The organism is Saccharopolyspora sp. 7B (assembly GCF_020177435.1).
Lineage (GTDB): Bacteria > Actinomycetota > Actinomycetes > Mycobacteriales > Pseudonocardiaceae > Saccharopolyspora_C > Saccharopolyspora_C gregorii.
In genome coordinates, this window is record NZ_JAIUKC010000014.1 from 57,134 (window position 1) to 103,520 (window position 46,387).

Genomic DNA, 46,387 nt, shown 5'->3' on the forward strand with positions numbered 1-46,387 from the left:
GGCACTCGCCGCCCTTGTCGCAGATCGGGCAGTCCAGCGGGTGGTTGATCAGCAGCAGTTCCATCACGCCCTGCTGCGCCTTGTCGGCGACCGGCGAGGTCTGCTGCGTCTTCACCACCATGCCGTCGGCGACGGTCATCGTGCAGGAGGCCTGCGGCTTGGGCATCGCCCGGCCGTTCATCTCCACTTCCACCAGGCACTGCCTGCACGCGCCCGCCGGGTCGAGCAGCGGGTGGTCGCAGAACCGGGGGATGACGATGCCCATCCGCTCCGCGGTGCGGATCAGCAGCTCGCCCTTGGGGGCGTCGACTTCGACGCCGTCGATCGTCAGCCGGACGTGCCCCTCGGGGACCGGCTTGGTCTCACGCTCGGATGCCACCGTCATCGGGCCGCTCCTGCCAGTGCGGGCTCGCCCGGCTCCGCGCCGGGCCGGTTCTGCTGACACAGCGCGAGGAATTCCTCGCGGAAGTACTTGATGCCGCTGGTGATCGGGCTGACCGCACCGTCACCGAGGGCGCAGAAGGAGCGGCCGAAGATGTTGTCGCAGACGTCGAGCAGGGTGTCGATGTCCTCTTCGGTGCCGTGCCCCTCGACCATGCGCTCCAGGACCTGGGCGAGCCAGAAGGTGCCCTCCCGGCAGGGGGTGCACTTGCCGCAGGACTCGTGCTCGTAGAACTGCGTCCACTTCATCACCGCCCACGGCACGGACACGGTCTCGTTGAACACCATCAGCGCCGTGGTGCCCAGCATCGAGCCCGCTTCGGCGGCGCCCTCGAAGTCCAGCGGCACGTCCAGGTGCTCGGCGGTGAACAGCGGGGTGGACGAGCCGCCAGGAGTCCAGAACTTGAGCGGGACCCCGTCCTTCATGCCGCCCGCCAGCTCCAGCAGCTGCCGCAGCGTGGTGCCCAGCGGGGCCTCGTACTGGCCGGGGTTCTCGACGTGCCCGGACAGCGAGTAGATCTTCGGGCCGGGCGACTTCTCCCGTCCCATGCTGCGGAACCAGTCGGAGCCGCCGTTGACGATGAACGGCACCGAGGCGATGGTCTCCACGTTGTTCACCGTGGTCGGGCACGCGTAGAGCCCGGCGGCGGCGGGGAACGGCGGTTTCAGCCGCGGCTGCCCGCGCTTGCCCTCCAGCGAATCGAGCAGCGCCGTCTCCTCGCCGCAGATGTAGGCGCCGGCCCCGGCGTGCACCACGATGTCGCAGTCGAAACCGGAGCCGAGGATGTCCTTGCCCAGGTAGCCCGCGGCGTAGGCCTCCTGCACGGCGTTGTTCAACCGGCGGATGCAGTGCAGCGCCTCACCGCGCACGTAGATCGCCGAGAAGTGCGAGCGCATCGCGTAGCAGGCGATGATCACGCCCTCCACCAGCGAGTGCGGGTCGGCCATCATCAGCGGGATGTCCTTGCAGGTGCCCGGTTCGCCCTCGTCGGCGTTGACCACGAGGTAGTGCGGCTTCACCGGTTCCTTCGGCATGAAGCTCCACTTCACGCCCGCCGGGAACCCGGCGCCGCCACGGCCGCGCAGGCCCGCGGCCTTCACCAGTTCGACCAGCTCGTCGGGCGTGGCGCGCAACGCCTTGCGCAGCGCGGTGTAGCCCTCCAGCTGCTCGTAGGTGCGGAGGCTCCAGGAGGTCGGCGACAACCACCGCTTGGTCAGCACCGGGGTGAGGTCGTCGGGCTTGGGGGAGTTCGCGTCGGTCATGTCCACTCACTCCTTCTCCGGCAGCGGCGGGATCTGCGCGTCGTCCGGCATCGGCGGCGCGGTCCAGCCGCGCTGCTGCGCCAGGTGCGCGCCGCGGACCGTCTCGGGGGCGGCCGAGGGGCCGTCCACGGTGTCCTCCAGCCGGGCGCCGGGCCGGTCGAAGAACCCGGCGAGCTGGCGCTCGGTGCGGCGGAAGTCGGTGAGCGGTGCGCCGCGCGTCGGGTCCGGCTTCTCCCCGCGCTGCAAGGACTTCACCAGTTCCAGCGCCGCTTCCGGGCTCTGCTTGTCGTAGTACTCGTAGTCGACCTGCAGCACCGGGGCGTGGTCGCAGGCCGCGAGGCATTCGGCGTGCTCCAGCGTCAGCGAGCCCGGTTCGCCCGGCGTGCCGGAGGTCTCGTCGTGGCCGACGCCGAGGTGCTCGGACACCTTCGCGTAGATGGCGTCGCCGCCCAGGGCGGCGCACAGCGTGTTGGTGCACACGCTGACCAGGTGCTCGCCGCACGGCTTGCGCTTGTACATCGTGTAGAAGGTGGCGACCGCGCTGACCTCGGCGGCGGACAGCGCCAGCTGCTCGGCGCAGAACTCGATGCCCTCGGTGCTGACGTGGCCCTGCTCGGACTGCACGAGGTGCAGCATCGGCAGCAGCGCCGACCGCGCCTCCGGGTAGCGCTCGACGATGCGCTTCGCGTCGGCGCGCACGTCCTCGCCGAACACCGGCGCGCCCGGCGGGCTCAGCACGTGCTCGGTGGTGGTGAAATCGAACTGCTCGGTCATCGGTCCACCCCGCCCATCACCGGGTCGATCGAGGCCACTGCCGCGATCACGTCCGCGACCAGGCCGCCCTCGGCCATCGCCGGGAACGCCTGGAGGTTCACGAAGCTCGGTTCCCGCACGTGCACCCGCATCGGCCGGGTGCCGCCGTCGGAGACCAAGTGGTAACCCAGCTCGCCGCGCGGCGACTCCACCGGCGAGTACACCTGCCCCGGGGGCACGTCGAAGCCCTCGGTGACCAGCTTGAAGTGGTGGATCAGCGATTCCATCGACTGGCCCATGATCTTGCGGACGTGCTCCAGGGAGTTGCCCATGCCGTCCGGCCCGATGCTCAGCTTCGCCGGCCACGCGATCTTCGGGTCGTCCACCATCACCGGGCCGGGCTCGAAGGCGTCCAGGCACTGCCGGATGATCTTCAGCGACTGGTGGATCTCCTCCAGCCGCAGCAGGAACCGGGCGAAGCAGTCCGCGTCGGTGCTCGTCGGCACCTCGAACTCGAAGTTCTCGTAACCGCAGTACGGCTCGATCTTGCGCAGGTCCCAGGCGATGCCCGCCGAGCGCAGCAGCGGCCCGGTCACGCCCAGCTGCAGGCAGCCGTCCAGCGGCAGGTACCCGACGTCCTTGAGCCGCTGCTTCCAGATCGGCTGGCCGGAGAACAGCTTCGCGTAGTCCGGCAGCCGCTTGTCCATGACCTTGATGAACTCCAGCACCTTCTCCCGGTAGTTCTCCGGGAGGTCCTGGGCCACCCCGCCCGGCCGGATGAACGCGTGGTTCATCCGCAGCCCGGTGAGGAACTCCAGCAGGTGCAGCACTTCCTCGCGATCGCGGAACCCGAAGGTCATGCCGGTGGTGGAGCCCAGCTCCATCGCGCCGGTCGCCATGAACACCAGGTGCGAGGAGATCCGGTTCAGCTCCATCAGCATGATCCGGAAGGTCTGCGCCCGCGTCGGCGCCTCGACCCCGAGCAGCTTCTCCACGCCCAGGCAGTACGCCGCCTCGTTGTACAGCGGCGCCAGGTAGTCCATCCGCGTGACGAAGGTGACGCCCTGGGTCCAGGTGCGGTACTCGGTGTTCTTCTCGATCCCGGTGTGCAGGTAGCCGATCACCGAGCGGGCCTGGGTGACGGTCTCGCCTTCGAGTTCCAGCACCAGCCGCAGCACCCCGTGCGTGGACGGGTGCTGCGGGCCGAGGTTGATGACGACGCGCTCGGAATCCGCCGCCTCGTCGATGAACTCGTCCCAGTCGCCGCCGGTGACGGTGTAGACGCGGCCTTCCGTCGTCTCGCGCGACGCCGCGTGCCTGCCGGGGTCCGTGGTGGGATCGGTCAGTGGTTCGGTGGTCATGTTCAGCACCTCTCCGCGTGCTGCCTGCCGTGGCCGTGCGGTCCGCGGAACCTCATGAGTAGGCCCGCCGCTGGTCGGGCGGCGGTATCTCGGCGCCCTTGTACTCGACGGGGATGCCGCCGAGCGGGTAGTCCTTGCGCTGCGGGTGCCCGTCCCAGTCGTCCGGCATCAAGATCCGGGTGAGCGCGGGGTGCCCGTCGTAGACCAGGCCGAACATGTCCCAGGCCTCGCGCTCCTGGAAGTCCGCCGTCGGGTACACGGACACGACCGACGGCAGGTGCGGGTCGTCGACGTCGACGGCCACCTCCAGCCGGATGCGGCGGCGGTAGGTCATCGAGGTCAGGTGGTAGACCGAGTGCAGCCGCTGCGGCACCTCCGGCCCGTAGTCCACGCCGGACACCGAGCTGCACAGCTCGAAGCGCAGCGCCGGGTCGTCGCGCAGCGAGGAGCAGGTGGACACCAGGTGCTCGCGGTCCACGTAGAAGGTGATCTCCCCGCGGTCCACGGTCACCTGCTGCACCGCCGAGTCGATCCCCTTGCCGCGCAGCGAATCCAGCAGCGCGTCCGCCACCTCGTCGAACCAACCGCCGAACGGCCGCTCGGCCGGGGCGGGCAGGTGCGCGGGCAGCCGCAGCCCGCCGTAGCCGGAGGTGTCGCCGCTGCCGCGCACGCCGAACATGCCCTGCCGCTCGCGTCCGGCGACGATCGGTTCCCGCGGCTCGGCGATCGCGCCCGAACCGGAACGCACCGGTTCGAGGCCCTCGCCGGGCCGGTCCGCGCTGGAACCCTTCTCGCCGGGGTCCGGGGTGGTCCGCTTCGAGTCGGTCATGCCGCTCACCTGCCCGCGCCGAGTTGCCGCTGCGTCTGCTCCCGCTGCGCGTCGGTCTCGACGGCGAGCGGGCCTTCCGCGCCCATCTCCTGGCGCTGCGCCAGCTGCTGCCGCTCAGCGCGCTTGCGCTGCGAGCGGTTCTTCGGCGCGTAGCGCTCGGAGGAGGCGATGAGTTCGGTGCGAGCCCCGCTCTCGGCGCGCAGCGCGGCGCGCTTGGCGTTGATCGGCTCGTCCATGATCTTGGCGTGCAGTTTGAGGATCGCGTCGAGCAGCATCTCCGGCCGCGGCGGACAACCCGGCAGGTACATGTCCACCGGCACCACGTGGTCCACGCCCTGCACCACGGCGTAGTTGTTGAACATGCCCCCGGTGGAAGCGCACACGCCCATCGCCAGCACCCAGCGCGGCTCCGGCATCTGGTCGTAGATCTGCCGCAGGACCGGGGCCATCTTGTTGGTCACCCGACCGGCGACGATCATCAGATCGGCCTGCCGCGGGGTGGCGGAGAAGCGCTCCATGCCGAACCGGGCGATGTCGTAGCGGGAACCGCCGACCGTCATCATCTCGATCGCGCAGCAGGCCAACCCGAAGGTCGCCGGCCACATCGAGGTCTTCCGGGTCCAGTTGACGAGCTTCTCCACGTTGGCCAACAGGATGCCGTTGGGCAGCTGCTCTTCGAGGCCCATCTCGGCACTCCTTCCGCTGTCGCCATTGAGAACGGTCAGTGCTCGCTCAGGCCCGCCCGGGCCCGGGCGCCTAGTTCCAGTCGAGGCCTCCGCGCCGCCACACGTAGACGTAGGCGAATCCGACGGTCGCGATGAACAGCACGACCTCGGCCACGCCGAACAGCCCGAGGGAGTCCGCGGAGACCGCGAACGGGTAGAGGAAGACCATTTCGATGTCGAAGAGGATGAACAGCATCGCCGTGAGGTAGTAGGCGACCGGCATCCGGCCGCCGCCCATCACCGGCTGCGGGGAAGGCTCGATCCCGCACTCGTAGGCATCGAGCTTCGCCCTGTTGTAGCGGCGGGGGCCGACCAGTGGCGCGATGCTCACCGAGAACACCGCGAATCCCAGCGCCAGCGCGAACATCAGCACCAGCGGGATGTACGGGTCCAGCACGCCCGAAGCGCCTGCCTCGCCCATGGCACCGCCCTCCTTCGCTGCCCCCGCCGAGACGAACGTCACGTCTGCGGCGTCAGGTGCGCACTCTATGCGGTCGGACGTAACCGCTCCGCAGTGAGGCGAACCTAACTTTATGACTTCTCACACAATCACGTGACCATCTGACCAGACTCCAGCAGTCAGGCGCTAGGGGTGAGCCGAGTAGTGGCGCTGATCACACGGTCCATCGTGTCCCCATCGCGCACGTCGTACAGATTTGCCAGCAGCTTCAACACGAAACGCATCAGCAACGGCCGCGGCAAGCCGTGCTTGGTGGCCATCCGCATCACCGTCGGATTGCCAATCAACTTGCTGAAGATGTTCCCGAGCCGGAAGTAGCCGCCCATCGCGTCGGACACCGCACCCGGGTACCGGAGCAGCGCGTGCTCCCGCGAAGGGCCCGCCGGTCGTGCGTACGCGTGGACCACGCACTCCGCCGCCAACCGGGCGGATTCCATGGCGTACGCGATGCCCTCGCCGTTGAACGGGTTGACCATGCCGCCGGCGTCCCCGACGAGCAGCAGCCCGTCCCGGTAGTGCGGCGTGCGGTTGAAGCCCATCGGCAGCGCGGCGCCGCCGATCTTGCCGGTGGCGTTCTCCTCCCGGAAACCCCACTCCTCCGGGGTCCCGTCCAGCCAGGAGCGCAACAGCTGGCGGTAGTCGGTCTTGCCGTAGGACTTCGACGTCGACAGCACGCCCAGCCCCACGTTCACCGTCCCGTCGCCCATGCCGAAGATCCAGCCGTAGCCCGGCATCAGCTTCGGCTCGGCGGGCGTCGACCGGTCCCACAGCTCCAGGTGCGACTCCAGGAAGTCGTCCTTGCTGCGCGGGCTGTCGTAGTAGCGGCGCACCGCCACGCCCATCGGGCGGTCCTCGCGCTTCTCGATGCCCATCGACAACGCCAGGCGGGCCGACACGCCGTCGCACCCGAGCACCAGCGGCGCCCGGTAGGTCACCGGCTGGCGGTCCGGGCCGGTCTTCGCGGCGACCCCGTCGATGCGGCCGGTCCGCTCATTCCGGACGGCTCCGGTCACCGTGGTCTGCTGCACCATCCGGGCGCCCGCGCGTTCCGCCCCGCGGGCGAGCAGGTCGTCGAAGTCGTTGCGCGGACGGACCACGCCGTAGGGCGGGAAGTCGGCGAGCTCCGGCCAGTCCAGCTCGATGTTCACGCCGCCGCCGACCACGCGCAGACCCCGGTTGTGCAGCCAGCCGGCCTCCTCCCGGGTGTCGATGCCGAGGTCGATCAGCTGCTTGACGCCGCGCGGCGTGATGCCGTCGCCGCACACCTTCTCCCTGGGGAAGACGCTCTTCTCCAGCAGCAGCACGTCGAGGCCCGCGCGAGCCAGGTACGTCGCCGCCGTCGAACCGGCCGGCCCGGCACCGACGACGATCACGTCGGCGTCGTCGTTCGGTCGGCGTCGGGGGGTGGCGCTGGTCATGACACTCCTTGATAGCCGTGCAGTTGCGGTGTCGAGCCACGGCGCCAGGCACGCGGACCGCACCCGGCACCCGCTCCGGTGCCGCGCACCCGAGCGGTTCCGCCGTGACCCGGTGAACCCGCCCGCTTGTGAACGAGTTCACTATCTCCGCCGAGTCTAGGCCTGCGGAAGCACTCGATCGACCCCGCGAGATAGGCCGCTCGGGTGACCGTCCTCGCAGGTGAGGCGTATCTCCGGGGCGCCGGAGGGCACCGGGCCACCCGCACGCCGCAGCGCCGCCAGGATCACCGGGTGCGGAACGGTTCCACGCCCGGGCCTCAGCGGCGCCCGCAGGCGCAGGGGGCGGGCGCGATGGACGGCGGCGGTCGGGTGCTCGCAGCACGACGGGCCAGGACGCGGCTCCCGGGCAACGCACCGAACGCGGAGGATGCGCGCTCCGGAGGTTCAGAACACGCGAAGGCCCACTACCCGCCCAGCGGGTCTTGGCCGTTGCCTGTCAGCGGCGAAGCCGATGAGCTGCCGACCACCAGAGCAACCGGGCCACCCGCGGGTTCTCAGCTGCTTCCTCGCGAGGACAACGATTTCTCCTGTGGCGGAGCCACCGGTGAAATCGATCCCGCAGCGAGGGGCCAGCTGAGGTTCCGCCACCCGAGCGCAGCTCGAAGGGAGCGCCGGACTCAGGCCTTGAAAGCGCGGTGCACGGCGACGGCGCCGCCCATCAGGTCGCGCCACGCCACCTTCGACCAGCCGGCCTCGCCGATCTTCGCGGCCAGCGCCCGCTGGTCCGGCCAGGAGCGGATCGACTCCGCCAGGTACACGTACGCGTCCGGGTTCGAGGACACCGCGCGGGCGATCGGCGGCAGCGCGCGCATCACGTAGTTCATGTAGACGGTGCGGAACGGCTCCCAGGTGGGGGTGGAGAACTCGCACACCACGAGCCGCCCGCCGGGGCGCACCACCCGCGCCATCTCGCGCAGGCCCGCCACCGTGTCCACCACGTTGCGCAGCCCGAACGAGATCGTCGCCGCGTCGAAGGAGGCGTCCGCGAACGGCAGCCGCAGCGCGTCGGCCGCCACCATCGGGAGCCCGCGGTCCCGGCCCACCGACAGCATGCCCAGCGAGAAGTCCGCGGCCACGCACCACGCGCCGGACTTCGCCAGCTCCGCGGTGGACACGCCGCTGCCCGCGGCCAGGTCCAGGATGCGCTCGTGCGGCCGCGGGTCCAGCGCCTGCCGGGTGATCTGCCGCCAGCGCCGGTCCTGCCCGAACGACATCACGGTGTTCGTCAGGTCGTAGCGCTTCGCGACGCCGTCGAACATCGCGGCGACCGCGTGCGGATCCTTGTCCAAACCGGCGCGAGACACGTCGGCAGCTTACGTGCAGCGGGCGCTCAGGCGGCCAGCCGGTCGTCCTGCGGGCGGCCGATGACCTCCGCGTAGTGGCCGATCAACTGCTCGCACAGGGCGGGCCAGGTGCGCTGGGCCACCGAGTCGCGGGCGGCCGCGCCGAACCTCGCCCGCAGCGCCGGGTCCCGCAGCTCCGCCACCGCCGCGCGCAGCCGCCGGGCGTGCGCGTCCGCGTCGTGCGGCGGCAGCAGGTGGCCGGTGCGGCCCGGCAGCACCAGGTCCCGCGGGCCGCCCGCGTCCGGGGCGAGCGCGGGGACCCCGCTGGCCATCGCCTCCTGCACGGACTGGCAGAACGTCTCGTACGGGCCGGTGTGCACGAACACGTCCAGGCTCGCGTAGATCCGGGCGAGCTCCTCGCCGGTGCGCAGGCCGAGGAACGCGGCGCCCGGCAGCTGCGCGGCCAGCTGCTCCCGCTGCGGGCCGTCGCCGACCACCACCACCCGCACCCCGGGCACGCCGTCCAGCGCCGCGAGGCGCTCCACGTGCTTCTCCGGGGCGAGCCTGCCGACGTACCCGATCAGCAGCTCCCCGCCCGGGGCGAGCTCGGCGCGCAGCCGCTCGTCCCGCTTCCCCGGGTGGAACCGGGCCGTGTCCACCCCGCGGCCCCAGCGGTGCACCCGCGGGATGCCGTGCTCGCGCAGCGCTTCCGCCGCCCAGGTGGACGGGGCCAGCGTGCGGTCGGCGGCGCTGTGCAGCCGCCGCGTCCAGCGCCACGCGGCGCGCGCGGTCAACCCCAGCCCGTACGACTCCGCGAACCCGGCCACGTCCGTCTGGTACACCGCGACCGTCGGCACGCCCAGCTTCCGCGCCGCCGCCAGCCCCCGCGCCCCCACCACGAACGGCGAGGCCAGGTGCACCACGTCCGGCCCGAAGTCCGCCAAGCCCTGCAGCAACCGGCGGGTGGGGAACCCGATCGGCAGCGAGGACACCACCGGGATGTCCACGGCGGGCAGCCGCACCACCGGCGTGCCCTCGTGCTCGTCGGGACCCGCGCCCGGGGCGATCACGAGTGCCTGGTCACCGCGGCGGCGCAGGTGCTCCAGCACCCGCAGCACCGAGTTCGTGACCCCGTTGACCTGCGGCAGGAAACTCTCCGACACGATGGCGATCCGCACGAGCGACACCGTCCCGCCCCGCTCCGGCGCCCAGACGACCCCCACGTGACGCATCCCGGAACAGCCGCCGAAGAGCACCCCAACTGCCCCGTGCGGCGCCGCCCGACCCCGCCCGGACGACCGCCGCTCGTCTGGTGTCCACCTGGGCGCAGCCCCGCATACACCGCGGGTGTCGACCCTGGAGCGGCATGACGGTCCTTCCCTCGGAGCCCTCGCACCACATCGAACCCGGCTTGGTCTCCCGCGCGCTGGAAGTGGCCGGGCGGCTCGCGAACGACGCCGCCGACGTCATCACCGCCACCGCGGGACGCGGGGCCCGCCCGGCGGCCACCGAATCGCCCTTCGACTGGGTGACCGACACCGGGCGCACCCTGGAACGGCACACCCGGCGGGTGCTCGGCGACGAGTTCCCGGGAGTGCCGGTGTTCGGCGAGGAGTTCGACTCCGCGCCCGGCTGGTCCACCTCCGTCGCCGACCAGCTCACCGCCCGCTCCGGTTCGTCCCGGTTCCGCTGGTCGGTGGACCCGGTGGACGGCACCGCGAACTACGTGGCCGGGCTGCCGTGGTGCGCCTACAGCCTCGCGATGCTCGACGAACGCGGGCCGCTGGTCGGCGTCGTCGCCGACCCGTACCGGTCCCAGATCTACGCGGCGGCCCGGGACCGCGGGATGCGCGCCAACGGGGTGCCGGTGCGGCTCGCCGACCAGGCCGAGACCCGCGCCGGAATCGTCTGCACCGAGCTGACCCGCAGCGGCCCGTGGCCCGGCATGGACCGGTTCATCAGCAACGCGGCCCGGGCGCAGGTGGGCGTGCGGCTGCTGGGATCACCGGCGCTGGCGATCGCGCAGGTCGCGCTGGGGCACGCCATCGCGGCCGTGCTGGACTCGTACGAGGAGTGGGACGTCGCGGGTGCGCTGGCCCTGGCCGTCGAATCGGGGGCCGCGGTGCTGGACCGCGGTGGGCGCCCGGCGACGCTGCCCGTCGGCGGGCTGCTCGTGGCCGGACCCGCCGTCGCCGGGGACGTCCTCGACTGGTGGCGCCGAGCGACGCCGTGACCGGCCGGGCGCGGTCACCCGCGGCGCGGGTCGCGCTGTCAGGGAGCGGCGAGCGCGGGCAGCGGGGCGTCCTCGCGGGCGAACACCTCGGACATCGGGTGCAGCAGCGGGAACCGGTCGCGCAGGACCGCCACCTCGTGGTGCACCCGCGGCAGATCCGGCGCCGCGACCAGGTCGACCACCACGTGCAGCACGTCCTCGGTGATCGATGCGAAGCGCGCGGCGGCCTCGGCGACCTGGTCCCGCACCCGCCGCAGCACCTCCTGGTCCCGCCGGTCCGCCGACCTCGGATCCAGGTCCGAGCCGCGGCCCACCTCGACGAGCGCCTGCACGCTCGGCAGCTCCGCGTCCATCCGGCGGACCACCACCAGCAGCGCCTCCCGCGCCCGCGCCGAGGACACCGACTCCACCGCGCGCCGGGCGCGCGCCACCGCCTGCTCGCAGCGGTGCAGGTCGCGCACCCAGCCGTCCACGTGGCCCGGTTCGCCGAACCCCCGCGGCGGCGCCGTCCGCTCCTGCGGAGCCGCCGGTGCGGGCTCCGGCACCTCGGGGCGAGCACGTCGCGTCCACGGCCCGGCCCACGCCAGCAGGGTGACCGCGGCGCCCAGGGATCCCGCGACCGTTCCCGCCAGCACTGCCCACCAGAAACCGTTCATCTCCAGCCGCGCCTTCCGCTCGGTTCCCGTCGGACCAGCGCTCGCCCCCAAGGCGATCCGGCGGACCCACCGGGTTCGTCCCGGCATCACACCCACCTTGCCCGCCGGGTCGGCGCGGGGCCTCGGGGAAAGTACTCAACCGCGGAAACGGAACGATCACGGCTCGACCGGGTCGGCGCGCACCAGGTACTGCATGTCGGCGACGACGAACGGCATCGACTCGGTGTGCGCGCCCCACCGCCCACCGGTGCCCTCCGGCGGTGCTTCGCCGAGGGGCGGCAGCTCCAGCCGGGCGACCGACGCCGCCTCGTCCAACGCCGCGGCGACCTCACCCCGCACCGCGTCCGGACGCACCGCGCACCCGGCCTCGGCGAGCCTGCGCTCCACCGGGTGCACCGCGAACAGCTCCCCCGACAGCGGCCACACCCGATGCAACGCCTCCTGCATCCGCAGCCGCGACTCGGGAGCGCGGTCCCCGAGCCGGATCATCCACTGCTCGGCGTGCTCGCGGTGCCGCAGCAGCACCCGCCAGGTGCGCGCCGCGATCGCCGAGAGCACCGGATCGCGGGTCGCGGCGAGCCGGGCGAACACCGCGTGCCGCCAGGCCGCGAACAGCAGCAACCGGGCCGTGCTGGTCGCGAAGTCACCACCGGGCCCCGGCCCGCAATCGATCTCGGCGAGCCGCACGTTGCGGAAGTCCCCGCTGTCGCGGTGGTAGGCCAGCAGGTCCGCGTCCCGGCCCGCGCCCTCCAGCTCCGCGGCCCGCTCCAGCAGCGCCCGCGCCTGGCCGAGCAGGTCCGCCGTGATCGCGGCCAGCGCGGCGCCCTCCTCCAGGTCCGGCCCGCGCACCCCCCAGCCGGACAGGCGGTGCGCCAGCAGCAGCGCGTCGTCGCCCAGCATCAAGCAGTACCCGGCGAGATCGGCCGGATCCGCCCCGGCCGGGACGGTCCGGGTCACCGCCGCGGTGACGGGAGCCGCGAGGACCCAGTCCGGCCGGTACGACTCCGGCGCCGACCGGCCCGGCCCTCCCGGCTCGACCGCCGCAGCGGGCCACCACTCGGGACCACCTGCGGAAGGACGCGGCGGTCGCCCGCCGGTTCCGAAGTTCACCGTGCCCATACGCGCTCACCCACCTCGCGGGGGCCGCACCGGAGTGCGGGCTGGACCGCTGGTCGCGAGACCACTCGTGGGACCACCCGCCGCGGCGGGATCACCCGGGCCCACTGTGGCCGCGGTGCCGGGCGGAGCGGAAGGGGCGGAATTCCCGGTTCAGGCCGCGGCCGGGCGCTCCCGGCGCAGCAACCAGTGCGCGGCGCCGAGGACCAGCCACGTCCCGGCGAGGGACGCCGCGACCGGCAGCAGCGACAGCACCATGCCGCGCCCGGCCACCCGGACCAGGTCGGGGTTGCGGGTGTCGTACTCGACGCGGACGAACTGGCCCTGCTGCAGGCCGCCGGGGTACAGCACGCCGTCCTGCGGGATGTGCACCCGGCCTTCGGGCGTGGTGAAGCGGATGACGGTGCGGGTCAGCGACGTGCTGACCACTTCGGCCACCCCGTCGCCGCGGGACTCGGTGATGGTCCGGTCGTCGATCGCGCAAGCGCCGATCACGGACAGGCCCAGCACGGTCAGCAGCACGCCGAGTACCAGGACGCCGCGGGCGGCGGTGCGGCGGATGCGCCGCGCTGGCCACCGGGTGCCCGGACCGCTCTCCGCGGTCTGCTCGGACTCGCCCGGGAACTCCTGTTCGCTCGCCACGATCGCCGATTGTAGGAGCCGCGCGGTGACCACCACGGGCCGCCGCACCTAGGCTCGTCGCGTGGCGCCCTCCCCGACTCCGCTGACCGTCCGCACCTCGGTGCTCCCCGACGACGACCCCCGGCGCACCGCGCCGCTGCTGGAGCTGCTGCCGGACGAGGCCCCGCTGAGCTGGGTGCGCGACGGGGCGGGTCTGGTCGGCTGGGGCTGCGCGGCGCGGTTGACGACGTCCGGGCCGGAGCGGTTCGCCGCCGCCGACGAGTGGTGGCACGCGCTGTGCGCGGCCGCGGACGTGCGGGACGAGGTGCGGCTGCCGGGCAGCGGCCCGGTCGCGTTCACCAGCTTCGCGTTCGCGGACCGGCCGGGGGACTCGGTCGTGGTGGTGCCGGAGGTCGTGGTGGGCTGCCGGGACGGCGTCCGCTGGATCACCACCGTCGGCGATCCGGCCCGGCGACCGGTCCGGCCGGTTCGCGAGCCCGGCGCGGTGCGGTACGAGCCGGGCGCGGTGTCGGCGGCGGACTACCGGCGGTCGGTGGCGGAGGCGGTGCGGATCCTGGAACCGGCCGGGGCCGGCGATCCGGACGGGGTGCGCAAGGTGGTGCTGGCGCACGACCTGCTCGCCACCGCGGCGGAGCCGCTGGACGCCCGCTACCTGCTGCGCAACCTCGCCGCGCGCTACCCGGGGTGCTGGACCTTCGCGGTGGACGGGCTGGTCGGGGCGACGCCGGAGCTGCTGCTGGAGCGCACCGGGCGGCACGTCCGGTCCCGGGTGCTGGCCGGGACGAGCTGGCCGCGGCCCGGGGTCGGCGCCGACGAGCTGGCGTCCGGCCTGCTGGCCTCGGTGAAGGACCTCTCCGAGCACGCGTTCGCCGCCGAGTCGCTGGCCGCGGAACTGCGCCCGTTCTGCGCGGCCCTGTCGGTCCCGGAGCACCCCGAGGTGCTCCGGCTGCGCAACGTGTTGCACCTGGCCTCGCACATCACGGGTGAATTGCACGAGCACGCCGCGGACAACGGGGTCGCGGCGCTGCTGCGGCTGGCCGCCGCGGTGCACCCGAGCGCGGCCGTCGGGGGCACGCCGACTCCCGCCGCGGTGCGGCTGATCGAGCGCCTGGAGGCCATGGACCGCGGCCGCTACAGCGGCCCGGTCGGCTGGGTCGACGGCGCCGGCAACGGGGAGCTCGGCATCGCGCTGCGCTGCGCGCAGCTGGAGACCGCGGACGGCGCGACCGGGGGCCGCCGGGCCCGGCTGTTCGCCGGGTGCGGCATCGTCGCCGGGTCCGATCCGGACGCGGAGGTGCTGGAGGCGGCGGCGAAGCTCCGGCCGATCCGCGACGCGCTCGCCGACGACTGACGGCCGACCCGTCCCGGCCGGCCTGCGCCGTCACACGATCAGTGGTGGTCGTGCACGAGCGCGTGGGTCGCGTCGATCTCGGCGACCGACTTCGGTGGCACCACCGCTGCCCTGGTCGCCGAGGCCGGGATCCCGTTCTCCGGGGTGGCCGCGGGCTTGCCGGGGGTGAACAGCCAGTTCTGGAAGAACTCGTCGAGCTGCCGGCCGGAGCGCTGCTCGGCCAGCTCGATGAACTCCTCCACGGTGCCGGTGGAGTACCGCTTGTCCTGCACCCAGGTGCGCACCACGTCGAGCAGCGCGTCCGGGCCGATGACGTTGCTCAGCGCGTGCACGGTGAGCGCCCCGCGGTCGTAGACGGCGTCGCTGAAGATGTTCTCCGGCCCGGGTTCACCGGGGGCGATCTGCCAGAACGGGTCGTCGGCGGGCAGCGAGGAGTAGTAGTGGTCGAACAGCTCCTGCGCGGTGCCGGTGCCCTGCTGCTCCGACCACAGCCACTCGGCGTAGCTGGCGAAGCCCTCGTTCAGCCAGATGTCGCGCCAGGTGTCGACGGACACGGAGTCGCCGAACCACTGGTGGGCGTTCTCGTGCACGACGACGGACGTGTTCGCGCCCTTCGCGAAGAACTTGGGGCTGTAGGTCGGCCGGGTCTGGTTCTCCAGCGCGAAGCTGAGGCCTTCTGCCGGGACCACGCCGCCCTGGGCCTCGAACGGGTACTCGCCGAGCAGCCCGGAGAGGAATTCCAGCACTTCCGGGGTGCGTTCGACGCTGGCCTTGGCCGCGCCTTCGACGTCGCCGAGCCCGTCGGCGTAGGCGGTGACGAAGGGCTGGCCGAAAGCGCCGGGCTTGGTGTTGATCTCGTACTGCCCGATGCCGAGGAAAGCCAGGTACGTCGCGGTCGGCTTGGTGGTCCGCCACTTCCAGGTGGTCCGGCCGGCCAGCGTGGAGGTGTCGGTGTTCACGCCGTTCGACAGCACCTCGGTGCCTTCCGGCACGTCCACGGCGATGTCGAAGGTGGCCTTGTCCCGCGGGTGGTCGTTGCCGGGGAACCACCACGCGGAGATCTCCGGTTCGCCGACTGCGAGGGCGCCGTCGGCGGTGCGGATCCACGGGTTGAGGCCGTCGACCTCGACGGCGGACGGCACGCCCTCGTACTCGACGACGAACGTGGACTGGCGCCCGGCGGGCAGCTCCTCGGGCGGGGTGACGGTGAGCTCGGTGCCCCGCTGCTCGAAGGTCGACGGGGCGCCGTTGACCCGGATCGACTTCACCGGCAGTGCGAAGTCCAGGTTGAACGCGGTGAGGTCCTGGGTCGGGTTCGCCACGATCGTCGTGGTCCCGGCGAGGTGGTCGTCCTTCGGTTCGTAGCGCAGCCGCACGTCGTAGTGCGCCACGTCGTAGCCGCCGTTGCCGTACTCGGGGAAGTACGGGTCGCCCGCGCCGGGCGCGCCGGGACTGCCGGCTCCGGCGAAGGCGGGGGTCGCCACGAAGGCCGCCGCGCAGCACGCGGCCACCGCCGCCCGCAGACCGGTTCGCTTGAACACAGAGCACCTCCGGCAAGATCAGCTGTTTTCCAGCAGCGTACGAACGTGATCAGGGCGGCGCGAGCACCCGAACGCGGGGCTTTTCACCAGTTCTGGGTGAACGGCGCGCAGCCGGCGCCGGCTTTCGTCCCAGCCGCCCGCCCGACGGGTGGTGGCCGGACCCCGCCCGCGCGGCTCCCGCCCAGCTCATCGGGGGTGCGAGTGTTCGGCGAGCAGCCGAGCCCGGGCCCGAGACCCGGCAGGTTCCGCGCGGTCGACCGGTGGCCGGAAGCACTCCCGCGCCCTCTCACCAGGTGGGAGGAACCGGTCCAGAAGTGCCCGTGCGAGGCCGGGGGCGGTGTCGCGCCCACAGCGGGCACGGGACCGCAGCGGGTACCGGGCCGGGAGGCACCGGATCGCGGGTGTACCGATCGCGACCGGGCACCGGTTCCGGAGCGGATACCGGACCGCGAACGGCCCCGAACGGGTCAGCCGAGCAGCGCCGAGTGCACCGCGGCCTGCAACCGCGCGTGCAGGCTCCTGGTCTGCGAGCGGTCGGCCTGGATCTCCACCACCCGCAGCCCCGGTGGCCCGTGCAGCGCCGCCGGGAACTCCGAGCGCTGCCGCACCCGCACGTGCTCCACGCCGTGCGCCGCGCACAGCTGCGCGAGGTCGGTGCCGTGCGGGGTGCCGAAGACCCGCTCGAACGAGTCGCGGTGCTCCGGGCCACCCTGCTCCAGCAGCGAGAAGATGCCGCCGCCGTCGTCGTTGAGCACCACGATGGTGAGGTCCGGGCGCTGCTCCTGCGGCCCCAGCAGCAGGCCGTTGCCGTCGTGCAGGAACGTGAGGTCGCCCAGCAGCGCGTAGGTCGGTCCGTCGTGCGCCAGCGCCGCGCCGATCGCGGTGGACACCGTGCCGTCGATCCCCGCCACCCCGCGGTTGCGGTGCACCGCCACGTCCGGCCGGTGTCGTGCGGCCAGCGCCACGTCCCGGCTCGGGTTCGACGAACCGAGCACCAGCAACGACCGCTCCGGCAGTTCGTCGACCAGGTCGCGGGCGAGCACCGGCCCGTTCGGCCAGCGCTCCAGGTCCAGCGCCGCGTGCAGCGCGGCGGCGACCTTGTGGTCGGCCTGCTGCCAGGCGGTGAGCCAGTGCGGGTCGGCCTCGCGGACGGGCCCGGCGCCGAAGGTGTGCGCGATCTCGCGCACCGCGTGCCCCGGCGACGGCCAGTCCACGTCCCCGCCGTGCGCCAGCAGCACCTCCACCCCGGCGTCGGTCAGCAGCGACTGCACCTGGCGGAACACGGTCGGCCTGCCGACGCAGAGCACCTGCTCGGGGCGGTGCTCGCGCACGAACTCGGGCTGGTTCAGCAACCACATCCCGGTGCTGATGGCCGCACCACCGGCGAGCCCGACCCCGCCGGTCTCGGAGACGACGGGCCAGCCGTACCGCTCGCCCCACTCCCCCGCGGCGTCGGCGCTGCCGTCCGCGGCGAGCACCAGTCCCCGCCGGGCGGCCGGCGCGTGCAGGCTGCTCGGGTGGGCGCCGTCGCCGCAGATCTCGATCCACGGCGCCCCGTCGTCACGCCCGGACAGCGGCTCGCACCACGTGGTGTCCCCGGTGGGCACCAGCGGTTCGCGGAACGGCAGGTTCAGGTGCACCGGTCCGGAGCGGGCCGACCCGAGCGAGGCGTGCCAGGCGCGGCAGACCTGGCTGCGCCAGTACGCCTGCTGCCCGGGCCGGTTCTCGGCCACGCCGAGCTCGTCGAACATCCGCACCTGCGGTCCGAACATCCGGTGCTGGTCGATGGTCTGGTTGGCCCCGGCCGCGCGCAGCTCCGGCGGGCGGTCCGCGGTGAGCACGATCAGCGGGATGCCCGCCTGCGCCGCCTCGCTGACCGCCGGGTGCAGGTTCGCCGCAGCGGTGCCCGAGGTCCCGGCCACCACCACCGGCCGACCGCTGCGCGCCGCGATCCCCAGGGCCAGGAATCCGGCGCTGCGCTCGTCGATGCGGACGTGCAACCGGATCCGGCGCTCCTGCGCGGCGCGGTGCAGCGCGAACGAGAGCGGCGCGTTGCGCGACCCCGGGGAGAGCACCACGTGCCGGACCTGGTTGCGGATCAGCTCGTCGACGATGACCTCGGCCTGTGCCGTGGACGGATTCAACCCATCACCCCGGACTCCCTCGCACGCTGCCTGCCGACCGCTTCCAGTGTCGCCGCAACCGCCGAGCCCCTTCGACCCGGTGGCCCCCCGGACGAGCGAAGTGCAGCCGCTCACACCGGTCGGCGCCCTCCTGGTGTTCATCACGCCGAGGCGGCACCTATTGTCCCAGGCGTGCTGAACTCGCCTGTCTCCGAGCTGTTCGACCCGGCCGCGTGGGAACCCGTCAGCGGGTTCGACTTCACCGACATCACGTACCACCGGTGCGTGGAGGACGGTCCCGGGCGCGGCACCGTGCGCGTCGCCTTCGACCGCCCCGAGGTGCGCAACGCCTTCCGCCCGCACACCGTCGACGAGCTGTACCGCGCGCTCGACCACGCCCGGATGAGCAGCGATGTCGGCTGCGTCCTGCTGACCGGGAACGGGCCCTCGCCGAAGGACGGCGGCTGGGCGTTCTGCTCCGGCGGGGACCAGCGGATCCGCGGCCGTTCCGGCTACCAGTACGCCGCCGGTGAGACCGCCGAGACCGTGGACCCCGCGCGGGCCGGTCGGCTGCACATCCTCGAGGTGCAGCGGCTGATCCGGTTCATGCCGAAGCTGGTGGTCGCGGTCGTGCCGGGCTGGGCCGCCGGGGGCGGGCACAGCCTGCACGTGGTGTGCGACCTCACCCTCGCCAGCGCCGAGCACGCCCGCTTCAAGCAGACCGACGCCGACGTCGGCAGCTTCGACGGCGGCTTCGGCAGCGCCTACCTCGCCCGGCAGGTCGGGCAGAAGTTCGCCCGCGAGATCTTCGCCCTCGGCCGCGCCTACGACGCCGAGCAGGCGCACCGGATGGGGATGGTCAACGAGGTCGTGCCGCACGCGGAACTGGAGGCGACCGCCCTGCAGTGGGCACGGGAGATCAACGGCAAGTCGCCCACCGCGCAGCGCATGCTGAAGTACGCGTTCAACGCGATCGACGACGGCCTGGTCGGACAGCAGTTGTTCGCCGGTGAGACCACCCGGCTGGCCTACATGACCGACGAGGCCGTCGAGGGCAGGGACTCGTTCCTGGAGCGCCGGGACCCGGACTGGACGCCGTTCCCCTGGTACTACTGACCGGCCCCGGGCCGCCGTGGTCCGCCCGCCGATCGGGAAACCGCAGGAGTTCATCGTCCGCACCGCCTTCGCTCGCAGGTCGCTACTCCCCCAACATCGACCCCGGCAGTCGAACAGTTGAGCGATCTCATCCGAACTGGTGAGCGATCGCACTCCGCCGCCCACCGCCGCCCCGGCCCGGGCGGCGGTGGGCGCAAGATGGCGGGCATGCCGACCGCCCGCGAACTCCGGCCGCTGCCCGTTCCGCCCGGCGAGCGGGCGCCGACGGTGCTGCCCGCGCTGCGCCGCGCCCTCGACGGCGACGGCCCCGCGCTGCTCCCGGTGGACGCGGCGGGCCCGGACGACGACGTGCTCCGGGCGCTCGGGGCGGGCACCCCGCTGGAACCCGGCGAGGACGACCCCGCCGACCCGACCGCGCTGGTCATCGCCACCTCCGGTTCCACCGGCACCCCGAAGGGCGTGCTGCTGCCCGCGGCCGCGCTGCGCGCCTCCGCGACGGCCACGCACCGGCACCTGGGCGGGCCGGGGCGGTGGCTGCTGGCGATGCCCGCGCACCACGTCGCCGGGATCCAGGTGCTGGTCCGCTCGCTGGTCGCCGGTACCGACCCGGTGGCGGTGGACACCGCGGGCGGGTTCCGCCCGGACCGGTTCGCGGCGGCGGCCGAGCGCTGCCTCGCGGACCCCGGCAGGCACTACACCGCGCTGGTGCCCACCCAGCTGCGCCGGCTGCTGGACGACGGCGGTGCCGGGCTGGCGGCGCTGCGCGCGTTCGACGCGGTGCTGCTCGGCGGCGCCGCGACCCCGCCCGCGCTGCGCGAGCGGGCCGCCGCGGCCGGGGTGCGCGTGGTCACCACCTACGGGATGAGCGAGACCGCGGGCGGCTGCGTGTACGACGGGACGCCGCTGGACGGCGTGCGGGTGCACGTCGAGGCCGCCGCGGACGGCTCCGGTCCGGTCGCGCTGTCCGGGCCCACGCTGGCCCGCGGCTACCGGCGTGGCTCGGGCGCGAGCCCGTTCCGGGACGGCTGGTTCCGCACCGGCGACCTCGGCCGGGTGGCGGAGGGGCGGCTGGAGGTGCGCGGCCGCGCCGACGACGTGATCATCACCGGCGGGGTGAACGTGGCCCCGGTGCTGGTCGAGCGGATCCTCGCCGAGCACCCCGGGGTCCGGGAGGTCTGCGTGCTCGGCGTCGACGACCCCGAGTGGGGCCAGGCCGTGGTCGCCGCCGTCGTCCCCGCCGACCCGGCCGCACCACCACCGGTCGCCGAGCTGCGCGCGGCGGTGCGGGACCGGGCCGGCGCGGCCGGCGCCCCCAAGCGGGTCGAATTCCTCGCCGAGCTGCCGCTGCGCGGCCCCGGCAAACCGGACCGGCGGGCGTTGCGCGCGACTCTCGGCCGGTGACGACGAGTGATGCGCGAAGATGATTCACATGGCGACGGTGAAGCAGTGGATTGAGGGCGCGCGCCTGCGCACGTGGCCCAACGCGATCGCACCGGTCCTGGTCGGCACCGGGGCGGCGACCGGGGTCGACTTGTGGAGCGTGCCGATCGCGGCACTGGCGCTCGCGGTGTCGCTGCTGCTGATCACCGGGGTGAACTTCGCGAACGACTACTCCGACGGCATCCGCGGCACCGACGACGACCGGGTCGGCCCGTTCCGGCTGGTCGGGTCGGGTGCGGCGAACCCGGCGGCGGTGCGCAACGCGGCGTTCGGCTGCTTCGGGCTGGCCGCGCTCGCCGGGATCGGCGTCGTGGTGCTCAGCGGCCAGTGGTGGATGCTGGCCGTCGGCGCGCTGTGCATCGCCGGCGCCTGGTTCTACACCGGCGGCAAGCGGCCGTACGGGTACGCGGGGCTGGGCGAGATCGCCGTGTTCGTGTTCTTCGGCCTGGTCGCGGTGCTCGGCACCATGTACGCGCAGGCGGGCACGATCAGCGGCTTCGGCATCGGCGGGGCGGTCGGCATCGGCGCGTTCTCCAGCGCGGTGCTGGTGGCGAACAACCTGCGCGACATCCCGACCGACCGGGTCACCGGCAAGCGGACGCTGGCGGTGCTGCTGGGCGACCGGGACACCCGGACGCTGTACGTGTCGCTGGTGCTGATCCCGTTCCTGATCACCGTGCTGATCGGGCTGCGCAACACCTGGGCGCTGCTCGGGTTCCTGGCGCTGCCGCTGCTGATCGGTTCGGTGCTCGCGGTGACGCGCGGCGGCACCGGCCGCAAGCTGATCCCCGCGCTGCGGGACACCGGACTCGCGATGCTCGTCTGGGGCGCCACCACCGCGCTGGCGCTGGCCTTCGGCTGAGGTCCTGTCGGACTCCCGTTGCTCAGCACTGGGGTGGCGGAACCTCAGCGGGCGTGCCGGTGTCTCGGGTGGTCGTCGGCTCAGCGCTTCGCGCTGACAGGAGAACGACAAGACCCGCCGGGCAAGTTGAAGGACGAGAACCGGTCAGCGGACTCCGGCGAGGACGTACTGGGCCACGCCCTGCGCGGTCTCGCACTCGTCGCCGTCGGCTTCGGCGGCGCGGGCGGTGACCTGCAGCGTCGCCCCGGACGCTGCGGCGAACACGGTGCAGTCGTTGGCGCGCAGCGTCTCGGTCCCGGGCCGCTCGCCGAGCCGCACCTCGTCCTGGCCGAGCTCGGCGTAGCCCTCGGGCTGGGTGCCGACGAGGATCGACCGCACCCCGTTCTCGGCGGCGAACTGGCAGCCGCGCACCGGCGGTTCCAAGCCGATCTCGCGCGGCACCCCGTGGCGGACCGGGTAGGCGAGCTGCCCGAGCTCGTCCACGGTGACCAGCCCGCACAGCTGCTCGGCGGAAGCGTCGGCGAGCCCGATCCGGCGCTGCGGCGGCACCTCGCGGGTGATCGACGGGGTGACGGATTCCGGTTCGGACTCGTCGCTGCCGCTGGTCTCCGGGGCGCTGCTCGGCATCGGCAGCGAACCGCCGGTGGTGCACGCGGCGAGCACCACCACGAGCGCCGCGGGCACCAGCGCGACGGCTGTGCTCATCGACCTGCGCATGCCCCTCCTCGGAACCTCGTGGCTTGATCGCAGACTACGTGCCCGCGCCGAGCGGACCGCGCACGGCCGCTCAGGCGGGCCAGGCCCCGGTCCGGTGGAACTCGTCGAGCGCGTCGAGCGGGCCCGCGAGGTCGAAGCCGTGGCCCGCGACCCACTCGTCGTCGTAGTAGGTGTGGGCGTAGCGCTCCCCGCCGTCGCAGAGCAGCGTGACGATGCTCCCGGTCCGCCCGGCCCGCACCATCTCGGCGACGAGCCCGAACACGCCCCACAGGTTGGTGCCGGTGGACCCGCCGACGCGGCGCCCGAGCACGCCTTCGGCCCACCGGATGGTGGCGATGGACGCCGCGTCCGGGACCTTGATCATGCGGTCGATGGCCTCGCCGACGAAGGACGGTTCGACCCGCGGCCGCCCGATGCCTTCGATGAGCGAGCCGCGGTCCCCGGTGCGGTCCCGATCCCCGTGGCACCAGGCGTCGTAGAACACCGAGTGCTCCGGGTCGACGACGGCGAGCCGGGTGTCGTGCCTGCGGTAGCGGATGTAGCGGCCGAGGGTGGCGCTGGTGCCGCCGGTGCCCGCCCCGGTGACGATCCACTCCGGGATGGGGTGCCGTTCCAGCGCCAGCTGCTCGTAGATCGACTCGGCGATGTTGTTGTTGCCCCGCCAGTCGGTGGCGCGTTCGGCGTGGGTGAACTGGTCCATGAAGTGCCCGCCGAGCTCGGCGGCGAGCCTGCGGGACTCGTCGTAGATCGCGCCCGGCTGGTCCACGTAGTGGCAGGTGCCGCCGTGGCGTTCGATCAGCGCGACCTTCTCCGGGCTGGTGGAGCGGGGCATCACGGCGATGAACGGGAGCCCCAGCAGCTGCGCGAAGTGCGCTTCGGAAACGGCGGTGGAACCGGACGACGCCTCGATCACCGGCGTGTTCTCCGTCACCCACCCGTTGCAGATGGCGTGCAGGAACAGGGATCGGGCCAGCCGGTGCTTGAGCGAACCGGTCGGATGGGTTGACTCGTCCTTGAGGTAGAGGTCGATCCCCCATTCCGCCGGGAGCGGGAAGCGCAGCAGGTGGGTGTCCGCGCTGCGGTTCGCGTCGGCCTCGATGATCCGGACGGCTTCGCTGGTCCAGGCCCTGGTGCGCGCGCAGGAGCGGTCCCGCACCGCCCCGGCGGCCCGGGCGTCAGTGCTCGTCATCGGCGTGCTCGCGATCCCCGCGGAGCTGGGCGCGCAGCTGCTCGCGGCGCCGGGCGCGGTGCACCATGCCGGTGGCGACGCGGCGGCGCAACCCGCCGAAGACCAGCATGGACAGCGGCATCACCACCACGACGGACACGGCGGCGGCCACCAGCAGCGGGACGCCGCAGAGCGCGATCACGGCGGTGACCACGAGCAGCATGGCCAGCCTGACCACGGTGTACAGCGCGATGTCCCGCGCCAGGTTGGTCGGCGGGGACGACTCCGCGACCACTTCCGTCTGCTGTTCCTGCACGTCAACCAGGGTAGAACACGGGGGTCGCGGCGATTCCGCCCCGTCTCGCCCGAAGCGCCGCTTTCGTCCCTTACCTTCCCTTTACCTGGAGTCGAATGTTCGAGTACCTGACCATCCGAGTGCCAGGATGCGACCGGAATGCCCGAAAACCGTCCGCATTGTGGAGGTCCCCTGTGACCGCGACGACTCCCCAGTCTCGCCAGAACGGTCAGGAACAGCTGCTCACCCCCGGTGAGGTCGCCTCGTTGTTCCGGGTCGACCCGAAGACGGTGACCAGATGGGCGACGGCAGGCCGGATCGGTTCGATCCGCACTCCCGGCGGGCACCGCCGGTTCCGCGAATCGGAAGTGCGGACGCTGTTGGCGGAACTCACCAACGACGTCCGCTCCGCCTGAGTCGTCCCGACGATCGGCTCGCGCTCGGCCCGCCTCCGCGTGCGCTCGCACGCCCGAGGTGGGCCGGGCACGGCCCGTCGCCGGACCGCCCCGGCACCTCCGCCCGGCACCCGATCGCCGGAGCTTCCCGACACTTCGCGATGTTCCCCGATCGGCGCACCCCACCTCCCGCCGCTCTCCGGCTAACCTCGTGGGGAGGAGTGGAGGTGCCCTGATGATCTACGTCCTGGCAGCGATCGGTGCGCTCACCGTGAGCGTGCTGATGTGGCGCGCGTTCGGCCCGGTGCGGGATGCCGCGAGCGACGGCCCGGCCTCGGCACCGCGCAAGGCGCCGCTGGCCCCGGACGACGATCCGGAGTTCCTGCGCCGCCTCGCCGAGCAGCAGCGCGACCGGAAGAACGACGAGCAGGGCTGAGACCCGCCCCCCGAACGCCCGAACGGCCCGCCCACCGGAGAACCGGCACGGCGGGCCGTTCGCCATGCAACGACGCAAAGCCCGGACCAGGCCCAGAACCCGACGAGTGGTGCCCGTTCCCTGTCAGCGGCGAAGCCGCTGAGCAGCGACCACCCAAGCAAAAGGACCACCCGCGGGTTCTCAGCGCCCTCCTCGCGAGGACAGCGTTTTCTCCTGTGGCGGAGCCACCGGTGAAAACGATCCCGCAGCGAGGAGGGCGCTGAGGTTCCGCCACCCGACCCCTGCGCCGAACGAGTGGGAAGAGGGCTGGTCAGGCCTGGCGCTGCCTGCCGAAGGCCTGCGGGAAGTCGTCGGCGACGATCGCCGCCAGCTCCAGCAGCGCCAGCCGGGTCGGGGCGGCGAGCTGGTCGAGCTCGACCTCGGCGCCCTCTTCGAGGTGCGGGTCGAACGGGATCCGGGACACCGCGCGGCAGCGCGAACCGAAGTGCGCGCTGAGCTTGTCCACGTCGACCTTGCCGGAACCCGGCCGCACCGAGTTGATCACGGCGACGGAGCGGGACACCAGCTGCCCGTACCCGTGCGCGTCCAGCCAGTCCAACGTGGCCGAAGCGCTGCGCGCCCCGTCGATGGAGCTGGACGAGACGATCACCAGCGAGTCGGCGACGTCCAGCACGCCCTTCATCGCCGAGTGCATCAGCCCGGTCCCGCAGTCGGTGAGCACGATGTTGTAGAAGTGCTCCAGCAGCGTCACGGTGCGCTGGTAGTCGTCCTCGCTGAACGCCTCGGAGACCGCCGGATCCTGCTCGCTGGCGAGGATCTCCAACCGGCTCGGGCCCTGCGAGGTGTAGGAGCGCACATCGCTGTACTTGCGGATGCGCTGCGCGTCGCGCAGCAGGTGCCGCACGGTGGCGGTGGTCTCCAGCGGGATCTTCTGGCTGAGCGTGCCGCGATCCGGGTTGGCGTCGACCGCGATCACCCGGTCCCCGCGCAGCGAGGAGAACGTGGAGCCGAGGGTCGCGGTGGTCGTGGTCTTGCCGACGCCGCCCTTCAGGCTCAGCATCGCGATCTTGTAGCAGCCCTGCAGCGGCTGGTTGATCCGGCCGATCAGCTCGCGGCGGCGCAGGTCCGCGGCGCTCTCCCCGAGGTTGATGGAGCGGCCGCTGGCCACGTAGAGCGCCTTGCGCCACCCGGACTGCGGGGCGCGCTTGGTCTGCCGCAGCAGCTGCGAGGAGGCGAGGTCCTTGCCGAACGGCACGCCGGGTTGCTGCTGCTTCGCGCCGGGCTGCTGCTGGGGCTGCTGCGGCTGCCCGCCCTGCGGGGGCTGCTGCGGGTAGCCCTGCTGCTGCGGGAACGGCCCGGCGACGGGCGCGTACGGGTTCGGCTGCTGGCCCACCGGGTACGGACCGGACTGGCCGCCGGAGACCTGGTAGGGCCCGGACCCGCCCGGCACCTGGTACGGACCGGACGGCCCGCCCTGCACCGAGTACGGGCCCGAGTGGCCGCCGGGAACCTGCTGCGGCCCGGACGGCACCTGGTACGGGCCGGACTGGCTCGCCTGCTGCTGCGGCCCGGAGGGCGTGGCCTCGGTGTACTGCGCCCCGCCGAACGACTGCCCACTGGGGACGTTCGGCTGGTAGGGCCGTTCCCCGCCGCCCTGCACCGGGGTGTTCGGCCTGGTGCCCGGTTCCGCGTACGGCTGCGCGCCGTCACCGTAGTCCGGGGTCGCGTGATCCGTCGTGCCGCTGGCCTGCTGCGCCGAGTCCGCACCGGGCGAGGCCGAGCCCGCATCGCGTTGCGTTTCGGGCTCTTCGTACCGTCCGGTCACCGTTCCCGTACCTCCCACACATCGGTTCGACCTTTACCGGGATGAGCGAGGGCCACCCGGTTCCGCTGCGGAACGGGTGGCCCGGGGTCGCACTCCGGATCGGATCATGAACTCACAGCCCAGCGTACGAGTGCAGTCCGGAGACGACGATGTTGATGAAGAAGAGATTGAAGATCATGACCGCCAGACCGGCGATGTTGATCCACGCCGCCTTGACCCCACGCCACCCCGCAGTCGCACGCGCATGCAGGTACGCAGCGTAGACGACCCACGCGATGAACGAACAGGTCTCCTTCGGGTCCCAGCCCCAGAACCTGCCCCACGCGGCCTCGGCCCAGATCGCGCCGGCGACGATCGCGAACGTCCACACCGGGAAGATGATCACCGTGGCGCGGTAGGCCATCCGGTCCAGCGCCTGGCTGGCGGGCAGCCGCGCCCCGAACCGGGCCAGCTTCAACGGGTTGTTCTCGTGCCGCGACCGCAGCATGAACAGCACGCTGGCGACCCCGGCGAACAGCAGCGCACCGCTGGAGACGATCGCGGCGCTCACGTGGATCACGATCCAGTAGGACTGCAGCGCGGGCTGCAGCGGCGCGGCCTTCGCGTAGAGCACGGTGCCGGACAGGAACAGCAGCACCACCACGGGCAGCAGCAGGAACCCGCCGAGTCCGCGCAGCTGCGCCGGCGAGGCCTCGCGGCGTTCGGCGCGCAGCTGCCGGAACAGCACGATCGTCCACGCGACCACCGCGGCCAGGCAGATCGCCGAGCCGAACTCGTACATGTTGCCCCACGGCGCGCGGCCGGTGGCGACGCCGCGGAACACCAGCGAGGCCGCGTGCACCAGGATGCCGAGCACCGTCATCGACACGGCCATGCCGCCGAACCGCTCCGGGAGCGGGCGCTTGGCGGGGGTGTCGATGCGGCCGATGCGCTCACCGGTCGCGGTGTCGGCGCCGTCGCCGCCCGCGGTGACCAGCTGCGCTTCCCGCGCGCGAGGCTGCTGCTTCCGGCCGCCGTAGGCGAACTCCGCGAAGTACAGCAGCATGGCGGCGATGTAGACGACGACCGAGGTCGCGAACGCCATGTCGCTGTAGTTGGACAACGTCTGGTCGACCGTCATCAGCTCTTCCTTCCACCTGCGGAGGCAGCCCTCGGCGGCTCCGCGTCGGCGCCGTCCGTCCCGAGCAGGTCCTTGGCCAGCCGGGTGAACTCCTCGCCGTAACCCGCTTGGTCGGTCCGGGCCAGCCCGCCGACCTCGACAACGGTACGCGCGGGATCGTCCGCGCCGGTCCCGGGGGCGGGAGCCACCCGCACCCAGATCCGGCGGCGCTTGATGCTCAGCGAGGCGCTGATCCCGAAGATCACCGCGATGGCGAAGCCGAGCACGTACGGCTGGAACGGGTCGTGCGAGATCTGCAGGTTCGCCCAGCGCTCCACGCCGTCGAAGTGGACGGTGGTGCCGTCGTCGAGCCGGATCTGCTCGCCGACGCGCAGGTTCTGCCGCGCGACCTTCTTCAACCGCCCGGAGTCCACCATCTTCTGGTCCACGCCGAAGATCGACTGACCGCGCCCGGAGTCGAGCCCGAGATCACCGCGCAGCACGTCCACCGCGACCGCCGGGTCGAGCAGGTCCGGGAACTGCGAGCCGAGCACCTTGCCGTCGTAGGCCGCGGTCGGCGCGAACAGGCCGGTCACCGCGAGCTGCGTCTGCCGCCGCTGCACCTCGTCGGTGACGCCCGGCTGGTCGAACTTGGTGGCGCCCTGGGACAACATCGTCGTGACGTCCATCGGCTGCCACTGGGTCAGCTGGGTGCGCCGCTGCCCGTCCGGGAAGGTCACGGTGAAGCGGGGCGCGTACCCGTTGCCGGTCAGGTAGATCCGGTCGCCCGCGATCCGCAGCGGGTGGTTCACCTGCAGCGCGTACGGCCGCCACTGGTCCGCGTCGAGGTCCGCGCCCGCCTGGTACTGCATCCCGACCCGGTAGCTCGCGACCTGCCCGGTGTGCTGGTAGGTCGCGTCGAAGTCGTCGACCCGCAGGCAGAACGGGCTCAGCTGGGTGCCGTCCACGCTGAGGCCCGCGCGGAACGAGTCGTAGTTGTAGGTGCCGGAGTTGCAGAACTCGGAGCCGTCGGCGGGCACGATCACCTGGCCCTCGTAGCCGAGGATCTTGCCGCCCGCGACCGTCACCAGCAGGCCCACCAGCGCGAAGTGGAACACCAGGTTCCCGGCCTCCCGCAGGTAGCCGCGTTCGGCGCTGATCGAGCGGGTGCCGTCCTCCTCGGTGCGCTCCTCCTTGCGCCAGCCGCGCAGCCTGCGCCGGGCGGCGTCCAGCGCCTCCTCCGGTGAACCGTCCACAGTGGCCGAAGCGTGGTGCGGCATCCGGGACAGGTTCCGCGGGGTGCGCACCGGCCTGCCGCGCAGCTGCTTGTAGTACTCGTAGCAGCGCGGCAGCAGGCAGCCGATCAGCGAGATGAACAGCAGCACGTAGATCGAGGCGAACCAGACCGAGCTGAACACCTCGAACGCGCCGGCCTTGTCCAGCAGCGGCGCCAGGTCCGGGTACTCGGTGAAGTACTTGTCCACCTCGGCCGGGTTCAGCGAGCGCTGCGGGATCAGCGCGCCCGGCAGCGCCGCCATCGCCAGCAGGAACAGCAGCACCAGCGCGGTGCGCATCGACGTCAGGCCGCGCCAGGTGTTGCGCAGGAACGCCGGCAGGGTGCGGATCCAGGACATCAGATCGGCGTCTCGAATCCGGCGACGGGTTCGCGCAGCACTGAGATCAGTTCTCCCCACAGCCCGGTGACGAGCAGCACGCCCACCACGACCAGCAGCGCGCCACCCGCGATCTGGATGGCGCGGCCCCGGCGCCGCAACCAGTCGGTGCTGCGCACCGCCCACCGCGCACCCAGCGCCAGCAGCACGAACGGCAGTCCGAGCCCGAGGCAGTAGGCCACGACGAGCAGCACCCCGCGCACCGCGGTGCCCGCGCCCACGTCGGTCCCGACGGCCAGCGACATCACCCCGGTCAGCGTCGGGCCCAGGCACGGCGTCCAGCCGAGCCCGAACACCGCGCCGAGCAGCGGCGCACCCCACAAGCCCGCCCGGGGCACCCGGTGCAGCCGCACGTCCCGCTGCAGCGCGGGGATCATGCCGAGGAACACCAGCCCCATCGCGACCGTCACGACGCCGCCGATGCGCTGCAGCAGCAGCTCGTTCTCGACCAGCGCGTCCGACAGCCCGAGCAGCAGCAGCGTTCCGGCGCCGAAGACGACGGTGAACCCGGCGACGAACAGCAGCGCGGCACCGGCCACCCGCCAGCGGCCGCGGCGCGCCTGCCGCGCCTCCGCGGAATCCACCGGCGGAGCCTCCGCGCCGACCACGCCCGCCAGGTAGGCGAGGTAGCCGGGCACCAGCGGCACCACGCACGGCGACGCGAAGCTGACCGCCCCGGCGAGCACCGCGATCGCGGCCGCGAGCAGCAGCGGTCCGGAGGCGGCGAGCTCGGTCGGGTTCACGGTTCCGAGGGTAGGGATGGCGCTAGCGTGGCTACGCACCACCCCGCATGACGCCGACCACATCGGCGCACTTCCGACGCCCGCGAACTCGCCCGTCGCGGACACCCCGGCCCCGCTCGCGGCACCGGCGACCGGCCGCGGCGGGCCGCCCGCCGGCGAAGGACCCGTCCGCGCGAACGGGATCGGACGGACCGCCGCCACCCCGATGCGGCACGCAGGTCGGCGCAGGCCCGGACCGGCGCGACCACCGGGTTCCCGCCGGACGCGCGCCGACGATCAGCGCAGCGAGCGGAGGAAGGCCCGCCACCGGTGTGGCGAGAAGGACAGCACGCCGTGCCGCGGTGCCTTCGAATCCCGCACCGCCACCACTCCGGGCGCCGTCCCCACCTCCACGCAGTTGCTCTCCTCGCCGCTGTGACTGGACTTACGCCAACGCACCGTCGCGCTCACATTCCCGTTCCATCGCGCCTGCCACGTCCGCGATCAGGGCCGCGGACTCCGCTTCGTCGAGTGCCAGGACCGGCAGCCGGGCGGCGGCGTCGAGGAACGGGGCGGTGTCGGCGGGTGCTTCCAGGAAGGCCCCGCGCCGCCGCTGCTCCAGGTGCACCACCGGACGCTGCCGGGCGAACTCCAGGATCAGCTGGCTGCCGTTGAGCTCCGCGTACGCGCCCGCCGCGAACGGGATCACCCGGACCGAGACGTTCGGCCGACGCCCGATGCGCACCAGGTGGCGCAGCTGGTCGGACATCACCCGGTGTCCGCCGACGGGCCGGTGCACCACCGACTCGTCCAGGTAGGCGTGCAGCCGCGCCGGTTCCTCCCGGGTGAGCACGCCCTGCCTGCCGAGCCGCAGCGCGACCCGGGACTCCAGGTCGGCGTCCCGCACGCCGCCCGCGCTGAGCACCGCCCGCGTGTAGTCCGGGGTCTGCAGCAGTCCGGGCACCAGCGCCAGCGCCACATCGGTGATCTTGGTGGCGAGCCGCTCGAAGTCGATCAGGGCGGTCAGCGCGCTGGGCATGCCGGCGTACCCGGCCTCCCACCAGCGCGCCTCGGTGGCCGCGTTGACGAGCTCGAACAGCCGCGTGCGCTCGGAACCGGCCACGTCGAGGGTGTCGAGCAGCGCGGCGAGTTCGCCTTCGCTCGGCACCCGTTCCCCCGATTCGATTCGGCCCAAGGTCGCTCGCGACCACCCGCATCGGTGCGCGAGATGTTCCAATCGCAATCCGGCCGCTTTGCGGAGTTCGCGGATCTCAGCGCCCAGGCCCCGCGCTCGAACACTGGTCATAGCAGGAACCTATTTCCTCCGCCGAAGCCGTGCCATCGCTCGATTCGGTGAAGCGCATTGCCATTCGAGTGTCGAGGCGGGTCTCATTCTCGGCAGACGACACCGGAGGAATGGAGTCCACGCGATGCCCGCGCAGCACGGCCTCACCTACGTGTGGCGGCCCGTTCCGGCGGGGCGCCACGCCTTCGCCGCCAGCGCGCTCGACGCCGACCCGCGATGCCCCGTGACCTCGTACTGCGGGGTGGAGGCCGCCGCGACCGAGCTGCACGACCGCACCGAGCACGAGTGGGTGCGGCAGGGCACGTGCATGGACTGCTGGCGGGTGCTGGCCCGGCGCAGGCGCTGAGGGGCTCGACCGGACGGCGGCGGGCGCGCTGCCACCACCGGACGCGGACGAGCACCGTTCGGCCCAGCGGCTGCTCCGAACGGGCGGACGTCGCGTCCTCGTCCCGGAGCAACGGGCCGGAACCGGCTCGCCGAAAACCCACGAACCCGCCGGGAATGCGCACGAATGCGGGCTCGTGGAAAGGGTCACGCCGCCGGTTCGGCCGCCACCTTCTGCACTTCCGGCAGCAGTTCGCTCTCCAACATTTCCGTGAGGAAAACCGCCGTGACCCGGTGCTGCCGATCCAGAATGATCGTGGACGGCACGGCGCTGCGCGGATAGTTCTTCAACGACAACAGCGAACGACCGGACGGATCGAAAATCGAGGGATACGTCAAACTCCGGTCGCGGTGGAAATCCGCGGCCGCGGAACGGCTGTCCCGCACGTCGACGCCCAGCACCTGCACGCCCTGCGGCCCCGTCTTGTCCTGCACGGCCTGCAGGTCGTCGGCCTCGGCGCGGCACGGGCCGCACCAGGAACCCCACAGGTTCACGACCACGACCTTCCCCTCGTAGTCGGAGAGGCCGATCCGCTTCCCCTCCTCCAGGAGGCTGTCGCCGCTGAGCTTCGTCAGCTTCTGCCGCTCCGCCTCCGGGTAGAAGATGCGGGTCTGCCCGCCCGGCGAGACGAAGGTGAACTCGGTGCCCTGCTCGACGGCGTCCTTGCCCGCCGTGGCGCAGCCGCCGAGCAGGCCGAGCACCGCCACCGACAGCGCCGCGCGGGCCAGCAGCCGCCTCATGCCCCGGTCACCCGCGGATCGGTCTCCCCGGCGGGCTCCACGTAGGCGACGCGCACCAGCTGCTCGTCCCGGAACACCAGGCTCGTCAGCGAGGCCAGCGAGCACTGCCTGCTGCGCGGGTCGTGCCACATGCGCTTGCCCTCGACGAACCGGCGCAGCGTCCAGATCGGCAGCTGGTGGGACACGCACACCGCTTCGCTGCCCTCGGCGGCGGCGCGGGCGCGCTGCGCGGCGCCGAGCATGCGGTGCGCGATCTCCACGTACGGCTCGCCCCAGGACGGCTCGAACGGGTTGCGCAGCTTCGGCCAGTGCTGCGGGGAGCGCAGCGCGCCGTCGCCGACGGACACTCGCAGGCCCTCGAACCGGTTCGCCGACTCGATCAGCCGGTCGTCGGTGTCCACGTCCAGGCCGAACCCGGCGCCGATGGGGGCGGCCGTCTCCTGCGCGCGCTGCAGCGGGGAGGCCACCACGTGCCGCACGTCGCGGCCGGCGAGGAAGTCGGCGACCAGCTTCGCCTGCTCCTGGCCGCGGTCCGAGAGCCGGTAGCCGGGGAGCCTGCCGTAGAGGATCTTCTCCGGGTTGTGCACTTCGCCGTGGCGCAAGAAGTGCACGATCGTCTTGGTCATGCCGCGGGCTCCTCGGCCGCGGCGGCAGCGGCCGCGGCGTGCGGGGCGGCGTCCGCGATCCGCTCGAACGCGGCCTCGTCCATCGCCGAGTTCACGAACCACGACTCGAAGGCGCTCGGCGGCGGGTACACGCCGCGATCCAGGAACGCGTTGAAGAAGGCCGGGAAGCGCCACGCCTGCTGGGCCCGGGCCTGCTCGAAGTCCACCACCGGCGATTCGGTGAAGAACACGCTGACCAGGTTGCCCGCGAACGACACCCGATGCGGCACGCCGGCCTCGGCGAGCGCGGAGCCGAGCAGGTCGCCGAGGCGCGCCGCGTTCCGGTCCAGCGCCGCGTAGGTGGCGTCGTCGGCGGCCCGCAGGTTCGCCAGCCCGGCGGCGACGGCCACCGGGTTCCCGGCCAGGGTTCCCGCCTGGTAGACGGGACCGGACGGGGCGAGCAGCTCCATCACGTCGGCGCGCCCGCCGAACGCGGCGGCGGGCAGGCCACCGGACATGACCTTGCCGAAGGTGTAGAGGTCGCCCGCGACGCCGTCGAGGCCGAACCAGCCCGCGGCGGACACGCGGAACCCGGTCATCACCTCGTCCATGATCAGCAGTGCGCCCGCCGAGCGGGTGATCTCGCGCAGCGCGGCGTTGAACCCGGGCTGCGGGGCGACCGCGCCCATGTTGCCCGCGGCGGCCTCGGTGATGACGCAGGCGATCTGGTCGCCGAACTCGGCGAACGCCTCGCGCACCGCGTCCACGTCGTTGTACGGCAGCACCACGGTGTCCGCGGCCTGCGCGCCGGTCACTCCGGGGCTGGTGGGCAGGCCGAGCGTCACCACGCCGGATCCGGCGTCGGCGAGCAGCGAGTCGACGTGCCCGTGGTAGCAACCGGCGAACTTCACGATCTTGCTGCGGCCGGTGAAGCCGCGCGCCAGCCGCACCGCGCTCATCGTCGCCTCGGTGCCGGAGTTCACCAGCCGCACCTGCTCCACCGGCTCGACCCGGCGGATGATCTCGGCGGCGAGGTCGATCTCGCCGACGCCCGGGGTGCCGAAGGACAGGCCGTCCACCGCGGCCGCCCGCACCGCCTCGACGACGTCGGGGTGCGCGTGCCCGTTGACCATCGGGCCCCAGGAGGACACGAGGTCGACGTACTCGTTGCCGTCGGCGTCCCACAGGTAGGCGCCCTCGCCGCGGACCATGAACCGCGGGGTGCCGCCGACGGACCGGAAGGCCCGCACCGGGGAGTTGACGCCGCCCGGCGTCACGGTGAGCGCTCGGTCGAACAGCTCCGCCGACCTGGTCGTGGTGTGCGGACTGGTACCGCCAGGAGTTTCGGCTGTCACTCCCCCAGTCTGACAGGCCGACCCGGAACCTTCGGTGGGGCGTGGTCCCGCTGAGCAGGGGAACGGGTGGCGGAGCCTCAGCGGCCCCCGCACTGCGGGATCGATTTCACGAGTGGCTCCGCCACCCGCCGTTCCGGTCAGTCCCGGCGGGCTCGGGAGCGGCGGACCGCCCAGGCCAGCATCAGCTGGCGGACGGCGTCCACCAGCAGCACCGCGGCGAGCGTCGGGGCGGCGATGCCGAGCGCCGCCCGGTCGCCGAAGATCCTCGTCGAGCGCATCGGCAGCCCGGTCGCCCCGGGCACCTCCACCACCAGCTGCGACCGGTCCCACAGCCACCAGGCGGCCACGACCAGGGCGACGGCGAGCACAAGTTCGACGGCCGCCACCACGGCCCGCCACGGCTGCGCCAGCCCGCCGCGGGGTTCGGGCGCGTCCGCGGTGTTCTCGCTGAGCATCGGCTCGTCGGCCGACCACGGTTCCGGGAACGTCACGGCGAAAGCGTCTCACGCACCGGGCCGCGCACGGCACCGGCTCTCCGGGCCGGTCAGCTCTCCGGCAGCAGCGGGCGCAGCTCGTCGAGCAGCGTGGCCGGGTCCTTCGCCCAGGCCAGCACGACCGCGTCGTCGGATAACCGCAGCGGGATCTCCCCGGTGCCCTTCGGCGGGGTGAAGCCGCCGCCGAGGACCCGGGTGCCCAGCGGGGCGCCCACGTCGGTGATCGCCGCGATCCGCTGCACCGGCAGGTCCTCGCGGCCCACGGTCAGCACCTCGGGCGTCAACCGGACCGCCAGCGCGCGGCGGCGGGCGTACACCCACAGCACGGTGGCGACCGCCAGCGCACCGGCCAGCAGGATCCACACCGGCAGGTTCACCCCGCCGGGGGTGAGCAGTTCGACGACCAGCCCGGTCAGCGCGAACCCCGGCCCCCACAGCACCGGCCACCAGGTCGATCCGGGCTCGGCGTAGAGCACCGGGCCGCTGTCGGCATCACTCATGCTCGCCGGTCACCCACTCCGTACTGGACGTCGTCCAACTGCACCAGGCCGCGGCGCCGCCGAGCACCAGCACGATCAGGTCGGCCGCCGCGAACGAGCGGCTGCCGAGCACCGTCACGACCTGCACCACCAGCAGCACGCAGACCCCGATCCTGGCCCACGGCCTGCGCCCGCGGATCAGCACCCCCGCCAGCGCGTAACCCGCGGCGAACACGACGGCGAGGCCGGTGTTGAGCAGCAGCAGGTCCAGCGCCGCGGCATCCGCCCGGTCCGGCGCGGCCGCACCCGCTTCGACGAGCCGCCGCCGCAGCGCGTCCCGGTCCGCCCAGGAGAACGCGGTCTGCACGAGCAGGAACGCGGCCAGCGCCGACCACAGCCCGACCGCGGCGCGGACCGACCCGGGCGGCCCGCTCACCGCCCGGACCCGGCGGGCCGGAAGTACCGGTTCGACGCGGGCAGCCGCACCAGCACCAGGAACGCGAGCATCGCCAGCAGCCCGACGGCGTTCTGCGCGTGGCCGAGCGCCACCACCCCCGCGGGAACGGCGAGGGCGGGCTCGCCGGTGACCAGGCCGCCCACCGAGTAGAAGACCCAGATCCCGGCGAAGGTGCTGAGCACGACCCGCGCCCAGCCGCGCCCGGCCCGCAGCGCGAACCCGAAGGCGATCCACAGCGCGGTCAGCGCGACCATCACCAGCACCGCGACGACGAAGACGACCGCCCCGATCCCGGCCACCGCCGCGGCGACCTCCGGATCATCCGCGCCGACCGCGTCGGCCAGGAAGCCCCGCGCCAGCACCGAGCCCACCGCGTGCAGCGCGGTGACCAGCAGCGGCGCCAGGACCGCGAGCCAGAACGCGGCCACCACGGTCCCGGGCCGGGCGGGCGGCGGAGCGGGTTCCGACGGTGGACCGAGCGGCGGTGCGGCCGGGGCCTGCGGACCGTGCCGGGGATCGGGCGGTGACGTCACTCCCGAACAGTAGGAATCGGGCGAGATCGCTGTCCACCGGGTTCACCGGAAACAGCGGGTGGTGATCAGCTGCCGCTGAAGTGGTCCCGGGTCGAGGGCAGGTGCATGCACACCAGCGTCGCCACCAGCGCCACCGCCTGCGCGACCTCCAGACCGGTCAGCAGCGGCCCGTGCGAACGGGTGCCGACCAGCGACAGCAGCGTCGACACCGCCCACACGAACGCGACGGAGGTGAGCGCCACCCGGGCCCAGCCGCGGCCGCGCCGCAGGAACAGCACGAGCAGCCCCCACACGGCGGCCAGCAGCGCGTAGAACACGATCATCCCGGTGGCGACGCCGTAGTACACGCCGGAGATGTCGCCGTCGTTCGGCAGGAACGAGTCGGCCTCGCCCATCGCCTGCACGATCAGGTCGTCGGTGGTGGCCAGCCGCACGCCGAGGATCACGAACGCGATCACCACGTCGGCGATGCCGAGCAGGCAGGCCGCGGACACCGCGCGCGGCCTGCGGACGGGGGACGTGCCCACCCACACCTGCCCCGCCGTGCCGCCGAACGCGACGGGCCGCAGCGGTGGCGAGGTGAACGGCTCGGGCTGCGGCGCGGCACCGGGCGCGGCGGGCCGGGTGCCGGTGATCCGGCCGCCGGACACCTCGGAGTCGGGCAGCAGGCCACCGGTCGGCGGGTGCTGCTGCGCCGCGGGCTGGCCGCCCTGGTCCTGCCGGTCCGGGTCCTGCGAGGCTGTCACGTCATCGAGCCTAGATCACGCACGCCGTCCGGCGCCGCGACGAAGCCCCCAGAGCGGACGATCCGGGCGAAGGCCCGCCACCCGCCACCGAACCGGCCAGGCGGTTCGTGCCGATTCGCTCCTCAGCGGCGGAGCCGGCTGAGCCGCCGACCACCCACGCAGAACGACCACCCGCGGGCTCTCAGCGGGACTCTCGCGAGGACGGCCTTTTCCCTCGTGGCGGAGCCACTCGGGACAAAGATCCGGCAGCGAGAATCCCGCTGGGGTTCCGCCACCCCGGTGCTACGCGGCAAGAGTTCGGAGACCAGAGGTCAGCGCAGGAACGGCCCCGGCGGTGGCGGTGCCCACTGCTGCGGGGGCCGCGGCCGCCGGGTCGCCCGGAAGTACCGGTTCGTCTCCGGCAGGTACATCAGCACCAGCGCGGCCAGCTCCAGCGCGGTCACCAGCACGCCGAAGACCACGTCCGAGGTCTCCACCCGCACCTGGGTGATCCGCAGCAGCTCCGCCTGCCCGATGCTGGACATCAGCAGCAGGGTGCCCAGCGTGCCGAACGCGCCGAACCCGGCGAACACGGTGAGCACCACCCGCGCCCAGTTCTTGCCCTGCGTCATCCGCAGCGACAGCGACACGTACAGCGCCAGCACCGCCAACAGGTACAGCAGGTCGAACATGATCAGCGCGTTGATCTGGTCGTCGAGCTGCGTCTGCGACAGGTCCGGCAGCGCGGTGCGGAGCTCGGTCGCGAGCGCGCGCCGGTCGCTGAGCCGCACGTACGCCCGGACCAGGCCGAGCAGCGCGGCGGCGATCCACAGCCAGCGGGCGATGTTGAGCGGGGTGGGCAGCGGCGGGCGTTCGGCGGTCGCTCCCTCGCCGGTGCCGCCGACGCGGTCGGGGTGCTGCGGGTGCGTCACCGGATCCCCAAGCTCTCCCGGTACCACTGCGCGGCTTCGGTGGCCCAGTAGGTGAGCACCACGTCGGCACCGGCGCGGCGGATGGAGGTCAGCGTCTCCTGGACGGTGCGCTTGCGGTCCAGCCAGCCGCGGGCCACCGCGGCCTCGATCATCGCGTACTCGCCGGACACCTGGTATGCGGCGACCGGCACGTCGGCCAGCCCGGCCACGTCCCGCAGCACGTCCAGGTAGGACATGGCGGGCTTCACCATCACCATGTCGGCGCCCTCGGCGAGGTCCAGGTCCGCCTCGCGGAGCCCTTCGCGACCGTTCGCCGGGTCCTGCTGGTAGGTGTTGCGGTCCCCGCTGAGCTGCGAGTCCACCGCCTCCCGGAACGGGCCGTAGAAGGCGGAGGCGTACTTCGCGGAGTAGGCGAGGATCGAGGTGTCCTCGAAGCCGGTGACGTCGAGCGATTCCCGGATGACGCCGACCTGCCCGTCCATCATCCCGCTGGGGGAGATCACGTGGGCGCCCGCTTCGGCCTGCGCGACGGCCATCTCGCCGTACACCTGCAGGGTGCGGTCGTTGTCCACCACGCCGTTCTCGTCGAGCACGCCGCAGTGGCCGTGGTCGGTGAACTCGTCCAGGCAGGTGTCGGCCATGATCACGGTCGCGTCGCCGACCTCGGCGGCCAGGTCGCGCAGCCCGGTGTTGAGGATGCCGTCCGGGTCGACGGCGCCGGAGCCGGTGGCGTCGTGCTCGGCGGGCACGCCGAACAGCATCAGGCCGCCGACGCCCGCGGCGACCGCTTCGGACGCGGCGCGGCGCAGCGAATCGCGGCTGTGGTGCACGACGCCCGGCATGGAGCTGATCTCGACCGGTTCGGCCAGGCCTTCCCGCACGAACATCGGCAGCACCAGGTGCCGCGGCTCCACGCTCGTCTCGGCGACCAGCCGCCGGACGGCGGGGGTGCGGCGCAGCCTGCGCGGGCGGTGCGACGGGTACATCGACGAGCTCCCTCGTGGCGAGGAGGGGCGGCCGCGGGCGGCCACCCGCTCGGATTGATCTTCGGGCGGGCACCCGCGCCGGGTGTCCGATTCCTCCCCCGTGAGCCTGCCAGGGCGGGAGACGGCGGTGGCCCGGACCCCGTGGTCAACGAGATCCGGGCCACTCGGCTCAGCTGCGGCGCGCCCGCTTCGCCTTCTTCGGCGGCGGCAGCGCACCTTCGGCGCGCAGCCGGGCGGCGTGCTCGGCGAGCGCGTCCACCAGAGCGGGCACCTGCGCCAGTTCCGGCTGCACGTCCACCCGCAGGCCGAACTCCTTGGCGGTCTCGGCCGTGTTCGGGCCGATGCAGGCCACCAGGGTCCGCGCGTGCGGCTTGCCCGCGATGCCGACCAGGTTCCGGACCGTCGACGAGGAGGTGAAGCACACCGCGTCGAACCCGCCGGTCTTGATCATCTCGCGGGTCTCGGCCGGCGGCGGCGCGGCCCGGACCGTGCGGTAGGCCGTCACGTCGTCGATCTCCCAGCCGCGCTCGCGCAGTCCGGCGGCCAGCGTCTCGGTGGCGATGTCCGCCCGCGGCAGCAGCACCCGGTCCACCGGGTCCAGGATGTCGTCGTGCGGCGGGAAGTCCTGCAGCAGGCCCTCGCTGGACTGGTCGCCCGAGGGCAGCAGCTCCGGCGTGATGCCGAACGAGCGCACCTTCTCCGCGGTGGACTCGCCCACGCAGGCGATCTTCACACCGGAGAACGCGCGGGCGTCCAGCCCGAACTCGCGGAACTTCTCCCACACCGCGCGGACCGCGTTCGTGGAGGTGAACACCACCCACTGGTAGCGGCCGTCGACGAGGCCCTTCACCGCGCGCTCCATCTGCGCGGGGCTGCGCGGCGGCTCCACCGAGATCGTCGGCACCTCGTGCGAGACGGCGCCGTGCGACCAGAGCCGCTCGCTCATCGAACCGGCCTGCTCCTTGGTGCGCGGCACCAGGATCTTCCAGCCGTACAGCGCCCGGGACTCCCACCAGGACAGGCCCGAGCGGTCGCCCACGACCGAACCGATCGTCACGACCAGCTGGCCCTGCAGCTCACCGGCGTCGGCGGGCAGCGAGGCCAGCGTCGTGTCGATGGTGCGCTGCGAGACCGTGGTGCCGGAGGAGGTCACCGCCACCGGGGTCTGCGCGGTCAGGCCGTGCTCCATCAGCGCCGAAGCGGCCTCGGCCAGGTGGCTGCCCGTGGTGTGCAGCACCAGCGCGCCGGGGGCGGCGGCCAGCGCCGCCCAGTCCACCTCGCCGCGCACGTCGACCTCGGTGTGCCCGGCGCCGAGCGCGACTCCCGCGTAAGCGGGGACCGCGCTGCCCGGGGACACGCCGGGGACCACGTCGAAGGCCGCACCGGTCTTGGCGACCTCGCGGACCTCCCGGACCACGGCGTCCACCGTCATCGGATCACCGGCGACGAGCCGGACCACCGAGCGGCCGGTGTCGGCCTCCTTCGCCAGGTCCTGCGCGACCTCGGCGGGTTCCCCCGCCGCCGGGCGCGACTCGGCGCCGTCGGCGGCCAGCGCCAGCACGTCGGCCGGCACGTCGGGGTCGGTCACCACCAGCGACGCGGTGGTGAGCAAGTACCGGGCCCGAACGGTGAGCAGGCCCGCATCCCCTGGGCCGGAGCCCACGAATGCGACCCGTCCGGGGCTCTTGCGTGTCATCAGCGCACTCTCCATCAACTACTACCGGGACCGCTGAGCAAAGCGTCCCTGGCATCGAGCAGCTCGGCGGCCAAGGCCAGGCCCAACTGCTCTGCGGCGGTCGTCTCACCAGTGGCGGAGGCGCGCACCAGGCGGTTCTCGTCGGTCGCCATGACCCCGCGAACGGACAGCCGCTGCGCCACGCGCCCGTCCTCGTCGAGGTCCTCCACCACTTCGGCCAGCGCGCCGATCGGCGCACTGCAGCCTGCCTCCAGCGCAGCCAACATGGCGCGCTCGGCGGCCACCGCGGCGCGGCTGGCCTGGTCGTCCAGAACGGACTGGAGCAGGTGCTCGGTGTCCACGTCGTCGACGCGGCATTCCACAGCCAGCGCGCCCTGGGCGGGCGCGGGCAGCATCTGGAGTGGATCGAGCGATTCCGTGATCACCGCGAGCCGGCCGACTCTGGCCAGCCCGGCGCGGGCGAGCACGACGGCGTCCAGCTCACCGTCGGTCACCTTGCGCAGGCGGGTGTCCACGTTGCCGCGGATGCCGCGCACCTCCAGGCCGAGGCCGAGGGCCTCCAGCTGGCTGGCGCGGCGCGGCGAACCGGTTCCCACGAGGGAGCCCGGGGGCAGTTCACCGAGCGTCAGACCGTCCCGCGCCACCAGCGCGTCCCGCGGGTCCTCGCGGACCGGGACTGCGGCCAGCGACAGCCGGGGGTCTTGTTCGGTCGGCAGATCTTTGTAGGAGTGCACGGCGACGTCGACCTCGCCGTTGGCGAGGGCCTCGCGCAGCGCCGAGGTGAACACGCCCACGCCGATCTCGGCGATCGGCGCCATCGAGCGGTCGCCGGGCGTGGCCACCTCGACGAGCTGGGTGGGGTAGCCCGCGGCTTCCAGCTGCTCGGCGACCATCCCGGTCTGGGCCATCGCGAGCGCGCTGCCGCGCGTGCCGATGCGCAGCGTCTTGTTCACCGGTCTTCACCGTCCTGTTCCGCCCCGTCCTGGGCGAGGGGGTCCCGCAGCAGCGCCTGCGCCGAGTGCGCGCCGGTCACCGGCACGTCCTCCGCGGAGCGGGGCGTGCGGATCGCGGTCGGCGCCTGCGGGTCCAGTTCGAAGAGTTCCCGCAGCGCCTCGGCGTAACCGGAGCCGCCGGGAACGGATGCCAGTTCCTTCACCCGGACCGTGGGTGCGTGCAGCAGCTTGTCCACGACGCGGCGCACCGTGCGGGACAGCTCGTCGCGCACCGGTCCGTCCAGTTCGGGCAGCCGCGAGTCCAGCCGCAGGAGTTCGGAGTCGACGACCTCGGCGGCGCGCTTGCGCAGCGCCGTGACCGTCGGGGTGACCTCGGCGGAGCGCTGCGAGGCGAGGTAGCCGCGCAGCTCGTCGGCGACGATCGCCGCGGCGCGGTCGGATTCGCTGCCGCCGCGCTGCGCGGTGAGCCGCGCTTGCAGGGTCTCCAGGTCGACGACGGCGACGCCGGGCAGCTCGGCGACCTCGGGCGCGGTGTCCCGCGGCAGCCCCAGGTCGCAGAACAGCAGCGGCTGGCCGCTGTCGTCCCGGTCCCGCACCGCGTCGGCCACGACGTCCTCGGTGATCACGGCACCGACGGCTCCGGTGCAGGTCACCACGAGGTCGGCGGCGGCGATCGCGGAGCCGAGCCCCGCGAGCTCCACCGCGTCCGCCGGGATGCCCTCGGCGCGCAGCGACTCGGCGAGCCGGGCGCCGTTGGCGGCGGTGCGGTTGGCGATGACCACGGAGCCGATCCCGGCGCGGCGCAGTTGCGCGGCCGCCAAGCCGCCCATGGAGCCCGCGCCGACGAGCAGCGCGCGCTTCCCGGCGACACCGCCCAGCAGCGCTTCGGCGTCGGAGAGGGCCTCGGAGACCACCGAGGCACCGGCGGCGTCGATCTCGGTCTCGGCGTGCACCCGCTTGCCGACGCGCAGCGCCTGCTGCGCCAGCTCGTGCAGCGTGCGCCCGACGGTGCCGGCCTGGTCGGCGACGCCGTAGGCCTGCCGCAGCTGGCCGAGGATCTGCGCCTCGCCGACGACCATCGAGTCCAGCCCGGCGGCCACGGAGAACAGGTGCTCCACCGCGGCACCGGCGTAGTGCACGTAGAAGTGGTCGGCGAGCTCGGCGACCTCGGCCCCGGCCTTGCGGGCCAGCACCTCGGTCACGTCGTTCAGCCCGCCGTGGAAGGTCTCGGCGACCGCGTACACCTCGACGCGGTTGCAGGTGGAGACCAGGAAGGCCTCGCTGATGTGCGGACGGCCGAGCAGCTCGTCGAGGACCTTGCCGACCTCGTCGGCGCCGATCGCGACCCTCTCCAGCACCCGTACCGGGGCGCTCCGGTGGGAGAGCCCGACGGTGAGCAGGTTCACGGCCGAACCACCATCCCGTCCACATCACCGCGCTCCGGCGCGGAATCGGAGTTCCCGTTCCCGTTCGTCCCGCCGCCCGGCGGACCGGCGTCGGTGCCGGCCACGCCGGGCACCACCATCGCCTCCTGGTTCCGGCGCGCGACGTGGAAGGACAGGATCTGCATCTCCACGGCCAGGTCGACCTTGCGCACCTCGACGTGCTCGGGGACCTGCAGGACGACCGGGGCGAAGTTCAGGATGCACACCACGCCGCCTTCGACGAGGCGATCGCAGACGTCCTGCGCCCCCTCGGTGGGCGTGGCGATGACGCCGATGGTGACCTCGCGCTCGCGGCAGACCTCGACGATGTCGTCGACGGAGCTGACCGGGATGCCGCCGACCGGCACGTCCAGCAGGTCGGGGTCGAGGTCGAACAGCGCGGCCACCGGGAAGCCCCGGTTCAGGAAGCCGCCGTAGTTGGCGAGCGCGTGCCCCAGGTTCCCGATGCCGGCCACGGCGACGCGGTGCTTCTTGGTGAGCCCGAGCGTCCGCTCGATCTGGCCGATCAGCACCGCCACGTCGTAGCCGACGCCGCGGGTGCCGTAGGAGCCGATGTAGGACAGGTCCTTGCGCAGCTTCGCCGAGTTCACCCCGGCGAAGGCGGCGAGCTCTTCGCTGGACACGGTGCCGGTGCCGCGCTCTTCGAGGCCGGACAGCACGCGCAGGTACACCGCGAGGCGTGCGACGGCCGCTTCCGGAATGGCCCGCGCCCGTTCCCGGGCGGCGGGGACCGCGATGGATTCGGCGGGTGACCCTGACCCGGACGGGACGTCCGCCGGCTGCCCGGCCTCGTCCCGTTCGCCCTCTCCGTGGGCCGTCACTGGCTCTCCCTCGACCTGACTTGGTGCTGCTCGTCCGCCGCGCTCGCCGGCCGAGCGGCGCACCGGAGTGGAAACGGGGTGCGAACCGCCGACCTCGATGACACGGCTCGAACTCCACCGTAGCCATTTGTGAAGACATGCACAAAGTTCCCCGACGTCCGCACCAGCGGCCGCCGGACCACCCCGCACCATGATGTCGGATGCGCCCCCCGCCAGCCAAAACGGCTGGTCAGAGCGACGATATCGGTGTCATCGCGCGGCTTCCGAGGCGTTTTCCGCCGCGCAGCCGACCTCCCGGCCCGCCGCCCGGTGCGAAACGACACACCGGTCGGCACCGGGCCGGTGCACGGCGGGTCAGCGGCTGAGCGCGGCGCGGAGCCGGGCGGGTTCGACCTTCCAGTAACCGTGCTCGACGCCGTCCACCAGGACGACCGGCACCCGGTCGCCGTACTCGGCGCGCTGCTCGGGGTCGGCGTCCACGTCCTCGATCGCCCACGGCACGTCGAACTCGGCGCACACCTCGCGGACGGCGGCGAGCGCCTCGTCGCACAGGTGGCACTGCTCGCGCACCAGCAGCGTCACCGCGTGCTGCCCCGATTCCCCGGTTCCCGGCACTTCCGACCTCCTCCAGCGGACCTGCCCCCAAGGTAGCGGGACCGGTCAGGCCGGCGGGGTGCGGAGCGTGCGGCGGGCGATCTTGCCGGTCGGCGAGTGCGGGAGCTCGGGGGCGAAGCCGACCTCGACGGGGACCTTGAACTTGGCGAGCCGGGCCGCGCAGTGCGCCCGCACCGAGTCCTCGGTGAGCTCGGCTCCGGGGCCGGCGACGACGACGGCCCGGACCGCCTCGCCGCGCGCCTCGTCGGGCACGCCGACCACGGCGGATTCGACGACACCGGGCAGTTCGGCGAGCACCGCCTCCACCTCCCGCGGGTACACGTTGAAGCCGTTCACGATGATCAGGTCGGTGGCGCGGTCCACCAGGTGCAGGTCGCCGTCGGCGTCGAAGTAGCCGACGTCGCCGGTGCGGAACCAGCCGTCCTGGTCCGGTCCGTGCGCCGCGTCCGGCCAGTAGCCGCGGAACAGGTTCGCCCCGCGCACCGACACCCGGCCGGTGTCGCCGTCGGCCTCGTCGATCGGGGAGCCGTCGGTGTCCACGAGCCGCAGCTGCACGCCCGGCAGCGCGCGGCCCACCGATCCCGGTTTGGCCCGGCCCCCGGCGAGCGTGGTGGTCAGCACCGGCCCGGTCTCGGTGAGGCCGTAGCCCTCGAACACGTCCAGCCCGGTCGCGGAGCGCACCGCGCTCGCCACGTCGGCGCCCAGCGGGGCCGCGCCGGAGGTCAGCAGCCGCACCGTGGACAGGCCCTCGCGGAGCCGGTGGGGTTCCAGCCGCAGCCACTCGCGGTACATCGGCGGCACGCCCACCACGCCGGTGACCCGGTGCCGCGAGATCGCGGTCAGCGCCTCCTCGGCGTCGAAGCGCGGCAGCAGCACGGCGGTGGCGCCGACGGCGGCGACCTGCAACATGCCGGGGCCGAGGCCGAAGGCGTGGTACATCGGCAGCGCGAGCAGCACCCGGTCGGCGGCGTTGACCGGCATCGGGCGCAGCCGCCCGCACTGGTGCACGTTCGCCAGCAGCGCCGCGTGCGGCAGCATCGCGCCGCGCGCCGGCCCGGAGGTGCCGGAGGTGTAGCAGAGCACGGCGAGGTCGGCGGGTTCCCGCGGCAGCTCCTGCTCGGCGCGCTCCTCGCCGGTCGGCGGGTCGAGCTCGGCGATGCCGCCGAGGTCGCGGACGGCGGTGCCCGCCGGAGCACCGCCGCGGACGAGCAGCGCGGCGCCGCTGTCGTCGAGGACGCGGCGCAGCTCCGGCGCGGGCGCCGAGGGCGGCAGCGGCACGGCGACGGCGCCGGCCCGGAACGCGGCGAACAGCGCGACGCAGAACTCGAACCCGGTGGGCAGCGCCAGCGCCACCCGGTCCCCGGGCCGCACGCCGGCCTCCCGCAGCCGCCACCCGTAACCGGTGCAGGCGGCGTCCAGCTCGGACCAGCTCATCCGGTGCCCGGCGAGGTCGATCAGCGCGGGGTGGCCGGGTCCGCGCTCGGCGGCGGCGCGCACGAGGTCGGCCAGGTTGACGTCGGGCGCGGGGGCGCCGGTCCGGCCGGTGACCGGGGGCGGGCACGCTTCGGTCGACATGGCGCACCTCCATCGCCGTCCCCGCGGCGCGTCCGCGGCCGGGGGTGTTCGACATCACTCAACCGCGTCGGGGGGCGGCGGGGCAACCGCGATGAATCCGAAACCTCGGAGCACTACCTACTTATGAGTAACAACACGTATGCTCCGGCGGAACCACCTGGTTCCACTTCACAGCACCAGACCAGCACGCCCCCGGTGATCCGCGGCTCGCGCAGCACCGCGAACGGGTCACCACCACGGCAGGAGGTCGGTCGAGACAATGCTCAGCACGCTGCCCACCCC

The 46,387-nt window shown here is 73.1% G+C and carries 48 protein-coding genes (1 of these 48 only partly in view); 8 read left to right on the plus strand and 40 right to left on the minus strand.

Annotated elements, in window-relative coordinates; translation table 11 throughout:
* From LCD33_RS02785 to LCD33_RS02830, 10 genes are all read right to left on the minus strand, one after another.
* Nucleotides 1–385 carry the 5' portion of an NADH-quinone oxidoreductase subunit G gene (locus LCD33_RS02785; protein ID WP_224967086.1) on the minus strand. The gene continues 2,186 nt to the left of window position 1, outside the view, so only the first 385 of its 2,571 coding nucleotides appear in the window; it begins with the start codon at nucleotides 383–385; its stop codon lies off the left edge, out of view.
* Nucleotides 382–1,704 (minus strand): NADH-quinone oxidoreductase subunit NuoF, encoded by a 1,323-nt coding sequence (gene nuoF, locus LCD33_RS02790; RefSeq protein ID WP_224956938.1) that lies wholly within the window; start codon nucleotides 1,702–1,704, stop codon nucleotides 382–384. The genes LCD33_RS02785 and nuoF overlap by 4 nt, the downstream gene beginning before the upstream one ends.
* A gap of 6 nt (nucleotides 1,705–1,710) precedes the next feature.
* Nucleotides 1,711–2,478: an NADH-quinone oxidoreductase subunit NuoE gene (nuoE, locus tag LCD33_RS02795; protein ID WP_224956940.1), complete on the minus strand. Its 768-nt coding sequence runs from the start codon at nucleotides 2,476–2,478 to the stop codon at nucleotides 1,711–1,713.
* Complete coding sequence (locus tag LCD33_RS02800) at nucleotides 2,475–3,818, minus strand: NADH-quinone oxidoreductase subunit D (RefSeq protein ID WP_224956941.1); 1,344 nt, start codon at nucleotides 3,816–3,818, stop codon at nucleotides 2,475–2,477. The genes nuoE and LCD33_RS02800 overlap by 4 nt, the downstream gene beginning before the upstream one ends.
* A 52-nt stretch (nucleotides 3,819–3,870) precedes the next feature.
* A complete protein-coding gene (locus LCD33_RS02805; protein WP_224967085.1) occupies nucleotides 3,871–4,647 on the minus strand; it encodes an NADH-quinone oxidoreductase subunit C in 777 nt (258 codons plus the stop codon).
* Nucleotides 4,648–4,652: 5 nt separating this feature from the next.
* Nucleotides 4,653–5,333: an NADH-quinone oxidoreductase subunit B family protein gene (locus LCD33_RS02810; protein ID WP_224967084.1), complete on the minus strand. Its 681-nt coding sequence runs from the start codon at nucleotides 5,331–5,333 to the stop codon at nucleotides 4,653–4,655.
* A gap of 70 nt (nucleotides 5,334–5,403) precedes the next feature.
* Nucleotides 5,404–5,793, minus strand: a complete 390-nt coding sequence (locus tag LCD33_RS02815; RefSeq protein ID WP_224956945.1) for an NADH-quinone oxidoreductase subunit A — start codon at nucleotides 5,791–5,793, stop codon at nucleotides 5,404–5,406.
* 158 nt (nucleotides 5,794–5,951) lie between these two features.
* Nucleotides 5,952–7,250 carry a geranylgeranyl reductase family protein gene (locus LCD33_RS02820; RefSeq protein WP_224967083.1) on the minus strand — a complete coding sequence of 433 codons (1,299 nt, stop codon included), beginning with the start codon at nucleotides 7,248–7,250 and terminating at the stop codon, nucleotides 5,952–5,954.
* Between the two features lie 677 nt (nucleotides 7,251–7,927).
* A complete protein-coding gene (locus LCD33_RS02825) occupies nucleotides 7,928–8,614 on the minus strand; it encodes a demethylmenaquinone methyltransferase (RefSeq protein ID WP_224977481.1) in 687 nt (228 codons plus the stop codon).
* A 26-nt stretch (nucleotides 8,615–8,640) separates the two neighbouring features.
* Nucleotides 8,641–9,756: a glycosyltransferase family 1 protein gene (locus LCD33_RS02830; protein WP_308011214.1), complete on the minus strand. Its 1,116-nt coding sequence runs from the start codon at nucleotides 9,754–9,756 to the stop codon at nucleotides 8,641–8,643.
* A 203-nt stretch (nucleotides 9,757–9,959) separates the two neighbouring features.
* On the opposite strand from LCD33_RS02830, the gene LCD33_RS02835 reads away from it, so the two are divergent.
* On the plus strand, nucleotides 9,960–10,826 hold the full coding sequence (locus LCD33_RS02835; RefSeq protein WP_224956949.1) for an inositol monophosphatase family protein: 867 nt from the start codon (nucleotides 9,960–9,962) through the stop codon (nucleotides 10,824–10,826).
* A 38-nt stretch (nucleotides 10,827–10,864) separates the two neighbouring features.
* On the opposite strand, the gene LCD33_RS02840 is transcribed toward LCD33_RS02835, so the two are convergent.
* From LCD33_RS02840 to LCD33_RS02850, 3 genes are all read right to left on the minus strand, one after another.
* A complete protein-coding gene (locus LCD33_RS02840; RefSeq protein ID WP_224967080.1) occupies nucleotides 10,865–11,569 on the minus strand; it encodes a hypothetical protein in 705 nt (234 codons plus the stop codon).
* 69 nt (nucleotides 11,570–11,638) lie between these two features.
* A complete protein-coding gene (paaC, locus tag LCD33_RS02845) occupies nucleotides 11,639–12,439 on the minus strand; it encodes a 1,2-phenylacetyl-CoA epoxidase subunit PaaC (protein WP_224977482.1) in 801 nt (266 codons plus the stop codon).
* Between the two features lie 312 nt (nucleotides 12,440–12,751).
* Nucleotides 12,752–13,240, minus strand: a complete 489-nt coding sequence (locus LCD33_RS02850) for a DUF3592 domain-containing protein (RefSeq protein WP_224956953.1) — start codon at nucleotides 13,238–13,240, stop codon at nucleotides 12,752–12,754.
* Nucleotides 13,241–13,301: 61 nt separating this feature from the next.
* Between LCD33_RS02850 and LCD33_RS02855 the strand changes: the two genes are divergently transcribed.
* A complete protein-coding gene (locus LCD33_RS02855) occupies nucleotides 13,302–14,591 on the plus strand; it encodes an isochorismate synthase MenF (protein ID WP_224977483.1) in 1,290 nt (429 codons plus the stop codon).
* Nucleotides 14,592–14,629: 38 nt separating this feature from the next.
* Here the strand turns inward: LCD33_RS02855 and LCD33_RS02860 are convergent, their stop codons facing one another.
* On the minus strand, nucleotides 14,630–16,132 hold the full coding sequence (locus tag LCD33_RS02860) for a M1 family metallopeptidase (RefSeq protein WP_224967077.1): 1,503 nt from the start codon (nucleotides 16,130–16,132) through the stop codon (nucleotides 14,630–14,632).
* A gap of 467 nt (nucleotides 16,133–16,599) precedes the next feature.
* Entirely contained in the window at nucleotides 16,600–18,276 is a 1,677-nt protein-coding gene (menD, locus tag LCD33_RS02865; protein ID WP_224967076.1) for a 2-succinyl-5-enolpyruvyl-6-hydroxy-3-cyclohexene-1-carboxylic-acid synthase, read from the minus strand.
* 171 nt (nucleotides 18,277–18,447) lie between these two features.
* Between menD and LCD33_RS02870 the strand changes: the two genes are divergently transcribed.
* The 3 genes from LCD33_RS02870 (at nucleotide 18,448) to LCD33_RS02880 (ending at nucleotide 21,673) form a co-directional block, all read left to right on the plus strand.
* Complete coding sequence (locus tag LCD33_RS02870; protein WP_224956957.1) at nucleotides 18,448–19,371, plus strand: 1,4-dihydroxy-2-naphthoyl-CoA synthase; 924 nt, start codon at nucleotides 18,448–18,450, stop codon at nucleotides 19,369–19,371.
* Between the two features lie 207 nt (nucleotides 19,372–19,578).
* On the plus strand, nucleotides 19,579–20,772 hold the full coding sequence (gene menE, locus LCD33_RS02875; protein WP_224977484.1) for an o-succinylbenzoate--CoA ligase: 1,194 nt from the start codon (nucleotides 19,579–19,581) through the stop codon (nucleotides 20,770–20,772).
* A 28-nt stretch (nucleotides 20,773–20,800) separates the two neighbouring features.
* A complete protein-coding gene (locus tag LCD33_RS02880; protein ID WP_224967074.1) occupies nucleotides 20,801–21,673 on the plus strand; it encodes a 1,4-dihydroxy-2-naphthoate polyprenyltransferase in 873 nt (290 codons plus the stop codon).
* Nucleotides 21,674–21,817: 144 nt separating this feature from the next.
* Here LCD33_RS02880 and LCD33_RS02885 read toward each other — a convergent pair whose 3' ends face one another.
* The 3 genes from LCD33_RS02885 to LCD33_RS02895 all read right to left on the minus strand — a co-directional run bounded on the left by LCD33_RS02885 (nucleotide 21,818) and on the right by LCD33_RS02895 (nucleotide 23,874).
* Nucleotides 21,818–22,378: a DUF3558 family protein gene (locus LCD33_RS02885; protein ID WP_224967073.1), complete on the minus strand. Its 561-nt coding sequence runs from the start codon at nucleotides 22,376–22,378 to the stop codon at nucleotides 21,818–21,820.
* Between the two features lie 82 nt (nucleotides 22,379–22,460).
* A complete protein-coding gene (locus LCD33_RS02890) occupies nucleotides 22,461–23,579 on the minus strand; it encodes a PLP-dependent cysteine synthase family protein (RefSeq protein ID WP_224956968.1) in 1,119 nt (372 codons plus the stop codon).
* Nucleotides 23,566–23,874 carry a DUF4229 domain-containing protein gene (locus LCD33_RS02895; RefSeq protein ID WP_224956969.1) on the minus strand — a complete coding sequence of 103 codons (309 nt, stop codon included), beginning with the start codon at nucleotides 23,872–23,874 and terminating at the stop codon, nucleotides 23,566–23,568. The genes LCD33_RS02890 and LCD33_RS02895 overlap by 14 nt, the downstream gene beginning before the upstream one ends.
* Before the next feature lie 173 nt (nucleotides 23,875–24,047).
* Here LCD33_RS02895 and LCD33_RS02900 point away from each other — a divergent pair, with 173 nt between their 5' ends.
* Both LCD33_RS02900 and LCD33_RS02905 read left to right on the plus strand, forming a co-directional pair.
* Nucleotides 24,048–24,269, plus strand: a complete 222-nt coding sequence (locus LCD33_RS02900; protein WP_184476042.1) for a BldC family transcriptional regulator — start codon at nucleotides 24,048–24,050, stop codon at nucleotides 24,267–24,269.
* A gap of 214 nt (nucleotides 24,270–24,483) precedes the next feature.
* Nucleotides 24,484–24,684, plus strand: a complete 201-nt coding sequence (locus tag LCD33_RS02905; RefSeq protein ID WP_224956970.1) for a hypothetical protein — start codon at nucleotides 24,484–24,486, stop codon at nucleotides 24,682–24,684.
* Nucleotides 24,685–24,994: 310 nt separating this feature from the next.
* Here LCD33_RS02905 and LCD33_RS02910 read toward each other — a convergent pair whose 3' ends face one another.
* The 6 genes from LCD33_RS02910 to LCD33_RS02935 all read right to left on the minus strand — a co-directional run bounded on the left by LCD33_RS02910 (nucleotide 24,995) and on the right by LCD33_RS02935 (nucleotide 31,309).
* On the minus strand, nucleotides 24,995–26,509 hold the full coding sequence (locus LCD33_RS02910) for a MinD/ParA family protein (protein WP_224956971.1): 1,515 nt from the start codon (nucleotides 26,507–26,509) through the stop codon (nucleotides 24,995–24,997).
* A gap of 112 nt (nucleotides 26,510–26,621) precedes the next feature.
* On the minus strand, nucleotides 26,622–27,629 hold the full coding sequence (ccsB, locus tag LCD33_RS02915) for a c-type cytochrome biogenesis protein CcsB (protein ID WP_224956973.1): 1,008 nt from the start codon (nucleotides 27,627–27,629) through the stop codon (nucleotides 26,622–26,624).
* Nucleotides 27,629–29,242, minus strand: a complete 1,614-nt coding sequence (locus LCD33_RS02920; protein ID WP_224956975.1) for a cytochrome c biogenesis protein ResB — start codon at nucleotides 29,240–29,242, stop codon at nucleotides 27,629–27,631. The genes ccsB and LCD33_RS02920 overlap by 1 nt, the downstream gene beginning before the upstream one ends.
* On the minus strand, nucleotides 29,242–30,024 hold the full coding sequence (locus tag LCD33_RS02925; protein WP_224956977.1) for a cytochrome c biogenesis CcdA family protein: 783 nt from the start codon (nucleotides 30,022–30,024) through the stop codon (nucleotides 29,242–29,244). The genes LCD33_RS02920 and LCD33_RS02925 overlap by 1 nt, the downstream gene beginning before the upstream one ends.
* A 276-nt stretch (nucleotides 30,025–30,300) precedes the next feature.
* Nucleotides 30,301–30,417 (minus strand): DUF397 domain-containing protein, encoded by a 117-nt coding sequence (locus LCD33_RS02930; protein ID WP_373689990.1) that lies wholly within the window; start codon nucleotides 30,415–30,417, stop codon nucleotides 30,301–30,303.
* A gap of 31 nt (nucleotides 30,418–30,448) precedes the next feature.
* Entirely contained in the window at nucleotides 30,449–31,309 is an 861-nt protein-coding gene (locus tag LCD33_RS02935; protein WP_224956982.1) for a helix-turn-helix transcriptional regulator, read from the minus strand.
* Between the two features lie 124 nt (nucleotides 31,310–31,433).
* Between LCD33_RS02935 and LCD33_RS02940 the strand changes: the two genes are divergently transcribed.
* On the plus strand, nucleotides 31,434–31,655 hold the full coding sequence (locus LCD33_RS02940) for a hypothetical protein (protein WP_224956984.1): 222 nt from the start codon (nucleotides 31,434–31,436) through the stop codon (nucleotides 31,653–31,655).
* A gap of 185 nt (nucleotides 31,656–31,840) precedes the next feature.
* Here the strand turns inward: LCD33_RS02940 and LCD33_RS02945 are convergent, their stop codons facing one another.
* From LCD33_RS02945 to LCD33_RS03020, 16 genes are all read right to left on the minus strand, one after another.
* Nucleotides 31,841–32,434 carry a TlpA disulfide reductase family protein gene (locus tag LCD33_RS02945; RefSeq protein ID WP_224977485.1) on the minus strand — a complete coding sequence of 198 codons (594 nt, stop codon included), beginning with the start codon at nucleotides 32,432–32,434 and terminating at the stop codon, nucleotides 31,841–31,843.
* A complete protein-coding gene (locus LCD33_RS02950; protein ID WP_224956988.1) occupies nucleotides 32,431–33,060 on the minus strand; it encodes a histidine phosphatase family protein in 630 nt (209 codons plus the stop codon). The genes LCD33_RS02945 and LCD33_RS02950 overlap by 4 nt, the downstream gene beginning before the upstream one ends.
* Nucleotides 33,057–34,394: a glutamate-1-semialdehyde 2,1-aminomutase gene (gene hemL / locus LCD33_RS02955; protein WP_224956989.1), complete on the minus strand. Its 1,338-nt coding sequence runs from the start codon at nucleotides 34,392–34,394 to the stop codon at nucleotides 33,057–33,059. Before hemL ends, LCD33_RS02950 begins: the two co-directional genes overlap by 4 nt.
* A gap of 137 nt (nucleotides 34,395–34,531) precedes the next feature.
* Nucleotides 34,532–34,885, minus strand: coding sequence for a hypothetical protein (locus LCD33_RS02960; RefSeq protein ID WP_224956990.1), 354 nt, complete (start codon nucleotides 34,883–34,885; stop codon nucleotides 34,532–34,534).
* 53 nt (nucleotides 34,886–34,938) lie between these two features.
* A complete protein-coding gene (locus tag LCD33_RS02965; RefSeq protein WP_224968254.1) occupies nucleotides 34,939–35,388 on the minus strand; it encodes a DUF3093 family protein in 450 nt (149 codons plus the stop codon).
* Nucleotides 35,381–35,803 (minus strand): hypothetical protein, encoded by a 423-nt coding sequence (locus tag LCD33_RS02970; protein ID WP_224956992.1) that lies wholly within the window; start codon nucleotides 35,801–35,803, stop codon nucleotides 35,381–35,383. Before LCD33_RS02970 ends, LCD33_RS02965 begins: the two co-directional genes overlap by 8 nt.
* Nucleotides 35,800–36,357 (minus strand): hypothetical protein, encoded by a 558-nt coding sequence (locus LCD33_RS02975; protein ID WP_224977486.1) that lies wholly within the window; start codon nucleotides 36,355–36,357, stop codon nucleotides 35,800–35,802. The genes LCD33_RS02970 and LCD33_RS02975 overlap by 4 nt, the downstream gene beginning before the upstream one ends.
* A 65-nt stretch (nucleotides 36,358–36,422) precedes the next feature.
* Nucleotides 36,423–37,103, minus strand: coding sequence for a hypothetical protein (locus LCD33_RS02980; RefSeq protein ID WP_224968256.1), 681 nt, complete (start codon nucleotides 37,101–37,103; stop codon nucleotides 36,423–36,425).
* 311 nt (nucleotides 37,104–37,414) lie between these two features.
* Nucleotides 37,415–38,014: a hypothetical protein gene (locus LCD33_RS02985; protein ID WP_224956995.1), complete on the minus strand. Its 600-nt coding sequence runs from the start codon at nucleotides 38,012–38,014 to the stop codon at nucleotides 37,415–37,417.
* Nucleotides 38,011–39,000, minus strand: a complete 990-nt coding sequence (gene hemB, locus LCD33_RS02990) for a porphobilinogen synthase (RefSeq protein WP_224968258.1) — start codon at nucleotides 38,998–39,000, stop codon at nucleotides 38,011–38,013. The genes LCD33_RS02985 and hemB overlap by 4 nt, the downstream gene beginning before the upstream one ends.
* Before the next feature lie 169 nt (nucleotides 39,001–39,169).
* Nucleotides 39,170–40,696 (minus strand): bifunctional uroporphyrinogen-III C-methyltransferase/uroporphyrinogen-III synthase, encoded by a 1,527-nt coding sequence (locus tag LCD33_RS02995; protein ID WP_224956997.1) that lies wholly within the window; start codon nucleotides 40,694–40,696, stop codon nucleotides 39,170–39,172.
* 14 nt (nucleotides 40,697–40,710) lie between these two features.
* Entirely contained in the window at nucleotides 40,711–41,649 is a 939-nt protein-coding gene (gene hemC / locus LCD33_RS03000) for a hydroxymethylbilane synthase (RefSeq protein WP_224956998.1), read from the minus strand.
* Nucleotides 41,646–43,055 (minus strand): glutamyl-tRNA reductase, encoded by a 1,410-nt coding sequence (locus LCD33_RS03005; protein WP_224956999.1) that lies wholly within the window; start codon nucleotides 43,053–43,055, stop codon nucleotides 41,646–41,648. Before LCD33_RS03005 ends, hemC begins: the two co-directional genes overlap by 4 nt.
* The gene (locus tag LCD33_RS03010; RefSeq protein WP_374108023.1) at nucleotides 43,052–43,915 is read right to left on the minus strand and encodes a redox-sensing transcriptional repressor Rex; all 864 of its coding nucleotides are present in this window, start codon (nucleotides 43,913–43,915) and stop codon (nucleotides 43,052–43,054) included. Before LCD33_RS03010 ends, LCD33_RS03005 begins: the two co-directional genes overlap by 4 nt.
* 354 nt (nucleotides 43,916–44,269) lie before the next feature.
* Entirely contained in the window at nucleotides 44,270–44,530 is a 261-nt protein-coding gene (locus tag LCD33_RS03015; RefSeq protein ID WP_224957000.1) for a glutaredoxin family protein, read from the minus strand.
* A 45-nt stretch (nucleotides 44,531–44,575) separates the two neighbouring features.
* Nucleotides 44,576–46,105 carry an AMP-binding protein gene (locus LCD33_RS03020; RefSeq protein WP_224977487.1) on the minus strand — a complete coding sequence of 510 codons (1,530 nt, stop codon included), beginning with the start codon at nucleotides 46,103–46,105 and terminating at the stop codon, nucleotides 44,576–44,578.
* Nucleotides 46,106–46,387: the final 282 nt, after the last annotated feature.

What these genes read in the sequence shown, in the direction of transcription:
- nuoF (WP_224956938.1), bottom strand. Translation starts at nt 1,704, where the DNA reads ATGACCGACGCGAACTCCCCCAAGCCCGACGACCTCACCCCGGTGCTG.
- nuoE (WP_224956940.1), bottom strand. Translation starts at nt 2,478, where the DNA reads ATGACCGAGCAGTTCGATTTCACCACCACCGAGCACGTGCTGAGCCCG.
- LCD33_RS02800 (WP_224956941.1), bottom strand. Translation starts at nt 3,818, where the DNA reads ATGACCACCGAACCACTGACCGATCCCACCACGGACCCCGGCAGGCAC.
- LCD33_RS02805 (WP_224967085.1), bottom strand. Translation starts at nt 4,647, where the DNA reads ATGACCGACTCGAAGCGGACCACCCCGGACCCCGGCGAGAAGGGTTCC.
- LCD33_RS02810 (WP_224967084.1), bottom strand. Translation starts at nt 5,333, where the DNA reads ATGGGCCTCGAAGAGCAGCTGCCCAACGGCATCCTGTTGGCCAACGTG.
- LCD33_RS02815 (WP_224956945.1), bottom strand. Translation starts at nt 5,793, where the DNA reads ATGGGCGAGGCAGGCGCTTCGGGCGTGCTGGACCCGTACATCCCGCTG.
- LCD33_RS02820 (WP_224967083.1), bottom strand. Translation starts at nt 7,250, where the DNA reads ATGACCAGCGCCACCCCCCGACGCCGACCGAACGACGACGCCGACGTG.
- LCD33_RS02835 (WP_224956949.1), top strand. Translation starts at nt 9,960, where the DNA reads ATGACGGTCCTTCCCTCGGAGCCCTCGCACCACATCGAACCCGGCTTG.
- LCD33_RS02840 (WP_224967080.1), bottom strand. Translation starts at nt 11,569, where the DNA reads ATGCCGGGACGAACCCGGTGGGTCCGCCGGATCGCCTTGGGGGCGAGC.
- menE (WP_224977484.1), top strand. Translation starts at nt 19,579, where the DNA reads ATGCCGACCGCCCGCGAACTCCGGCCGCTGCCCGTTCCGCCCGGCGAG.
- LCD33_RS02880 (WP_224967074.1), top strand. Translation starts at nt 20,801, where the DNA reads ATGGCGACGGTGAAGCAGTGGATTGAGGGCGCGCGCCTGCGCACGTGG.
- LCD33_RS02885 (WP_224967073.1), bottom strand. Translation starts at nt 22,378, where the DNA reads ATGAGCACAGCCGTCGCGCTGGTGCCCGCGGCGCTCGTGGTGGTGCTC.
- LCD33_RS02890 (WP_224956968.1), bottom strand. Translation starts at nt 23,579, where the DNA reads ATGACGAGCACTGACGCCCGGGCCGCCGGGGCGGTGCGGGACCGCTCC.
- LCD33_RS02905 (WP_224956970.1), top strand. Translation starts at nt 24,484, where the DNA reads ATGATCTACGTCCTGGCAGCGATCGGTGCGCTCACCGTGAGCGTGCTG.
- ccsB (WP_224956973.1), bottom strand. Translation starts at nt 27,629, where the DNA reads ATGACGGTCGACCAGACGTTGTCCAACTACAGCGACATGGCGTTCGCG.
- LCD33_RS02920 (WP_224956975.1), bottom strand. Translation starts at nt 29,242, where the DNA reads ATGTCCTGGATCCGCACCCTGCCGGCGTTCCTGCGCAACACCTGGCGC.
- LCD33_RS02935 (WP_224956982.1), bottom strand. Translation starts at nt 31,309, where the DNA reads ATGACCAGTGTTCGAGCGCGGGGCCTGGGCGCTGAGATCCGCGAACTC.
- LCD33_RS02940 (WP_224956984.1), top strand. Translation starts at nt 31,434, where the DNA reads ATGCCCGCGCAGCACGGCCTCACCTACGTGTGGCGGCCCGTTCCGGCG.
- LCD33_RS02945 (WP_224977485.1), bottom strand. Translation starts at nt 32,434, where the DNA reads ATGAGGCGGCTGCTGGCCCGCGCGGCGCTGTCGGTGGCGGTGCTCGGC.
- LCD33_RS02950 (WP_224956988.1), bottom strand. Translation starts at nt 33,060, where the DNA reads ATGACCAAGACGATCGTGCACTTCTTGCGCCACGGCGAAGTGCACAAC.
- LCD33_RS02965 (WP_224968254.1), bottom strand. Translation starts at nt 35,388, where the DNA reads ATGAGTGATGCCGACAGCGGCCCGGTGCTCTACGCCGAGCCCGGATCG.
- hemB (WP_224968258.1), bottom strand. Translation starts at nt 39,000, where the DNA reads ATGTACCCGTCGCACCGCCCGCGCAGGCTGCGCCGCACCCCCGCCGTC.
- LCD33_RS02995 (WP_224956997.1), bottom strand. Translation starts at nt 40,696, where the DNA reads ATGACACGCAAGAGCCCCGGACGGGTCGCATTCGTGGGCTCCGGCCCA.
- LCD33_RS03020 (WP_224977487.1), bottom strand. Translation starts at nt 46,105, where the DNA reads ATGTCGACCGAAGCGTGCCCGCCCCCGGTCACCGGCCGGACCGGCGCC.